The organism is Salinibius halmophilus (assembly GCF_003577475.1).
Classification (GTDB): domain Bacteria; phylum Pseudomonadota; class Gammaproteobacteria; order Pseudomonadales; family Natronospirillaceae; genus Salinibius; species Salinibius halmophilus.
Window position 1 is genome coordinate 1 of sequence record NZ_QPEP01000006.1, and the last position, 55892, is coordinate 55892.

At 48.7% G+C, this 55892-nt stretch carries 60 protein-coding genes and 1 rRNA gene (1 of these 61 running past the window's edge); 26 read left to right on the forward strand and 35 right to left on the reverse strand.

Going from position 1 to position 55892, the window contains the following annotated elements:
• From rrf to DUW71_RS07775, 3 genes are all read left to right on the forward strand, one after another.
• Nucleotides 1-95, forward strand: a 5S ribosomal RNA gene (gene rrf, locus DUW71_RS07765); the annotation flags it as partial.
• 782 nt (nucleotides 96-877) lie between these two features.
• A complete protein-coding gene (locus DUW71_RS07770; protein ID WP_119394685.1) occupies nucleotides 878-1954 on the forward strand; it encodes a PQQ-dependent sugar dehydrogenase in 1077 nt (358 codons plus the stop codon).
• Nucleotides 1955-2007: 53 nt separating this feature from the next.
• On the forward strand, nucleotides 2008-2346 hold the full coding sequence (locus tag DUW71_RS07775; RefSeq protein WP_119394686.1) for a hypothetical protein: 339 nt from the start codon (nucleotides 2008-2010) through the stop codon (nucleotides 2344-2346).
• 50 nt (nucleotides 2347-2396) lie between these two features.
• Here DUW71_RS07775 and DUW71_RS07780 read toward each other — a convergent pair whose 3' ends face one another.
• Both DUW71_RS07780 and lon read right to left on the reverse strand, forming a co-directional pair.
• Nucleotides 2397-3611, reverse strand: a complete 1215-nt coding sequence (locus DUW71_RS07780) for a TsoY family (seleno)protein (protein WP_233546072.1) — start codon at nucleotides 3609-3611, stop codon at nucleotides 2397-2399.
• A 180-nt stretch (nucleotides 3612-3791) separates the two neighbouring features.
• Nucleotides 3792-6179, reverse strand: a complete 2388-nt coding sequence (gene lon, locus DUW71_RS07785) for an endopeptidase La (RefSeq protein WP_119394687.1) — start codon at nucleotides 6177-6179, stop codon at nucleotides 3792-3794.
• A gap of 130 nt (nucleotides 6180-6309) precedes the next feature.
• Between lon and DUW71_RS07790 the strand changes: the two genes are divergently transcribed.
• Both DUW71_RS07790 and DUW71_RS07795 read left to right on the forward strand, forming a co-directional pair.
• The gene (locus DUW71_RS07790; protein WP_119394688.1) at nucleotides 6310-6732 is read left to right on the forward strand and encodes a transcriptional repressor; all 423 of its coding nucleotides are present in this window, start codon (nucleotides 6310-6312) and stop codon (nucleotides 6730-6732) included.
• Nucleotides 6733-6854: 122 nt separating this feature from the next.
• Nucleotides 6855-7529 carry a DUF4386 domain-containing protein gene (locus DUW71_RS07795; RefSeq protein WP_119394689.1) on the forward strand — a complete coding sequence of 225 codons (675 nt, stop codon included), beginning with the start codon at nucleotides 6855-6857 and terminating at the stop codon, nucleotides 7527-7529.
• Between the two features lie 41 nt (nucleotides 7530-7570).
• Here the strand turns inward: DUW71_RS07795 and DUW71_RS07800 are convergent, their stop codons facing one another.
• Together DUW71_RS07800 and znuC are read right to left on the reverse strand one after the other, a co-directional pair.
• A complete protein-coding gene (locus DUW71_RS07800) occupies nucleotides 7571-8353 on the reverse strand; it encodes a metal ABC transporter permease (protein WP_119394690.1) in 783 nt (260 codons plus the stop codon).
• Entirely contained in the window at nucleotides 8353-9078 is a 726-nt protein-coding gene (gene znuC, locus DUW71_RS07805; protein ID WP_119394691.1) for a zinc ABC transporter ATP-binding protein ZnuC, read from the reverse strand. Before znuC ends, DUW71_RS07800 begins: the two co-directional genes overlap by 1 nt.
• A gap of 62 nt (nucleotides 9079-9140) precedes the next feature.
• Here znuC and DUW71_RS07810 point away from each other — a divergent pair, with 62 nt between their 5' ends.
• The 7 genes from DUW71_RS07810 (at nucleotide 9141) to rpmG (ending at nucleotide 13829) form a co-directional block, all read left to right on the forward strand.
• The gene (locus DUW71_RS07810) at nucleotides 9141-10022 is read left to right on the forward strand and encodes a zinc ABC transporter substrate-binding protein (protein WP_158583924.1); all 882 of its coding nucleotides are present in this window, start codon (nucleotides 9141-9143) and stop codon (nucleotides 10020-10022) included.
• Nucleotides 10015-10644 (forward strand): ZrgA family zinc uptake protein, encoded by a 630-nt coding sequence (locus tag DUW71_RS07815; protein ID WP_119394693.1) that lies wholly within the window; start codon nucleotides 10015-10017, stop codon nucleotides 10642-10644. The genes DUW71_RS07810 and DUW71_RS07815 overlap by 8 nt, the downstream gene beginning before the upstream one ends.
• Nucleotides 10644-11306, forward strand: coding sequence for an ABC transporter ATP-binding protein (locus tag DUW71_RS07820; protein WP_119394694.1), 663 nt, complete (start codon nucleotides 10644-10646; stop codon nucleotides 11304-11306). The genes DUW71_RS07815 and DUW71_RS07820 overlap by 1 nt, the downstream gene beginning before the upstream one ends.
• Nucleotides 11293-12516: an ABC transporter permease gene (locus tag DUW71_RS07825; RefSeq protein WP_119394695.1), complete on the forward strand. Its 1224-nt coding sequence runs from the start codon at nucleotides 11293-11295 to the stop codon at nucleotides 12514-12516. Before DUW71_RS07820 ends, DUW71_RS07825 begins: the two co-directional genes overlap by 14 nt.
• A 46-nt stretch (nucleotides 12517-12562) precedes the next feature.
• Nucleotides 12563-13144, forward strand: coding sequence for a DUF3299 domain-containing protein (locus tag DUW71_RS07830; protein WP_158583925.1), 582 nt, complete (start codon nucleotides 12563-12565; stop codon nucleotides 13142-13144).
• Between the two features lie 278 nt (nucleotides 13145-13422).
• Complete coding sequence (rpmB, locus tag DUW71_RS07835) at nucleotides 13423-13659, forward strand: 50S ribosomal protein L28 (protein WP_119394697.1); 237 nt, start codon at nucleotides 13423-13425, stop codon at nucleotides 13657-13659.
• Nucleotides 13660-13670: 11 nt separating this feature from the next.
• Nucleotides 13671-13829 carry a 50S ribosomal protein L33 gene (gene rpmG, locus DUW71_RS07840; RefSeq protein WP_119394698.1) on the forward strand — a complete coding sequence of 53 codons (159 nt, stop codon included), beginning with the start codon at nucleotides 13671-13673 and terminating at the stop codon, nucleotides 13827-13829.
• Nucleotides 13830-13911: 82 nt separating this feature from the next.
• Here the strand turns inward: rpmG and DUW71_RS17560 are convergent, their stop codons facing one another.
• The gene (locus tag DUW71_RS17560; protein WP_158583926.1) at nucleotides 13912-14103 is read right to left on the reverse strand and encodes a hypothetical protein; all 192 of its coding nucleotides are present in this window, start codon (nucleotides 14101-14103) and stop codon (nucleotides 13912-13914) included.
• 21 nt (nucleotides 14104-14124) lie between these two features.
• Between DUW71_RS17560 and DUW71_RS07845 the strand changes: the two genes are divergently transcribed.
• The 3 genes from DUW71_RS07845 to DUW71_RS07855 are packed head-to-tail and all read left to right on the forward strand — an operon-like array spanning nucleotide 14125 to nucleotide 16516.
• A complete protein-coding gene (locus tag DUW71_RS07845) occupies nucleotides 14125-14829 on the forward strand; it encodes a hypothetical protein (RefSeq protein ID WP_119394699.1) in 705 nt (234 codons plus the stop codon).
• Nucleotides 14826-15599: a sulfate transporter CysZ gene (cysZ, locus tag DUW71_RS07850; RefSeq protein ID WP_119394700.1), complete on the forward strand. Its 774-nt coding sequence runs from the start codon at nucleotides 14826-14828 to the stop codon at nucleotides 15597-15599. Before DUW71_RS07845 ends, cysZ begins: the two co-directional genes overlap by 4 nt.
• Nucleotides 15600-15625: 26 nt before the next feature.
• Nucleotides 15626-16516: a response regulator gene (locus DUW71_RS07855; protein ID WP_119394701.1), complete on the forward strand. Its 891-nt coding sequence runs from the start codon at nucleotides 15626-15628 to the stop codon at nucleotides 16514-16516.
• Here the strand turns inward: DUW71_RS07855 and phoR are convergent.
• From phoR to DUW71_RS07875, 4 genes are all read right to left on the reverse strand, one after another.
• The gene (gene phoR, locus DUW71_RS07860; protein ID WP_119394702.1) at nucleotides 16513-17811 is read right to left on the reverse strand and encodes a phosphate regulon sensor histidine kinase PhoR; all 1299 of its coding nucleotides are present in this window, start codon (nucleotides 17809-17811) and stop codon (nucleotides 16513-16515) included. The genes DUW71_RS07855 and phoR overlap by 4 nt on opposite strands.
• Nucleotides 17812-17817: 6 nt before the next feature.
• Nucleotides 17818-18519 (reverse strand): phosphate regulon transcriptional regulator PhoB, encoded by a 702-nt coding sequence (gene phoB, locus DUW71_RS07865; protein WP_119394703.1) that lies wholly within the window; start codon nucleotides 18517-18519, stop codon nucleotides 17818-17820.
• Between the two features lie 118 nt (nucleotides 18520-18637).
• Nucleotides 18638-19489, reverse strand: a complete 852-nt coding sequence (ubiA, locus tag DUW71_RS07870) for a 4-hydroxybenzoate octaprenyltransferase (RefSeq protein ID WP_119394704.1) — start codon at nucleotides 19487-19489, stop codon at nucleotides 18638-18640.
• The gene (locus DUW71_RS07875; protein WP_158583927.1) at nucleotides 19486-19974 is read right to left on the reverse strand and encodes a chorismate--pyruvate lyase family protein; all 489 of its coding nucleotides are present in this window, start codon (nucleotides 19972-19974) and stop codon (nucleotides 19486-19488) included. Before DUW71_RS07875 ends, ubiA begins: the two co-directional genes overlap by 4 nt.
• Nucleotides 19975-20171: 197 nt before the next feature.
• Here DUW71_RS07875 and DUW71_RS07880 point away from each other — a divergent pair, with 197 nt between their 5' ends.
• Nucleotides 20172-20444: an HU family DNA-binding protein gene (locus DUW71_RS07880; protein ID WP_119394706.1), complete on the forward strand. Its 273-nt coding sequence runs from the start codon at nucleotides 20172-20174 to the stop codon at nucleotides 20442-20444.
• 144 nt (nucleotides 20445-20588) lie between these two features.
• Here DUW71_RS07880 and DUW71_RS07885 read toward each other — a convergent pair whose 3' ends face one another.
• The 14 genes from DUW71_RS07885 to ftsY form a co-directional block, all read right to left on the reverse strand.
• Nucleotides 20589-20873: a PA4642 family protein gene (locus DUW71_RS07885; protein ID WP_119394707.1), complete on the reverse strand. Its 285-nt coding sequence runs from the start codon at nucleotides 20871-20873 to the stop codon at nucleotides 20589-20591.
• 4 nt (nucleotides 20874-20877) lie between these two features.
• Nucleotides 20878-21591, reverse strand: coding sequence for a tRNA (guanosine(46)-N7)-methyltransferase TrmB (trmB, locus tag DUW71_RS07890; RefSeq protein WP_119394708.1), 714 nt, complete (start codon nucleotides 21589-21591; stop codon nucleotides 20878-20880).
• A gap of 86 nt (nucleotides 21592-21677) precedes the next feature.
• On the reverse strand, nucleotides 21678-22127 hold the full coding sequence (hepT, locus tag DUW71_RS07895; RefSeq protein WP_119394709.1) for a type VII toxin-antitoxin system HepT family RNase toxin: 450 nt from the start codon (nucleotides 22125-22127) through the stop codon (nucleotides 21678-21680).
• Nucleotides 22128-22517, reverse strand: a complete 390-nt coding sequence (gene mntA, locus DUW71_RS07900; RefSeq protein ID WP_119394916.1) for a type VII toxin-antitoxin system MntA family adenylyltransferase antitoxin — start codon at nucleotides 22515-22517, stop codon at nucleotides 22128-22130.
• 203 nt (nucleotides 22518-22720) lie between these two features.
• On the reverse strand, nucleotides 22721-23086 hold the full coding sequence (locus DUW71_RS07905; RefSeq protein ID WP_233546075.1) for a type II toxin-antitoxin system VapC family toxin: 366 nt from the start codon (nucleotides 23084-23086) through the stop codon (nucleotides 22721-22723).
• Nucleotides 23087-23123: 37 nt separating this feature from the next.
• Nucleotides 23124-23357, reverse strand: coding sequence for a FitA-like ribbon-helix-helix domain-containing protein (locus tag DUW71_RS07910; protein ID WP_119394711.1), 234 nt, complete (start codon nucleotides 23355-23357; stop codon nucleotides 23124-23126).
• Nucleotides 23358-23455: 98 nt separating this feature from the next.
• Complete coding sequence (locus DUW71_RS07915; protein WP_119394712.1) at nucleotides 23456-23803, reverse strand: hypothetical protein; 348 nt, start codon at nucleotides 23801-23803, stop codon at nucleotides 23456-23458.
• Nucleotides 23804-23921: 118 nt separating this feature from the next.
• Nucleotides 23922-24221 carry a nucleotidyltransferase family protein gene (locus DUW71_RS07920; RefSeq protein ID WP_119394713.1) on the reverse strand — a complete coding sequence of 100 codons (300 nt, stop codon included), beginning with the start codon at nucleotides 24219-24221 and terminating at the stop codon, nucleotides 23922-23924.
• Nucleotides 24218-24637 (reverse strand): nucleotidyltransferase substrate binding protein, encoded by a 420-nt coding sequence (locus DUW71_RS07925; protein WP_119394714.1) that lies wholly within the window; start codon nucleotides 24635-24637, stop codon nucleotides 24218-24220. Before DUW71_RS07925 ends, DUW71_RS07920 begins: the two co-directional genes overlap by 4 nt.
• Nucleotides 24638-24718: 81 nt before the next feature.
• Complete coding sequence (locus DUW71_RS07930) at nucleotides 24719-25039, reverse strand: hypothetical protein (RefSeq protein ID WP_119394715.1); 321 nt, start codon at nucleotides 25037-25039, stop codon at nucleotides 24719-24721.
• A 602-nt stretch (nucleotides 25040-25641) separates the two neighbouring features.
• Nucleotides 25642-26508: an RNA polymerase sigma factor RpoH gene (gene rpoH / locus DUW71_RS07940; RefSeq protein WP_119394717.1), complete on the reverse strand. Its 867-nt coding sequence runs from the start codon at nucleotides 26506-26508 to the stop codon at nucleotides 25642-25644.
• 128 nt (nucleotides 26509-26636) lie between these two features.
• A complete protein-coding gene (ftsX, locus tag DUW71_RS07945) occupies nucleotides 26637-27587 on the reverse strand; it encodes a permease-like cell division protein FtsX (RefSeq protein WP_119394718.1) in 951 nt (316 codons plus the stop codon).
• Nucleotides 27584-28246, reverse strand: coding sequence for a cell division ATP-binding protein FtsE (gene ftsE / locus DUW71_RS07950; RefSeq protein ID WP_119394719.1), 663 nt, complete (start codon nucleotides 28244-28246; stop codon nucleotides 27584-27586). The genes ftsX and ftsE overlap by 4 nt, the downstream gene beginning before the upstream one ends.
• A gap of 47 nt (nucleotides 28247-28293) precedes the next feature.
• Nucleotides 28294-29361, reverse strand: coding sequence for a signal recognition particle-docking protein FtsY (gene ftsY / locus DUW71_RS07955; RefSeq protein WP_119394720.1), 1068 nt, complete (start codon nucleotides 29359-29361; stop codon nucleotides 28294-28296).
• A gap of 143 nt (nucleotides 29362-29504) precedes the next feature.
• Here ftsY and DUW71_RS07960 point away from each other — a divergent pair, with 143 nt between their 5' ends.
• From DUW71_RS07960 to DUW71_RS07980, 5 genes are read left to right on the forward strand one after another with little or no spacing between them, the layout of a single operon-like run.
• Nucleotides 29505-30395: a hypothetical protein gene (locus tag DUW71_RS07960; RefSeq protein ID WP_158583928.1), complete on the forward strand. Its 891-nt coding sequence runs from the start codon at nucleotides 29505-29507 to the stop codon at nucleotides 30393-30395.
• Nucleotides 30392-30937 carry a 16S rRNA (guanine(966)-N(2))-methyltransferase RsmD gene (gene rsmD / locus DUW71_RS07965; protein WP_119394722.1) on the forward strand — a complete coding sequence of 182 codons (546 nt, stop codon included), beginning with the start codon at nucleotides 30392-30394 and terminating at the stop codon, nucleotides 30935-30937. Before DUW71_RS07960 ends, rsmD begins: the two co-directional genes overlap by 4 nt.
• A gap of 40 nt (nucleotides 30938-30977) precedes the next feature.
• The gene (gene coaD / locus DUW71_RS07970) at nucleotides 30978-31466 is read left to right on the forward strand and encodes a pantetheine-phosphate adenylyltransferase (RefSeq protein ID WP_119394917.1); all 489 of its coding nucleotides are present in this window, start codon (nucleotides 30978-30980) and stop codon (nucleotides 31464-31466) included.
• A 50-nt stretch (nucleotides 31467-31516) separates the two neighbouring features.
• Nucleotides 31517-31768 carry a YfhL family 4Fe-4S dicluster ferredoxin gene (locus DUW71_RS07975; RefSeq protein ID WP_119394723.1) on the forward strand — a complete coding sequence of 84 codons (252 nt, stop codon included), beginning with the start codon at nucleotides 31517-31519 and terminating at the stop codon, nucleotides 31766-31768.
• 33 nt (nucleotides 31769-31801) lie between these two features.
• Nucleotides 31802-32485, forward strand: a complete 684-nt coding sequence (locus DUW71_RS07980; RefSeq protein WP_119394724.1) for a hypothetical protein — start codon at nucleotides 31802-31804, stop codon at nucleotides 32483-32485.
• Here DUW71_RS07980 and DUW71_RS07985 read toward each other — a convergent pair.
• Nucleotides 32474-32902, reverse strand: coding sequence for a hypothetical protein (locus DUW71_RS07985; RefSeq protein WP_119394725.1), 429 nt, complete (start codon nucleotides 32900-32902; stop codon nucleotides 32474-32476). The two genes, DUW71_RS07980 and DUW71_RS07985, sit on opposite strands and share 12 nt — an antisense overlap.
• Nucleotides 32903-32961: 59 nt before the next feature.
• On the opposite strand from DUW71_RS07985, the gene ppnN reads away from it, so the two are divergent.
• Nucleotides 32962-34332, forward strand: a complete 1371-nt coding sequence (gene ppnN / locus DUW71_RS07990; RefSeq protein WP_119394726.1) for a nucleotide 5'-monophosphate nucleosidase PpnN — start codon at nucleotides 32962-32964, stop codon at nucleotides 34330-34332.
• A 145-nt stretch (nucleotides 34333-34477) separates the two neighbouring features.
• Here ppnN and DUW71_RS07995 read toward each other — a convergent pair whose 3' ends face one another.
• From DUW71_RS07995 to recG, 6 genes are all read right to left on the reverse strand, one after another.
• Nucleotides 34478-36394 (reverse strand): glycosyl hydrolase family 18 protein, encoded by a 1917-nt coding sequence (locus DUW71_RS07995; RefSeq protein ID WP_119394727.1) that lies wholly within the window; start codon nucleotides 36392-36394, stop codon nucleotides 34478-34480.
• A 124-nt stretch (nucleotides 36395-36518) separates the two neighbouring features.
• Nucleotides 36519-38864: a glycosyl hydrolase family 18 protein gene (locus DUW71_RS08000; protein WP_119394728.1), complete on the reverse strand. Its 2346-nt coding sequence runs from the start codon at nucleotides 38862-38864 to the stop codon at nucleotides 36519-36521.
• Nucleotides 38865-38998: 134 nt separating this feature from the next.
• Nucleotides 38999-39322 carry a thioredoxin gene (gene trxA, locus DUW71_RS08005; RefSeq protein WP_119394729.1) on the reverse strand — a complete coding sequence of 108 codons (324 nt, stop codon included), beginning with the start codon at nucleotides 39320-39322 and terminating at the stop codon, nucleotides 38999-39001.
• Nucleotides 39323-39452: 130 nt separating this feature from the next.
• Entirely contained in the window at nucleotides 39453-39656 is a 204-nt protein-coding gene (locus DUW71_RS08010) for a hypothetical protein (protein ID WP_119394730.1), read from the reverse strand.
• A 158-nt stretch (nucleotides 39657-39814) separates the two neighbouring features.
• Nucleotides 39815-41176: an HDOD domain-containing protein gene (locus DUW71_RS08015; protein WP_119394731.1), complete on the reverse strand. Its 1362-nt coding sequence runs from the start codon at nucleotides 41174-41176 to the stop codon at nucleotides 39815-39817.
• 10 nt (nucleotides 41177-41186) lie between these two features.
• The gene (gene recG, locus DUW71_RS08020) at nucleotides 41187-43280 is read right to left on the reverse strand and encodes an ATP-dependent DNA helicase RecG (protein WP_199671183.1); all 2094 of its coding nucleotides are present in this window, start codon (nucleotides 43278-43280) and stop codon (nucleotides 41187-41189) included.
• Nucleotides 43281-43429: 149 nt separating this feature from the next.
• Here recG and DUW71_RS08025 point away from each other — a divergent pair, with 149 nt between their 5' ends.
• Nucleotides 43430-45457, forward strand: coding sequence for a methyl-accepting chemotaxis protein (locus tag DUW71_RS08025; protein WP_158583929.1), 2028 nt, complete (start codon nucleotides 43430-43432; stop codon nucleotides 45455-45457).
• A 22-nt stretch (nucleotides 45458-45479) separates the two neighbouring features.
• On the opposite strand, the gene DUW71_RS08030 is transcribed toward DUW71_RS08025, so the two are convergent.
• Nucleotides 45480-45857 carry a RidA family protein gene (locus DUW71_RS08030; protein WP_119394733.1) on the reverse strand — a complete coding sequence of 126 codons (378 nt, stop codon included), beginning with the start codon at nucleotides 45855-45857 and terminating at the stop codon, nucleotides 45480-45482.
• Nucleotides 45858-45948: 91 nt separating this feature from the next.
• Here DUW71_RS08030 and speA point away from each other — a divergent pair, with 91 nt between their 5' ends.
• A complete protein-coding gene (gene speA, locus DUW71_RS08035; protein ID WP_119394734.1) occupies nucleotides 45949-47733 on the forward strand; it encodes a biosynthetic arginine decarboxylase in 1785 nt (594 codons plus the stop codon).
• Here the strand turns inward: speA and DUW71_RS08040 are convergent.
• Both DUW71_RS08040 and DUW71_RS08045 read right to left on the reverse strand, forming a co-directional pair.
• On the reverse strand, nucleotides 47701-49260 hold the full coding sequence (locus tag DUW71_RS08040) for an ATP-binding protein (protein WP_119394735.1): 1560 nt from the start codon (nucleotides 49258-49260) through the stop codon (nucleotides 47701-47703). The two genes, speA and DUW71_RS08040, sit on opposite strands and share 33 nt — an antisense overlap.
• A 63-nt stretch (nucleotides 49261-49323) precedes the next feature.
• A complete protein-coding gene (locus tag DUW71_RS08045) occupies nucleotides 49324-50877 on the reverse strand; it encodes an FAD-binding oxidoreductase (protein ID WP_119394736.1) in 1554 nt (517 codons plus the stop codon).
• 228 nt (nucleotides 50878-51105) lie between these two features.
• Between DUW71_RS08045 and DUW71_RS08050 the strand changes: the two genes are divergently transcribed.
• Both DUW71_RS08050 and DUW71_RS08055 read left to right on the forward strand, forming a co-directional pair.
• A complete protein-coding gene (locus DUW71_RS08050) occupies nucleotides 51106-51774 on the forward strand; it encodes an N-acyl amino acid synthase FeeM domain-containing protein (protein WP_119394737.1) in 669 nt (222 codons plus the stop codon).
• 231 nt (nucleotides 51775-52005) lie between these two features.
• Nucleotides 52006-53604: a BCCT family transporter gene (locus DUW71_RS08055; RefSeq protein WP_119394738.1), complete on the forward strand. Its 1599-nt coding sequence runs from the start codon at nucleotides 52006-52008 to the stop codon at nucleotides 53602-53604.
• Between the two features lie 65 nt (nucleotides 53605-53669).
• On the opposite strand, the gene DUW71_RS08060 is transcribed toward DUW71_RS08055, so the two are convergent.
• Complete coding sequence (locus DUW71_RS08060) at nucleotides 53670-54353, reverse strand: 3'-5' exonuclease (protein ID WP_119394739.1); 684 nt, start codon at nucleotides 54351-54353, stop codon at nucleotides 53670-53672.
• Nucleotides 54353-55892: the 3' portion of a DUF294 nucleotidyltransferase-like domain-containing protein gene (locus tag DUW71_RS08065; protein WP_119394740.1), read on the reverse strand. Its footprint extends 338 nt past the window's final position; the window shows 1540 of its 1878 coding nt (coding positions 339-1878); its start codon lies beyond the right edge, outside the window; the stop codon is at nucleotides 54353-54355. The genes DUW71_RS08060 and DUW71_RS08065 overlap by 1 nt, the downstream gene beginning before the upstream one ends.

Below are 55892 nucleotides of genomic sequence, written 5' to 3' on the forward strand. Positions count from 1 at the left end.
TGGAACCACCTGACCCCATTCCGAACTCAGTAGTGAAACGATGCATCGCCGATGGTAGTGTGGCTTGCCCATGCGAGAGTAGGTCATCGTCAAGCGCCTAATAAAACACCCCGTCCTGCTTCGCAGGGCGGGGTTTTTTATTGCGCCTGAAAATGTCTACGCTCGCATGGATGCATAAGCACAGTAACCCGTAGGTTGCACGGCGCGTCCTTTTGCGCCGGGCAACAGTCATTCCCGCGTAGGCGGGAATCTAGTCACCACATTCAAAACAGTAAACTAGACACCCGATAAAAGCACTCGGGTGTGACGCTAAGTTGAAACAACAAACTAGACACCCGATAAAAGCACTCGGGTGTGACGCAGAGACTTGTTTCCCAAACCTACGGTTTGTAAAACCTACACCCAACCAAAAAAATCACCCAAACAAAAAATCTCACACCATCTATGGCAAATCTCCTACAAACATCCGAGCTAATGTCTCTAACGCCGACACTAGCAAACCTACTATAGTTATTCACGTCGACAGGATGACGACACAGGGAAACGGTCGAACTGGATGGTTCGCAAAGGAACTTAGGAAAGCAAGGAAGAAGGTCTGCTGGAATGCAGAGTTTAAGGATCAAATAGGGAAAGGAACTGCCAGGACGGCAGGATAGGATGTCGGCTGGTTAAGCCGAGCTAGGATGCGACCAGCATAGGATGCTGAGAAAAAACTGCCGGGTAGGATGCCCGGCTTTTTTATGCCTGTCGATTTTCTATATACACGCTCTAGTCACGCTTCTACTAATAACCCATCGCATGTGCGTTTAGTAAAGATTATTAATTAAACAGCCCTATAACTGGATATGCTGCGTATAACGCCAAAAAAGGAGGTGTTATGCGCAGTTTAATTTTTCTTTCAGCATTCATAACGAGTATCGCCTCGGCCGAGATTGTGGCCTCTGGTACACACCAAGGAGAAGCCTACGAGGTAGAAAAAGTTGCATCTGGGCTTTCGCTACCATGGGCGATGACTATTGTTGACTCTGATACTCTGTTTGTTAATGGCCGCTTAGGTGAGAGCACTTTGATTGACCTTACAGACGATTCACAGCAATCGGTATCTGGGCTTCCAGAAGTGTGGGCGCAAGGTCAGGGTGGTTTGTTAGATGTTTTGCAAGGCCCCGAGGGGTGGTTGTATTTTACCTACAGTAAACCGGTAGATAATGGTGCTGCTACAACATTGGCTCGTGCTCAGCTCGATGGCAGTCAGCTAGTCAGCTGGCAAGACTTGTTAGTGACTGATTCCGCTTCTTCAAAAGGCCAACACTTTGGTTCGCGTATAGAAATAGTGGGCGAGCATGTTTATTTTACCATTGGTGATCGTGGCGACCGCGATAATGGGCAAAATTCTGGTAACCATGCTGCAACCATCATTCGCTTAAATCTCGATGGCTCAGTGCCTGAGGATAATCCATTTGTTGGTACGCCGGCTGGGCGCGATGAAATATATAGCTGGGGGCATCGTAATCCGCAAGGTATCGACTACGATCCCGTGACTAACACCCTGTGGTCAATTGAACATGGCCCTCGCGGGGGCGATGAAATCAATATCATAGAAGCTGGTGAAAATTACGGCTGGCCGCTCATTTCGTGGGGTAAAGAGTATTGGGGCCCATTTAACGTGGGTGAGCCTGAGTCTCGTCCAGGTTATAAAGACCCAGAAAAAATTTATGTGCCATCAATCGCTCCAAGTAGCCTCGTTGTTTATCGTGGTGAGGCGTTCCCAAACTGGCAGGGCACACTATTCGCTAGTGCATTGGTGCAGCAGCATCTTAACCATGTGGATGGTGAGGACGAATACCGTTTGTTCGAAGACTTTAATGAGCGCATGCGCGCCCTCACGGTAGACGACCAAGGGCGGTTACTGATTGCGACCGACAGTGGCAATATTTATCGGGTACAGCCGCGCTAATTTGTGGTTCACGATGGCTCTGGCACAATAACCTAGTTGAATAGAGGTTTCATATGTCAGAGCAATCGAATACAAAAAGTAGCCGTCGCAATGCCCTTGCCGATTCTATATTTGGCGGGGCTTTATCCATTGGTATCGGCATCGTTTGGTGGCAAGGGTACTGGTGGCCAGGGCTGGCAACAGCTATAGGGGTTGCTAGTGCCTTAGCAGCACTCATTCGTGGCAGTTATCTGCTGGCTAGTATTCTATTATTTGGTTTTGTTGTAGTGCCTAATGTTTATTACTACTGGCCAGACTTTGAAGTGCCTTGGTCATCTGTGGGCCCCATCGCCCTGATTGGCCTAGGCGCGCTCACGCTCGTAACTGGTTTGGCTCGCTTTATTCGTAAATAAAAAAAGGGAGCCACTGGCTCCCCAAGAAGACTAACTCTCTCCACGGAAACTTACGCGGTTTGTAGGCGTACTGGTTCTTTACCGAGTAGCTTGTTACCTAATTTAAAGTACAAGGTTAGCGTTCGAAGCTGTAGGTAGATAAATGGCACGTACAGCAGCATGTAAGCAACTCCGAACTTTGCTAGCTCTTCTGGCAGCATTGGCAGCAAGCCTTTGTTGATCCAAAACATACCTAGCACGACTAATGCAACGCCTGGGCAGATGAGTGCTAGAGATGCGGGTGATTTTTTCTCTCCGGCAACAAACGTTTTGAAGTAGTTCATCCGCTTTTTCATTGCCAAGCCCATTGCCCCAAACATTAGCTGCAGAGCAATCAGGCCAGTTAACCACACGCCGATCGGTGCACTGTGTCCGAAGGCTTCAAAGTTGTGTAAGCCATGTTGCCAGCGAATTACGCTAATGGCTAATAGTGTCACAATCGGAATGACTACCAAGAAAGTTGGTAATCCTTCGGCGGCTGCGCCATGCTCAAACATCGCTCGCAAGCCAAACACTACTTTGAAAATGGCCAGTACTAGCGCAACGATAAAGAACAGCACAGACAAGACTAAAGCGACTGTTTGAGTGATAGGGTTTGTGCTCATCGCAACAGATGCTGCGAGTCCAACAGCAACCATAGAAAAAGCAAAGGCAGGTAGTGCTTGGCCGAGATTGTTGTTTTTAGTGCAATCAAAGCCGCCTGTCGCCATCACTCGGGCGAAAAAGCCTAAGTACATACGTGCGGCAAAGTAGCCAATCACAGCAAACGCTGCAATAGCAACAGGAAACAAGTACTCAACCACGCTCCATAACCCTGGAATAAATACGGCACCCAGTGCCAACGACACATTTACGCCCATAGCAAGCGTTAGTGGGATGGCAAAGCGCTGCGTTTCGGCGTTGCTCTCTTTCAGTTGCTGGTAAGCTTGAGTTTGCTGAAACAGCTTATAGGCTTTTAGGTTCCAGACCAGCATGCGCACAAAAATAGCTGCTAGTATCAGCATTGCTGCCATGGCCAGAATGAATACAGCATGCTGCCACTGCCAGGGTTGGCTAAAGTATTGGCTTACATCGGTGAATGTAGGAATAGGCGTATTCGGGTGTGGTAGCCAGAACATTAAATAGAGAAAGAATGAAATACTTAATCCGCCAGCGCCAAGAGCGGATAAAAAGTATAACGGCGAGTAGCTGTTTTGCATTTCTTCAGGGGTTTTCAGTTTCAGCATGGTGTTACCTCCATATTCGATATGGCGATAAAGATAGATGTTCTAGCTATGAGAAGAAACGATGATAATAGGAATAAATGTTGCACATACGGGATAAAAAAACGCCAAATGACTGATTGTTGTCATTTGGCGTTATATGAAAGGACCAGTTAAGTGTCCCTGCAGAGGAGTGCTCAGGCCTTAAAACAGTTGCTTCAGCACGTCGGTATACTTTTCAGCAAAATGCACCGTCACGCCCTCTTTCACATAGTCTGGTAGCTCAAGAAAGTCAGATTCGTTCGCTTTTGGCAAAATCACTTCATTAATATTTTGGCGTTTTGCGGAAATGACTTTTTCGCGAATGCCACCAACGGGCAGTACTTGCCCGGTTAGGGTGATTTCGCCAGTCATCGCAAGGTTCTTCTTCGGTGCTTGCCCTCGCGCCAAGCTTACCAAGGCAGAAGTCATAGTGACCCCAGCACTTGGTCCGTCTTTTGGTGTTGCACCTTCAGGCACGTGCAGGTGCAGTGTGCAGTTATGGAAAAAGTCATCCGGCACACCTAGCTGCTTGGCGTTGGCTTGCACATAGCTGATGGCGATGTTGGCCGACTCCTTCATTACATCACCTAGTTGTCCGGTGATTTTTAGGCCTTTGTCATTGCGGTGCACAATTGTTGTTTCAATTGGTAAGGTGGCGCCGCCCATGGCAGTCCAAGCAAGGCCGGTGATAACCCCAACACCGCCGAGTTTTCGCTCTTTTCTAAATGGCGCTTCACCAAGCCAATCACGCACCTCTTGCTGGCGAATGCTAATTTTTTCCGCTTCTTCGCTAACGAGTTTCACGACTGCTTTGCGCGCTAATTTCGATAGCTGCTTTTCCAAGCCTCGCACGCCACTTTCTCGGGCATACCCATCAATGACTTGTTTTAGTGCACCTTGGGTAATGTTGATCTGGCTTGCTTTGAAGCCAAAACGTTGCGCGATGCGAGGCCACAGGTGTTTCTTAGCAATGGCGAGTTTTTCCTCGGCCAAATAGCCAGATAAACGAATCACTTCCATACGGTCTAGCAGTGGCCCTGGTATGCTGTCTAGCGTGTTAGCTGTACACACAAATAGCGCTTTAGATAGATCTAATCGCAAATCTAAATAATGATCCAAGAAATTTACATTTTGCTCTGGATCTAGTGTTTCTAGCAGTGCTGAGGCGGGGTCGCCTTGATAGCTTTGTCCCATTTTGTCGATTTCATCGAGCATGATGACAGGGTTCATCACCTTAGACTCTTTCACTGCTTGCACTAGCTTACCTGGCATGGCGCCAATATAGGTTCGGCGATGGCCTTTGATCTCCGACTCATCGCGCATGCCGCCAACACTAAAGCGATAAAAAGGACGGCCTAGCGACTCGGCGATTGATTTGCCAATCGATGTTTTGCCCACACCCGGAGGGCCCACAAGGCAAACAATCGAGCCTTGAATCTCACCCTTGAAGGCACCAACCGCTAGGAACTCTTTAATGCGATCTTTTACATCTTCTAAGCCGGCATGATGTTTATCTAGAACCTTGCTTGCTTGTTTTAGGTCTAAATGATCTTCATGTTCTATGCCCCAAGGCACCGATGTCGCTGAGTCGAGCCAGTTGCGCGTAACGGCATATTCGGGTGAGCCTGGCTCCAACACTGCAAGTTTATCGAGCTCTTCTTCAATTTTTTCTAGCGTTGCTTCAGGTACAGCCTTACCATCTAGGCGCTCACGGAACTGATCAACATCGGCGGTTTTGTCATCTTTACTAATGCCTAACTCGCGCTGTATAACCTTGAGCTGCTCGCGCAGAAAGAATTCGCGCTGATGTCTATCTATGCTCTCGTTTACTTCCTCTGAAATTTCGCTATGCAGCTTGGCCACTTCAATTTCTTTTTTGAGCAGCTTGAGTACCAGTGCCATACGCTCTTGCATATCGATTTGGTCTAGCACCTGTTGCAGTTGTGCTCCGGTCGCTGTGGTAATGGCAGCGGCAAAGTCAGTTAACGGCCCCGGATTATTTGGACTGAAACGCTTGAAGTACTGGCGTACTTCTTCGCCGTATAGCGGGTTAATTGGCAATAGCTCTTTGATTGAACTGATAACGGCCAGCGCCCAAGCTTTTTCAGTATTGTCATCGGCAATGTCGGTTTGTGGGTAGGTCGCATCAATCAAATATGGCTCGGCTTTTGACAGCCAGCCAGTATGCTGCACGCGCGCTAAGCCTTCTGCGACAAACTGAATATGGTCGCCATCGTGTTTAATTTGATGGAGCCGAGCCAGCGTACCAGTTTTAGGTAATTGATCCGCTGTCAAAGTGCCATTGTTGCCAACATCGTCTGCAACAAAATAAAGCGCGACCATTTTATGTTGGGTGTTTTCAATGCGCTCTATGGTTCTGCCCCAATGTTCAGCAGACACCTCAACCGGCATGACTTGTGCTGGCATAAATGGTCGATTGTGCACCGGCAGCACATAAAGGTTGGCTGGTCGGTCGGTGTTAGCTAGTACCAGCTGGTGCTGGTCTTCTTTTTCTTCAATAATGATGGTGGTCTCTTCGCTCTGCGACATCTTAGACCTCAGGCTTGTCTGTTCGAATTAGTTTCTAAATAAGACTGACCTTGTCGTTTTTCAATAGTCATTTAAGCGATACGTTGATGTTGGTACACTTAGCCTAAGCATTGCATGAGTATTTTGAGATATGAGTTTAATCGAGCAAGCTGGCCGAATTTGCCAGCAAAAAGGTGAACGTTTCACGCCTATTCGTCAAAAAGTGTTTGGTTTATTAGAAGCCAGCGACGGTGCTCGAACCGCTTATGAACTGTTAGACGAACTAGCCAAAGATATGCCAAATGCTCGCCCGCCTACTATTTACCGCGCGCTTGAGTTTCTTCAGCAAATGGGTTTTGTTCACCGTCTCGACTCGCGCAATGCATTTGTTTTGTGTACCCACTTTGAAGACCATCACGCGGCGCAGTTTTTAGTCTGTGATCAATGTGGCTCGGTCGCTGAAATACATATGCCAGCCGTTATGAAGAGCCTGCGCACTGAAGCTGTGAATCTTGGCTTTGACGTGCATAGCGAAACGGTTGAGTTGCATGGGCTATGCAAGGACTGCCATTAAGACTTCTGCAGAGTAGTAGCTGCCTTCCATGCGAAAATGCATGGGGGTAGTGCATTTTTGAGTAATGTCTATTCTAAAATGAATGCTTAGAATGGTTTCCAAGTCAACGCTTGGAGACAATCATGAATACTCACCCGTCAACAATGCCTCGCTTAGCTGCCATTACCAGCGCCACCATGCTGTTGGTTATGACAGTCTTGGCTATGCTCAGCCTGTTAACTTGGCTGCCAGTCATATTTGATGCCCAAGACCCTGTGCAAACGCTAGCAAACTTCTCTGTCAATCCGCCGCTACTTAGCCAGTTTGTTTATGCTGTCACGCTGATTATTGTGCTCGATATTGCGTTGGGTTTTTCGCTATACAAACTGTTTCCTCATTCGGTGTTGTCGGTTGTGATGGGGGGGACACGAGTAATTTATAGCGCTCTATTTTTTGCTGCCCTTTTGCCGCTATGGCAGTTGTTGCTAACGCACGAGGCAAACAATATGTTGCCTGCTGCTGCAGACTTGCAGGCAGGGTTTGTCAGCTTTAATTATGTCTGGTCTATTAGTTTGGCGGTTTTTGGCCTGCATCTAGTGTTATTGGGTCGGTTATTCTGTCGACGGGCTGGCTGGGCAGCAAAAACATTGGCGGGAGCCTGCACGCTGGCGGGCGTTGCCTATATGGTGGATGGCACAACACTATGGTTGTTGCCAAGCCTTGCAACGAGCTTGGCAGACTACGTAGGCTGGGGTGAGTTGGTCGTGATGATCTACTTGTTTGCTGTCGGTTTTTGGCCGGTGAAAAAGTCTGCCTAGGTCAATCTTTAACTAGACCCCCAACTTGGGGGTCGTATTGTTTAAGCTTTGCGCTTTATTGCAGCCGAGCCAATAAAACCTATTAACGCTGCTACCACAACACTTGGGCCCACTGGCAGCGCCCACCACCATGAACCTGCCATGCCAGCAAGGCCAGCCAATAAACCAAATGTTAACGCCAGCAATAACATTTGCTCTGGTGTGCGCGACCATATTCTCGCCGTGGCAGCAGGCGTGATCAGTAGTGCCGTCATCAGCAACACGCCAACAGCCTGTATGCCAACCGCCACCGTGATCGCTAGCAGGCTAACCAGTAGCACTTCAAGGCGTTTAACCGGCAAGCCTTCGGCGCAGGCAAGGTCGCGGTCAACGGTAATAGCAAGTAGGGGCTGCCAGAACCGCCAAAGTATTAGGCCGATGGCAATCGTTAGCGGTGCTAACAGCAATAAGTCCCCTAAGCTTACTGCTAATAAGTCGCCAAACAGCAGTGCATCCAAGTCTAGCTGTGTGGGCATTACCCAAGCGAGTAGCAAGCCTATTGCAAGTGAGCCATGCGATAAAATGCCCAGAATGCTGTCTTGGCCAACCCAGTTTCGCTTGCTAAGCAATAGCAGCAAAATGGCGATAAAAATACCTAATACGCTCGCGGCAAGTGCCACTGGTAGGTTAGCCATTAGTGCTAAGGACGCGCCAAGTAAACCAGCATGGGCGAGGGTGTCACCAAAGTAGGCCATACGCCGCCACACGACGAAACAGCCCAAAGGTGCCGACAGTAATATCACGACTATCAACGCCGCGAGTGCCGTGAGGAAAAGGCTTGTCATCAGTGCTGCCCTCCACAGTCGTGATCATGGTCGTGATCGTGCACATAAACGCCTAGCGCCTGCGCCTCGCGTTTGCCAAACAAACTGACATATTCTGGATGGTCGCTTACTTGATCTGGGTGGCCATGGCAGCAAATATGGCCATTCACACACAGCACGTTATCGCTGCTTGCCATCACGACGTGCAAGTCATGGGACACCATCAGCACAGCGCTCTTTAACTCGTCGCGCAATTGGCTGATCAGTTCATATAGTGCGGCTTCGCCGCGATAATCCACACCTTGCACCGGCTCATCTAGTACCAGCAGGTTGGGTTTTCGTACCGCTGCGCGAGCCAGTAACACTCGCTGTAGTTCGCCCCCAGACAGGTCTTGCACGGAATCTCGCCACAGATGCTCAACTTCGGTGCGAGCGAGCGCTATACGAGCATCTTTCTGGCTTACTTTGTGGTTTAACTGCATAAAGCGCCCAACGGTTAGCGGCAACGTTGGGTCGATTGCGAGTTTTTGTGGCATGTAACCAATATGCGTATCCGCTGCCAATTGAATGCGGCCAGCAGTGGGTTGGTAAATACCCAAAGCCAAGCGCAAAATGGTGGATTTACCCGCGCCATTAGGGCCAATAATCGTCAGAATTTCTTCATTATTGAGGGAAAAGCTGATGTCTTGCACAGCCAAGGCTGAACCAAAACGATGTTGAACGTGCTCAAATTGCAATCTGGTCATTCAAAAAATCATCTAAATGAAATAATATAACATTAAATTATCGAGCTTATTGGAGCATATTCGTGAAAACAAAGCTATTTCTGCTCGCGCTTTGCCTACCCTTGGTAGCGGCAGGATCTCCTCGTATTGTGACATCTATTGCGCCAATTCACAGCATAGTGAGTCAAATTGCCGAAGGTGTTAGCGAGCCACAACTGTTAGTTTCGCCAGAGCGCTCGCCACATGACTTTCAGCTTACGCCAACGCAGGCGCAGCAGATGATGCAAGCCGACTTAGTAATTTGGGTTGGTGATGGCGTAGAGGGCTTTATGCACCGTTTTGAGCGGCGCATTGATGCCAATGCCAAACTGCCTTTAGCGGGGAAAGTCGGTGAATTGCTAGCACTGCGTGATCATGGGCACGACCACGGTCATGATCATGGCGAATACGATCAGCATATTTGGTTAAGTGTTGAAAAAATGCAGCAAGTTGCCAAAGTCGTGGCTGAAAAACTAATTCGCATTGATGCTCAAAACCAGAGCCTGTACGAAGCAAATCTTGCGGCAACATTGGCCAAGCTCGCGCAATTAGATACCGATTTGTCGAGCAAGCTAGCCGACTACCAGGGGCAGCCTTATGTCGTTTTTCACGATGCCTACCAATATTTTGAACAAGCATACAACCTTGCTAGTGTTGCCGCTGTCATGTCGCCAAGTAGAGCGGGTAGCAGCTTGGCGCGCCAGTTCGAGTTACGCAAAATGCTTGCTGAGCAAAATGTTAGCTGCGTATTTAGTGAGCCTCAGTTTAGCGATCAGCAAGTTCAGCGCCTAGTAGGTAATAGCTACACCGTTGCCGTACTGGACCCACTAGGGGCTGAGGTTGAACCAGGGAACAACCACTATACCCAGATGATGCATGCCATTGCAGATTCACTTGTAGAATGTTTAGGAGCAAACAATGAATAAGGCACTTTTATTAAGCGCTTTGCTAGCGATGCCATTAACTGCGATGGCAGACCACCATGGGCACGATGATCACGCCCATGAAGCCCATGACGATCATGATCACAAAGAACACGATCATGACGAACACGATCACGACGACCATGATCACGACGACCATGATCACGACGAACACGATCACGACCATGATCACGACCATGATCACGACCATGGCGCGTTAGGAGAGCATGTCCACGGGCATATCACGCTTGGATTGGCGCAAATGGGTGAAGAGGTTCAGATAGAACTAACTGCACCGCTAAACTCGTTGGTGAGCTTTGAACATGAGCCAAAAACGGACGCTGAGCGTGACGCACTCGCATCAGCCGTTGCGGCGTTAGCTGCACCAAAGTTGCCAAATGGCTGTGAGTTGCAAGCCAATAGTGGCGAGTTAGTTGAGTTAGCAGGTGGTCATGGTGAGTGGCTTCACACTTGGCAATTCCACTGTCATGATCAGGTGGCAGAATTAAACGCTAAAGATCTAGTTGCCTCCTTATCGGCAGTCGAGCACGTAGACTTCTTCTGGCTCACCGATGCCGGACAAGGCGAAATTCATGTTGAAGATGCAGGACACATTCACTGGTAATGAACGTACTTGAGGTCGAACAGCTGCGCCACTACTGGGACGATGGCGTAGAGGTGCTTGATATTGAGTCATTAGTGCTGGCGCAAGGCGAAAAACTCTTGTTAACCGGCGCTAGTGGCTCTGGAAAAAGCACCCTGCTCAATATTATTGCGGGCTTGTTAGCGCCCAATTCTGGCAAGGTGTTTTTTCAAGGCGAGTTGACCTCAGGCCTAGCGCCTAGCAAACGTGACGCCTTGCGTGCTAGTCAAATGGGCATTATTTATCAGCAACTCAACCTGCTGCCTTACCTTAATGCGCTCGACAATGTTCGCACCACACTCGCAGTGAGTGGCCGGCGCGAAAGCCAAACGCCAGAAACGCTATTATCTAACTTAGGCATCGATGCTGCACTGCAGCGCAAGCCCGTTACCAAACTTAGCCTAGGGCAGAAGCAACGGGTTGCCATAGCGCGCGCTCTGATCGCTCAGCCAAGTTTAATTTTGGCTGATGAACCGACAGCAAGCCTAGACAAGCATAACCGCGACAATTTTATGCAATTATTAATGGCCCAGTTGGCTGACTCGGATAGTGCTTTGCTTATGGTGAGTCACGACCCTGCCATTGCTGAAATGGGGTTTGATCGAGTGGTTAGCTTGGCGGAGGTGAACCGTGTTTTGGCTTAAATTAAGCTGGGCAAGCCTTTGGCATCGCCGAGCGATGTCGATTGTTTCTTTGCTTGCACTCACAGTAACGATTGGTTTGTGGTTATCCGTTGAACAAGTCAGAGTGCAAAGCAAAGCGCACTTTAGCCAAGCCATTTCTGGCACGGATATGATTGTTGGCGCCAAAGGTGGTGAAATAAATTTGCTGCTCTACAGCGTGTTTCATATGGGCGAGCCAATTAGTGACATTCGCTGGCAAACAGTTGAGGCACTACGCGAGCGCGACGAAGTGGCTTGGGTGGTGCCTATTGCTTTGGGTGATAGTCATCGGGGCTTTCGTGTTGTCGGCACCGAACCAGAGTTCTTTCAGCGCTATCAATTCCGCCAAGGGCAGCCTTTAAACTTTAATGTTGGTGCTGCGTTTGCTGGGGTTAACGATGTAGTAGTGGGCGCGCAAGTAGCCAAGCGGTTGGGTTACTCAATAGGGGATCAACTCACCATTACTCACGGTTTACAAGCCATGGCAATGGCTGAGCACGACGAACATCCATTTACCATTACCGGTATTCTGGCGCCGACCGGCACACCAGTTGACCAAGCCTTGTATGTATCACTGGAAGCACTGCATCAAATTCATGCCAACTGGCAGCTGGGTTCCATGGTACCTGGCTCTAATGTATTAGGACGCTTTCAACCTAAAACAGTTACCGCAGCATTCGTTGGACTTGAGCGTCGAACACTCGTATTTCGTTTGCAGCGCTGGATCCAAAACTACCGCACAGAGCCAATACAGGGCATTTTGCCAGGCGTGGCGCTTACTCGCCTATGGCAGATGCATGCCATTAGTGAACAAGCGCTACGTTTAATCGCTGGTTTGGTTGTGCTGTGTGGTTTGCTTGTGCTGCTGGCGCAAAATATGGCCAACGTTTTGTTACGGCAAGAAGAATACCGCTTGCTGAGGCTAACTGGCATGCGCCATTGGCGAATTGTGCTCTTGGTATGTACCGAAAACGCCATGATTACCACCTTTGCTAGTTTGCTATCTGTGTTGGTGGTCATGCTTGTTGGTGAGTTGTTACATGAATGGGTATTAAGTGAGTTTGGCATTTGGTTCAGTATACTAGTGCCAACATTGTGGCAATGGTTGGCACTGCTAGGCTTAGTAGTGATGAGTGCCTTGCTGCCCGTCATTCCTATGTGGCAACACCGGAGCAAAGATCAACATGGTTAAAGCGCGTATTATACTGCTGAGTTTGCTGTGCCTCTCAGGCTGGTCATTGGCTGAACTCAGTGACTCTGAACTCGCCGTTGAGCCCAATGCACAGCAAACCGCACCGAATACAACCGGTGCGGTATCAGAGAGCTTTAATGAAGACCCAGATGCTTATCGGGAGTTAGACTGGTTAGAACTTGTACCCGATGACTACAGTTTCGATAAATTGTTCGACATGGTGCAAGAGAAGTTTCCAGACGTTGACTTCATGGTATTGTCGGATGATGACGATAGGGCTATTCAAGCGCTCGATTACTTGCGACAATTAACCGACCAAGCCCCAGCCCGCACCGATATGGATGGTCAGCGTGTGCGAGTGCCTGGGTTTATTGTGCCGCTCGATCCTGAGGGCGAGGCAATAAAAAACTTTTTGCTCGTTCCGTATTACGGGGCATGCATCCATACACCACCACCACCGGCAAATCAGGTGATTGTGGTACGTTCCCCAGAACCCTATGAACAGGCCGACTTGTTCGCGCCCGTGTGGGTAAATGGCAGCATTTCCGCCGTACGCTATGAAGGTGACCTAGCGGCCGCTGGTTATGAGTTAGAAGCCGATCTGGTGGAACCATACGAGTATTTTTAAGCGCAGTGCGATGGCTGATCATTAGCAAAACACTGTGTAAAAAGTGCTCAAACGCGGAAATTATTGGGTTTATATCAAATTTCGCTGAAAAATTAGCCAATTCGCTTGAGTTTTTTAGCCATTCTGGTATAAATCGCGTTCCTTGAAACCGGGCGGGTCCCAGATAATCTGGTATACGCCATGATCCAGCGCTAATTTTTATTGGCTCTGGGCGTGGACCTCCCTGAATTAATTATTCGTAGAACCTAGGTCACCGAATACTCGGAGGCGAGAAAAACATGTCTAGAGTCTGTCAAGTTACTGGCAAGCGTCCTGTAACCGGAAATAATGTTTCTCACTCAAAAGTTGCGACTCGTCGTCGCTTTCTGCCTAACCTGCAGTCACACCGCTTTTGGGTTGAGTCTGAAAAACGTTTTGTAAAACTGCGTGTTTCAACGAAAGGCATGCGCATCATCGATAAGAAAGGTATCGAAGCTGTGCTAGCTGATCTGCGTGCTCGCGGTGAGAAATTCTAAGGAGATAACCTATGCCACGCGATAAGATCAAACTTGTTTCTACTGCCGGTACTGGTTACTTCTACACGACCGACAAGAACAAGCGTACTACGCCAGACAAACTGGTAATGAAAAAGTACGACCCAAAAGTGCGCAAGCACGTTGAGTTCAAAGAAGCTAAAATCAAGTAATTGATTCACTTCTTACAAAAGCCCAGTTTAACTGGGCTTTTTTGTGCCTAAAATATAATGGTAAGTCGCCAATGCCATTTGCTTAAAAGTTTTGGCGTCCACGGAACTCGCCATTCGACACGGCGCAGGTACGTCCCTGTAGCCTCGACACCCGCTCCCTGCGGGTGACGGTCTCTTGGCAAGCACCGTGAACACCAAGCTTTTTTCTTAAGTTAATGGCATTGGGTAAGTCGTAGGTTTTACGAAGCATTGCTTCGGGAAACAAGTCAATCATTAAAGATTCAAGGACCCAAGCTTGTACGCTAGTGTCTCGGCTGAATTCATTATTCCAGCGCTAAAACGTGGCTTGCTGCCTCTGCAAACGGCCTCAGACTTCAACTGGCCTTGGTTGCAAGACGAAGCCTGGGTCGAATCTAAAAGTGAGCAAGAAGCGCTTTGGGCGGCCTATAGCGCCTTGCCAGACATTGCCAAGGCGGTCTTGAGTTTTGATGCATTTGTTGCCAAAGCAACACCCGAGCAAATTGCAGCAGGTATGCGTGTTGCAAATCAAAAAGGGCAACAGGCGGCGGGCATGATTATGCCTTCGCAAGTTGCGGCACTACGGCTCTTGCCAAGTGTTGATCATATTGCCTGGCCGGATCAACAAGTTGCGCTCACTATTTCGCCAAAATTTTTAAAAAGCATTGCAGCAAGCCAAATAGCACCCGTGCAATATGGTGCTCAAGCTAAGGGTAAGTATGTAGGCTGGCAGCAAATGCCAACGGCGTATGCTAGTCAGCATGAGGTGCGTTGGCTGGCGCCAAAAACTGCCTGCACGGCACACAATCATCGTTATTGGTTGAAGTTATCCAAACAAGCGCTGAGCAAAATAGCGGTACAGGCAGGCAGCAGTGTTAGCCGTGAGTTGGCTGAACTGATAAAGATGGATCAACGTTATCGGCAAGTTCAGCTACAACAAGTACAATTTGATACTAAATCCTTCAGTTATCAATTGTTATGACAAACCTTCAGCATGCGGCAAGCGGCCCTGTACTGTGGCTACGTGGTCTTAAGATTGCCCTAACACCAGCTTATTTGCCCTTTATTGCCATTCCTTTATTGATTAACGTACTAACGCTTGGCATGGGCTCTATTTGGTCATGGCGAGTGTTAAATCGGCTATGGGAAACCTTTGTTGTAAGTTGGCTTGCCGAGTACTTGCCATCCTGGGCGCTCACTATTATTGATGCGCTGGGCATCCTTGCCGCCATAGTGATTATCCTGCCTGTGTTGTATTTGGCGTTTGGCTGGTTAGCGAGCTTTTTATGTTCACCGTTTAATGGCTTTTTAGCCGAGAAGATCACGCAATCAAGGCGTGGTTTTATCAACCCAGTCACTTGGAACCTTGCTGAACTATGGGCACTAACAGTGCGCACACTTATGCGAGAGCTGCGGCGTTTATCTTATTGGTTACCGCGCGCTTTGCTTATCTGGCTAGTTGGTTGGGTGCCTGGTATGCAGATTTTTATGCCTTTAATTTGGTTTGTTTTTGCCTCGTGGATGGCTGCGTTGACCTTTATTGATTATGCCGCCGACAATGATGGCTTAACGTTTGACCAAACGCGCGCACAGCTCGCGACACAACGCTGGCAAGCATTAAGCTTTGGCGCTGTGGCGGTCGTTTGTGCCATGGTGCCCGTCATGAACTTTTTATTTATTCCCATCACCGTAGCAGGTGGCACATTATTTTGGATTGAACGACTAGCACCGCAAAAAACCAACTACGCTTAGTAGATAGGCAATAGGTTGGAGTAAGTATGTCGGGGCTAAAGGTATTAGTAGCCGATGATGCGGCATTTATTCGAGACTTGGTTAAGCGCACCATTCGCGACAAGCTAGGTTTTTTGGAAGTCGTTGATGTTGAAAACGGCAAAAAGGCGCAGCGTCAGCTAATGAAGGATAACTTTGCTTTAGTGTTGTGCGATTGGGAAATGCCTGAGCAAAGTGGTATCGAGGTGCTAAAATGGCTGCGCGAGTATGAAGCCAGCGAAGACGTAAAAAAAACGCCCTTTATCATGGTTACCAGCCGCGGCAGCAAAGAGAATGTGGTAGAAGCCGTTTCGTCTGGGGTCAATGACTACATTGGCAAACCGTTTACCCCTGAGCAGTTAGTTAACAAGGTTTTAAAGCAACTGCAAAAACACCATGGTGCTGCGCTTAAGGCACTTAAAGGCAATGTTGCACCCAAACCAGCAAACAACCCATTTGGCGAGAGTGCTTCCTTGTTAACAGGTGGTAAAGCACCACCACCGAAAGCGGCGAACAAACCATCAGCGACCGTTGATGCGTTGATGGGCGGCGCAACCAAAGCAGCACCCAAAAAACAAAAATCCAGTCAAATCATCAAAGGGCGCCTGCGCATCGCTGAGCATGTGCTAGAGGCTCGTGTATTGGATGTATCGATGACGGAGGTCGTTGCCGACGTAGACAACTTTGGTGAGGTGGCTTTGTTCTCGCAAGCAGTTATCGACATTCCATCTGCCAAAGGCGACAATCATATTTCACTCAATGCCGTGGTATCGGGGTTGCAGGCAAGTGAGCGCAGTCTAAATGCCGAAAGTATTCGTGTGCGTGTGTTTTTTGTCGACGACGACGCGAGCAAGCTAGAAGCGCTTACTCACGTTGTTGCTAATCGCCGGCGGGCTTAAGGATTACTAGGCGTTGCGGCTCTAGCCAGTGGGAATACACAGGCAAACGTGCTGCCTTGTCCTGGTTTCGAGTGTACATCTAGGTGCGCATCGTGATGCTGTAGTACATGCTTAACAATGGCCAAGCCTAAACCTGTACCACCCGTGGCACTAGAGCGTGAAATATCAACGCGGTAAAAGCGCTCGGTCAGGCGTGGGATGTGAGCTGGGTCGATACCGATTCCATTGTCGGAAACCGAAAAGATTAGCCTGCCACCTTCTTGCTGCCAGCGAATGGTAATTTCGCCATTAGCCGGTGTGTAGTGCACGGCGTTGAACACCAAGTTTGAGAAAGCACTGCGCAGCTCGTTCGGGTTGCCGAGAAGATTAATCTTCGCTTCATTGATGAAGGTAATCCTATGTTGCTTCTCACCCGATAGTGCCTGTGCGTCGCTAACTAACTGGTCCATTAAATTGTCGACAAAGACTTCGCTACTGAGCATATCTGTTTCATCTGCATCTAAGCGAGTAAGTAGCAATAAGTCTTCAACAAGGTTACCCATGCGTTTGCTTTGGCCGAACATTTGTTTAAGTGGTCGGTGCAGAAAGCTGGGTACTCGTTCTTGCTGGTCGAGAATGGTTTCTAAGTAACCACGCAAAACCGTTAATGGGGTGCGCAGCTCATGGCTTGCGTTGGCAACAAAGTCTTGTCGCATTTGCTCCAGTTGCAACAAGCGAGTGATATCTCGCACCATTAACAAGCGTTCGGTTTGATTATAGGTGACCAAGGTCATTTGTAAGCGAACATGCTCACGTCCGGGCGCACTTAGTTTGATTGAATCGCCGCCGCCACGTTTAAAGTAGCGAACAAATTTGGGATCCCGAATTAAATTAGTGAGGGCGCTGCCTCGGTCGTCGGGCTTGAGCCCAAGCATTTTTTCGGCGGAGGCATTCCACCATTCAATGCTGCCATCATTTTGCACCATGATGACACCGTCTGGGATGGCTTCGGCTGAAGCGCGAACACGCTGTAATAGTGCTCTTAAACGAAAGATCTCAGCGCTGTGGGCACGCTGGCGATTGTATAACTCATCAAATAGCTGACCCCATAGGCCATCAGCACTGGGGGGTGCCCCCGTGGGGTTGCGCAGCCATTTAAGTAGTGAGTGCTGCTGTTTAATCGACCAAGCGACGAAAAAAGTAAGTCCCAAACTTAGCACTAGCCACACATGGCCTAGTAAGGCTCCCACTACCGCCAAAACAATGATCGACCCGATCAATAGACGGTAGTAGTACCAGAGGGGATAATTTTGCATAAGCTCCTAGGCTTTTGACGGTATTTTTGCGCTAAAACGATAACCTGTGCCGCGCACAGTCTGAATCATTGGCATTAAATCGTCCCCTAGAGCTTTACGCAAGCGTCGAATGTGCACGTCTACCGTTCGTTCATCAACATAAACGTTGCCACCCCATACTTGGTCTAAAAGCTGGGCACGAGTATAAGCACGCTCTTGGTGACTCATGAAGAATTGTAACAAACGATATTCAGTTGGCCCCATTTCCAATTCTTCACCATTGGCCGATACACGGTGGCTCGCAGGATCTAGGCGCAAACCATTAACTTCAATGGCTTCATCGATGCCCAGTGGTGTGGTGCGGCGCAGAACTGCTTTTAAACGTGCCACCAGTTCGCGCGGTGAAAATGGCTTGGTGATGTAATCATCGGCACCGGCTTCTAGGCCTTGTACTTTATGATCTTCTTCACCTTTCGCCGTAAGCATGATGACAGGAATTTCTGCTGTCAGTGATTCACGCTTTAAACGACGCGCAAACTCAATGCCGCTTGTAGAGGGCAGCATCCAGTCTAACAGGATTAAGTCTGGTTTTTGGTCTACAACATGCGCATGGGCCGTTTGTGCATCTTCTGCTTCGATACAGTGATAGCCCGCCATTTCCAGCGCTGCTGCAATCATTTCGCGGATTGGCGCTTCATCATCGACAATCAGGATGGTTCTACCGGTCATTTGCATCCACCTTGCATTAGTTCCTAATGCTGCTATTGAACTGTGGAATTGTGACAATTAAATGAAATACTTCACTTAACTGTAATACGAAATCACTAGACAGGTAGTGTTTTTTTCATCACGCCAGTAATAACGCGGCACTCGTGCCAATAAAAATAATCGCACCAATCTGGTTATTTGACAGAAAAGCGGCAAAACAATTGGCTCGATCACGGCTTCGGCAGCGCCAGAACTGCCAAGCAAAGTGACAGGCTGCGACGATTATGGCCAAGAAGAACGGCCAGGTCGCTTGATTAAGCATACCGAACCAGACTAATAAACCGAGCATTACCGCTTGGCAAACTGCAATGGCAGCAAGGTCGAAGCGGCCAAAAAAAACGGCGGTCGATTTGATGCCAATCTTTAAGTCGTCATCACGGTCGACCATGGCGTATTGAGTATCGTAAGCGACTGTCCACAGCACGGTGGCAAAATAAATTAACCAAGCATCGGCCGGAACAAAGCCTGCCTGGGCCGAAAAGGCCATGGGTACCGACCAAGCGAATGCCGCACCCAATACCACTTGTGGAAAGTGGGTATAGCGCTTCATAAACGGGTAGATAATCGCCAAAGCCGCAGCGCCAAAGCCCCAAGCTACGGTTTTCCAGTCGGTCATTAACAACGCAATAAAACCACTTGCCAGCAATATGAAAAACCAAACCAATGCTTGTGGCAGGGTAGTTTCACCCGTTGCCAGAGGGCGAGATTTGGTACGCTCAACGTGACCGTCGAAATTGCGGTCGGCGATATCGTTAATCACGCAACCTGCCGAGCGCATGGTGAACGCGCCAACCATAAAAATTACCAATAAATCGATATTTGGCAGGCCTTGTGCCGCCCACACTAATGCCCATAAAGCCGGCCATGCGACCAAAAATGTGCCAATGGGGCGGTCCATTCGGGCGAGGCGTATATAAGGAGTGACATTCATTGCATGAGTTCCTGGGCAAAGGCTTCGGCAACTATGATTGGTTGCCCATTCACAGAAAAAACAGACCGCCTGCACCAATAGTTATTGGCCTGACAAATTTGAATGGCTGAGCGCTGCAAGTTTTTGTGTTGAAAAAGTATCTTGCCTAGTGGCTTATGGCGCTGCAAGCGAATTTGTTTATTCGCACCTTGCAAGCTTGTAACGGGTAGCGCGCTGTGTGCCCATATTAAGGGTTGATTGTTAGCTTGCAGTGCAATGTTGCGCACTATGAGTGCCGTTCTTAGCGGTACGGCTAATGCCTGTGCTTGGGCTCGCGAGGCGAAACACTGGTACTCTTCAACGGTTGCGAGTTGAACAGGGCCAAATTTTGCTTCTAATAAAGCGGTTAATGACCCCTTCGACAGCAACCAGTGGCGCATAGAGGCGGTTAACTGATGGCGAAACTGGTCGCTAGTGTGCCAATGATTGGCCTGGATGAGTGACATAATGGCTGGATGCTGCATAGGGGTATTGTAAGGGGCGAATAAATTTACCGTCTAGCGCAAACCAAGGGTTTTTTAACAACTATTTGCAAATCAAGTGAATACATGGGTTGACGGCGGACATTTTGCAGCCAAGAATAGGAAAGCGCCATCAAAGACAGCGCACTGAAACCAACAACAACAATATTGAGGGATGACTCATGCGCAAACCTGAATTGGCTGCAGCGATTGCACAAAATGCTGATCTAACAAAAGACAAAGCAAACGAAGTGCTTAACGTGATATTGGATCAAATCACCGCTGCGGTTTCGCGTGACGACACTGTTAATCTGGTAGGCTTCGGCTCTTTCCAAAAGAAAACTCGCGCAGCACGCACAGGCAAGAACCCACAAACTGGTGAAGCGATTCAAATCAAAGAATCTCGTACAGTTAGCTTCAAGCCAGGCAAGGGCTTAAAAGACGCCGTAAACTAAAAGTTGTGTTTATTGCAGAATTGCAAAGGCCCGCGATTGCGGGCCTTTTTGATGGTGGCGGTGAATAATGTTGCCCAAGCCTGCGATTTGTAAAACATAACCGTAGGTTGCACGGCGGGTTTTGGCGCCGGGCAACAACGCGTATTAGTAGTACTTTGCCAATGCTTCGGCGTATTCAGCGCTTGCTTTGTGCTGCTTCACTACATCGTAAATTGTTTCGCCCTTGGCGTTTTTGGCGTTAAAGTCTAAACCACGGTCGGCAGCTATCTTTAAAAAACGCGGGAAGAAGTTGATGTTTAACCCACGATACGCGCGTTCAAACACGGTGTAATCAGCATCGTCTTCGGTTAGGTTTGGCACATCAAAAAACACACTGAGCTGCTCGTCGCTCATTTCTACCATCTCGGCGCGTACTTTATCCTTTTTCATAATCTTATTCGCTCTTCTCGTATAACAAGTCCCAAACGCCATGGCCTTTGCGCATGCCGCGGCGTTCAAATTTCGTTTCCGGTCGCCACTGTGGTCGTGGGCTATAGGGTGGGCGGCTAGATTGGTTGCTGAACTGGTCGGCAAATTGGTCCATTACCTCAACCATGTGCTCGGCATAGGGCTCCCAGTCGGTTGCCATATGCAGCACGCCGCCAACCTTAAGTTTTTTGTAAACACGTTGCACCCATTCAGGCTGCACCATGCGACGCTTATTGTGCTTCTTTTTGTGCCAAGGGTCTGGAAAGTAAAGTTGCAGGCGATCCAGACTGTTTTCTGGAATGCACTTTTCTAGCACTTCAATGGCATCATCTTGCATAACGCGCAAATTTTTCACGCCTGCTTGGTGCATATTGTTCAAAATACGGCCCACACCCGGTGTGTGAACTTCAATGCCTAAGAAATCTAACTCTGGTGCTTGTTCAGCCATTTCCAATAGCGAGTCGCCCATGCCGAAGCCAATTTCCAACACAACTGGTGCTTGGCGGCCAAAAAACTCAGCAAAATCAATCGCACCGTCGGCAACACTATGGCCATAATCAGACCATAGGTTTTCATAGGCCCACTGCTGACCTTCTGTCATACGACCCGGGCGGCGGACAAACGTGCGAATGCGGCGCATAAACTTCTGTTCGCCATCATGCTGCTGATTGTCAGTCATGTTAGTACTCACTTCGGTTAATCAATGGGCGCTATTTTAACTGTTTTTTTTATCGATTGCTCGCAGTCGAGTTGTGTTGCGAGGTATTAAGGTGTGTCACTTGCCAAAAACTCAATTGCTTGGTCGCAAAACTGCGCCACGCGAAGATAATGGGCATTACTCAATATGTTGGCGATAATAAGCAAATCAATATTGAGGTAGTCGTGAACAAGACCGTTGCGAAAACCAATAATTTTTTTCCACTCTGCAAGCTCTGCAACGGTTAAAAATCCTCGTTCAGCTAGATGACTGAAGGTTTGGTACGCATCTACTGCGGACTGACCGGTTAGGCGCTTGCAGCAATGTTTGGCTAGTCCGATGCTTAACTCGGTTAACACCTGCAGTAATCGCTCTGTCGCAAGGTAGTCACGGCTGCGAAAATTATCCACCGCTAGGTCTGCTCTTAACTGCTCTAACTCATCAACGTATCGTTGTTTTTGCTTAGCAGCCTCTGAAAGGTAGTGCATAAGCCCTTGATGGTCTGGCGCGGTGCTCATTTAGCGGTTTTCCACTTGTTCAAATTCGTAGAGGCTGCGAACTCTGGCGGTTTCTCGATAAACTCGTGAAGAGTTGTCTGAGTAAATTACCATACCAGACTCAACAACGTTGAGTGCTAAATAGGTTGGTGATAGCGAAATATCAATAACACTCATTTGTTGCTCAGTAAGCCCCAGCGACTGTTGCCAATCTAGTGCTAGCTCGTTGGGCCGCAGATATTTAGCCAGGTGATCAAGTGAGAAATCATTGAAGGCGACGGCGATATCAAAATCGCTATTGGGCCTGCTAGTGCCTTTTGCGCGAGAGCCATAAAGCCACACCGCTGCAATATCATCGTTTTGCTCGGCCAATCTTTTAATGCCTAGGATTATAGTTTCTTGATCAATCATATCGCTCGTATCTGGGTGTACAGTATCAATGATCACACTAGTGCAGCTGCCTGTCTAGCATACGGGTATAGTATGAGTAACGCCCAATATCAGCTTGGGCAAGCTAAACCAAGAGCCCTAGTGGATGACGTAGCCATTGATCAACTCATCATCATCGCTTGCCGTTATTATTATTGATCAAAGCACTGATCTAATACTTGGTGTCATTCATCACTAAATGGATTGTGTAAAGTAACGCCAGTATTAATAAAATCTTTTATATTGAGGGTAACTAGTGTGAAACCATAGATAAGTGCTGTTGCGGCTATCAGTTTGTCGATGGCGTTTTCATGGTGTGGCACCCGTAGTTTGCCCCAGATTTGCGCTTCTTCATGATCAAATGACAGGATATTTCGTTCAAAGTCTGACAGTAAACCGGTAAGCCATTCCTCTAGTAGGCTAGCTTGCGGGGCGTCGCCTCGATGGCGTATCAGCTCAACGCCTCGGCGCAATTCTCCAACTGTAATGCTGCTGATATATAAGGAATCGCTATCGACAGACTCAAAAAATGACCGAACACCAATGTTCATTCGACTCTTTTTTCTCAGTTCGCTAATGACATTCGTATCAAGCAAATACATCGTCAGCCTTGTCGTCGTTAATACGAGCAAAATCGGAGTCATTGCCGACATCTGGAATAGCCATTAGCGTTTCCACTAGGCTCTTCTTCGTAGGACGCAACAACGTACTTTCTAAAATCTTTCTATGCTCTGCTTCGGCACTTATACCATGCTCACCAGCACGTGCTTTTAAGGCATTCACGATGTCTTCATCGATATTTCGCACAACTAAACTTGCCACTACCGTTACTCCAATCACTTAGTCGTGATATCAATGATAGCAAACGAATAGTTTGTGTAAAACTTGATCAGTTTTTTAGTGTACCCAAGGGTCGTAAACTAAACCTCGAAGTCAACAAAAATGCCCTTGGCTTCGGCTAGTTGGGCGTATTGTTTGGTTTTTACACCATAACCATCTTCTCCACCTTGTTTTTCGGCTCTATTTACCAAGCCCTGTAGGTAGTCTTCGATGTTCTCAACTTTGGTAACGCCATCCATAAAAGCAACATCGTCATTAATGCCGTTATGCTTGATGATTTCGTAGCGGCTACTAGTCAGTTGAGTGTCTTGTTTTTGCAGGCGGGCAATAGCTGCCAATGTCTCTTTATCGAACTTTGTTTGAGTACTTCCACTGAAATCAAGCGGCCCGCTCACCATGCGAAGAGGGCCTAATGCGCCAGTATTCATTTCATTCTTCCTAGTTGAATGACAATCTTATTCTAGCTGAGCTGAGCTCGCTGGCTAGCGCAATAATTTTTGACAAAAAGTATGCATTAGGCGATTCGAGTTTTTATGCTAGCAGTGGTTAAAGGTTGAGAGCGTAACCGACTCGGTTGATATGATCTTTTAGGTCTGGGTTATCGATCGAGGACCATTTTGTCAGATCGACTTTGACGGGTAGTAACAGATCTTCGAGATCAATATCGATGGCGTTTAGCGTAACGATGTCTATATCGTCCATAATACATAGATCAATATCTGAGCCTGGTCTTTCTGTGCCTAGCGTTCGAGAACCAAACAAACAGCATTGCTGGATACCGTGTTGTTTTAGGATCGTTGTAATAGCCGCCAGATACTGATGTGTAGCGTTAGATAACTTGCTCATTGGTATTTTTTGGCTAGGTCATCAAATCGTAAAGCTAGCGCCTGAAACTCGCTATGATAGGCATTAACTACCTGTTGCAGAATGGCTTCAGCTGTTTCTGCATTGTAGGTATGCGACGTTCGATTCCGGCTAGCAATCATTTGCATCCATACCGAACCATCGTTCACCAAGCCCACTTCAAAGGCTTTGCGCGTGGCATCGCGAGAACCAAATATTTCTTGTTCACCCTGATAGGTGAGAAAGTCTTTTAATACATTCCAGGCGAGCTCGTGGGTAAACTCAAATGCTTGGATCAAGCCTTGGGTTTCAAGATCAGACAAGTCACGCGTTTGCTTTAAGGCGACTGCATTAGAAAGTTGTGCCAACGCTTTTTTATAGTTTGAAAAACGCTGTAACCAACGAATATCTTCAGTCATAAACCTGCTCGCCAAGTATTTAAAGCAAGGTTTTATTCTAGCGGAAACGACAGGGCTTTCCGAGTATGAGTAGAAGATTTACTAAACCTCGAAGTCAACAAAAATACCCTTGGCTTCGGCTAATTGCGCATATTGCTGGGCCTCAACTCCGTGCACATCCTTACCGCCAAAGTTCTTGGCGCGATTTACTAAGCCCTGCAGGTAGTCTTCGATGTTCTCCACTTCGGTGATGCCGTCTAAAAAAGGAATGCCTTTTTCGCCAACATATTTGGTCATTTCGTAACGACCGATGGATAGCTGAACCTCCTGATCCTGCAAGTTAGCTATCTGGGTGATGGTCGAGCGCTCGAATTGATTCAGGCTTTTGCCGCTAAAATCGAGAGGCACATTGGAAATTTGCATTGGCCTGTCCTTGCTGCTGGGCTTATTAATATCCTAGCTGAGCTGAGCTCGCTAGCTAGCGCAACAAATTTTGACAAAAGTGGCTGTCGGCAGACATGCGGCTGGTGCCCCATGGGCTCCGATCTAAAAGATTCAATGCATTGAGTGATTAGAATCTGGTCGCGAAGAACTTGGGCAAAGCAGTGCAGGATAAAGCCGAATAGGGCGTCTGAGTTTGTAAGCAGACCGTCTTGCGACAGGACGTCGCATGTCGAGCGATACAGGGATGTACTTGAGCGTGTCTGCGTCGAGCTCAGATGCACTTTCGGCGAGAATCAGCACCCGGCAAGCCCAATTTTTCGCGCCAGTCTCGATTTTGTGCAGGCACTGCTGCCTAGCTCCTCCGATTTTACCCTTACAGACTTCCTTGTCTGCAAGCAAATCCTGCTCCTGCGATTTGCCCTTACAGACATCCATGTCTGCAAACATCCGCTATGCGGATGATTTACAGACCTACCAAACTCTAGGCACAAAAAAAGCAGCGTTGTGCTGCTTTTAGATGTTTAGCTGGATACCCGCCTTCGCGGGTATGACGGAGGCGCGGCGGGTATGACGGAAAAGCCTTAGGCTACCAGCTCCATGTGAGCGCGTAGCTTTTTCATCGCGTTCTTTTCTAGCTGGCGGATGCGCTCGGCAGAGACGCCGTATTCGTCTGCTAGTTCTTGCAACGTTGCTTTGTCTTCGGCTAACCAGCGACGTGCCACAATGTCTTTCGCTCGGTCATCAAGCTCGTCCATCGCTGCGGCCATGCGCGCTGAGGTGTCTTGCTCGTAGTCGTGCGTTTCTACCATGTTGGCCGGGTCTAGCGAGCTATCTTCAAGGTAAAGCACAGGCGCGTTGCTGCCTTTCTCATCATCATCGTCATCCGACAGATCAAATCCAAGGTCGTTTGCAGTTAAGCGGTTTTCCATTTCATAAACCTGCTTTTCTGTTACGCCAAGGTCGTCGGCAATGGCTTGCGCTTCTTCTTGGTTTAACCAGCCTAGGCTCTTTTTCGAGCTGCGCAGGTTAAAGAATAATTTGCGTTGCGCTTTAGTGGTGGCAACTTTAACAATGCGCCAGTTGCGCAAAATGTATTCATGGATCTCAGCTTTGATCCAGTGAATGGCGAAAGATACTAGGCGAACACCAACTTCTGGGTTGAAGCGACGAACGGCTTTCATCAATCCAACGTTGCCTTCTTGGATTAAGTCGGCTTGCGGTAAACCGTAGCCTGAGTAGCTGCGGGCAACGTGTACGACGAAACGTAGGTGCGATAACACCAGTTGACGTGCGGCTTCGAGATCTTGCTCGTACCACAGGCGCTCAGCCAGCTCTTTTTCTTCCTCAGCCGTTAAAACGCTAACGGAATTCACTGATTGGACGTACGTTTCCAGGTTTTGTCCTGGTGACATGCGATCCAATGCAAGAACTGGTAATTGACTTTTCATCGTTTAATGTGACCTCACACAATTTGTGAACCGGACTAATACTAGCACAATCGTGCCAATTGAAAATCGGTTGCACGCAGTTGATTTGGTTTCTGTACAGCTAGTCGTTAACCATTACGTGGCCAAGCCTAGCTTGGTTCTATGTCACGAATATGGCGGGCTACGGCTAGTCGGCTACCCACTAGGCTAACCACGATTGATGCAAAAATGATGAACAATGACTCACCAATGGAAAGGCTTAGAGCCGTTAAGGTTACGCCATAACTTTGCGCAATGCTTGCCAGCGATGGCGCCAATACAGCTAAGCAGATTTGCACCATTACACAAGCAAAAATGCCACCAATTAATCCGTACCAAGCCCCCATGTGTAAAAACGGTCGGCGCACGAAGGCGTCGGTGCCGCCAACAACTTTCACCACAAGTATTTCGTCACGGCGCTGCTCAATACTCATGCGAATGGTGTTACCTACCACCAAGAGTACCGCTAAGCTCAGTAGCGCACTAAGAAGCCATACTAGTTTTTGGGCGAAAACCAGCATTTCCCCTAAACGCTCTAGCCAAGCAAGGTCTAATTGCACTCGGGCGACTTCGGGTAAAGCAGAAAAAGTCATCTGTAGGCCTTCACCAAAATCCAGTTGATCTCGCTGTGGGGTTAACTCAATGACGCCCGGCAGTGGGTTGCTGTCTAAATTATCCAGCAGGGCTTCTAAGCCTGATTGTTGGCGAAATTCAGCTAACCCTTGGTCGGGCGCAATATAGCGCGCACTGGCAATCTCGGGGCGAGCTAGCAGTTCTTCGCTTAATGCGAGGGCGCGCTCATCGCTCACATCTGTCTGTAAAAATAAACTCATTTGGGCACCAGCGTGCCAGCCGTCGGTTAGACCAGTGAGTCCTTTAATGCCCACGTAAAATAGGGTTGGCAGCGTTAGAGCAATGGCGATTACTAACCATGTCAGCATGCTGGCAATGGGTTTGCGAATCAGGTCGCGTGGTGTTTGGGCGAACAAAAACTGATGATGGCGCCACCAACCGGCAAGACGCTCATTTGCGCCAACAGCAACAGATTGATTTCGGGTCATACGGGCACTCGCTTTAACTGACCTTGTTTAAGCGTTAACACTCGATACGGCATGCGGGCAACTAGTCCTAGGTCGTGGCTCACTACTAGCACGGTTGTGCCCACTCGGTTGAACTGGCGAAACAAGTCCATAATGTCGCGTGATAGAGCCGGGTCGAGGTTACCTGTTGGTTCGTCGGCTAAAATGATTTTTGGCTTGTTCACCACCGCCCGGGCAATGCCGATTCGCTGCTGCTCCCCGCCTGAAAGCATGACTGGGTAGTATTTGATTTTATCGAGCAAGCCCACTTTATCTAGCGCGGCGCGCACACGGTTATCAATATCGCGAGGCGACATACCGGCAATCTGCAAAGGCAGTGCGATGTTTTCGAATACTGTTTTTTCCGGCAATAGTTCGTGGTTCTGGTGCACAATGCCAAGTTCGCGGCGAAAGAAGGGCACTTGGCGGCGTGGCATGCGATTAATAATTCGATGATTCACGCGTACTTGTCCAGCCGTAGGTTGCTCAATGGCCATCATCAAGCGCAACATGGTACTTTTGCCCGCACCACTGTGGCCGGTTACAAACGCCATCTCTCCTTGATCAAGGCGGAAGGTGACATTTTTTAATGCCTCGTGCCCACCATGATACCGCTTGCTTACTTGGTCGAACTCAATCATTTAGCAGCCTTTGCCCATAACGTCATACACCGAAGAAGTTTACCGAGTTAGTCAGCCTCTTTTTCGGTATCAAATAGCGCACTAATGAATTGCTCGCCATCAAATGGGCGTAAATCATCGATCTGCTCACCTACACCAATAAAGCGAATTGGCACGTTAAACTTGTCGGCTAAAGCAAACAGAATACCGCCTTTTGCGGTGCCGTCTAGTTTAGTCAGCACCATGCCTGAAACATCTACTGCCTCTTTAAATACTTGCGTTTGGTTGATGGCGTTTTGACCAGTGCCAGCATCGAGCACGAGTAAAGTTTCATGCGGGGCGGTTGGCGCTAATTTGCGCATCACGCGCACCACTTTCTCTAGCTCATTCATTAGGTTGTCTTTGTTGTGCAAACGCCCGGCGGTATCGGCAAGTACCACATCAACACCACGCGATTGCGCTGCTTGCACGGCATCAAAAATAACCGAAGCACTGTCGGCGCCGGTATGCTGGGCTACTACGTCCACTTTGTTGCGCTCGCCCCATACCTTCAACTGCTCTACTGCCGCAGCACGATAGGTATCACCCGCTGCGAGCATGACTGACTTGCCTTGTGCTTGGAAATACTTGGCTAGCTTGCCAATGGTGGTGGTTTTGCCCACGCCGTTAATGCCAACCACTAAAATAACAAACGGCCCTTCATGGTCGTTGGGTACCTCAAGTGGCACAGAAACAGGTGTAAGCACCTCACCGAGTGATTTTTGTAGCGCTTTGTATAGCGCATCGCCATCGGCAAGCTCTTTGCGCGACACCTGTGCAGTCAGGTCGCTGATGATTTTATTTGTTGCTTCCATGCCAACGTCTGCCATGAGTAGCTGAGTTTCTAGCTCCTCTAATAGCTCGTCATCAATCTCTTTTTTACCCAAAAATAGCGTGGCAACGGATTCCGTTAGGCCACTGCGGGTGCGCGATAGGCCGTCTTTTATACGGCCAAAGAACGACCGCTTTGGCTGCTCAGTTACCGCTTCTTCTGGGGTTGGTGAACTGGTTTCTTCGTTCACTACTGACTCAACAGCCTTTGCTTCGTCGCTCGCCTGTTGATTTGCTAACTTTTTCTTTTTGCCAAATCCAAACATGATTGCAGTCTATCAGGTGAATAATCCGCCTATGCTAGCACAGATGGTGGCCGATATAGTAAACCGCTATAGTGAAGTTAAGGCAATTTCATAGCAAATTTGGCACACGCATGTGCATTGGCAAGTTAACTTGGGGAAAGGTGATGTCGGTAAAACCGCCAGTATTTTCAAAAAGTACATTGTGGATACTTATAATTATTCTGATTCCGCTAATTGCCCTGCTCAATAGCCTTGGTGAGGACAGAAGTCGCTTACAACTACCAGACACCATAGAAACCTCTTGGCAATTAGAGGCGTTGCCAATCAGTCAAACAGAAGACGAGTTTGTCGTCTCTAGGCTAGATGTCGCCACGGATCAGCTGCAAGTGTGGCTTGCCTTCTCTGCTTTGCCGGTTAGCCAGTTTGTTGAGCCTGATAATGTGCGAATTTCTACTCAATACCGAGCCGAGAAACTGCTCGTGCAGTTTGTGTTGCCGGTTAATGATGATGCGTTTGATCAGTTGCTGTGGATGCTAGCAGACTGGGTGCCAGCCGATTTTGTAGCTGGTGTTGGTGTGTTAGGGCCTATTTCAGATGCGGCGCTCAGTGAGCTAACCCAAACGATTGCCAGCGGCCAGGGTGTGGCTGTGGCACTAGAGGTACCTCAGGCCTCCGATGTGGCGATGATTGCCAGCCCGGCCACCGGCACGGCTGAGCAAATTGCCTTTTTAATCGCCAAGGATCATGTGTTAAATCAGTTGTCTGGGTATCGCATACAAGAGCGCTGGCAGCACGCCACAACCCCTTCCTACTTACTGGTCAATCGCAACATTCCTAGTGAAGCTCGCCAACCAATGGCTTTTGATGCGCTGCAGCCAAGGCTTGAGCAGTTGCTGCAAGCAGCGCAACAGCCTCGCGATGTGGACCAGTTGGCTCGCTATCTTGCAGTGATGGTGGCAGAATCGCTGCCGCCAAGTTTTTTGACCGAGCAGCCAGCTAGGATTCGCTCGGTGAACTTGGCCATGGTGAACCGGCAAATAGAGAGAATGCAATGAAACCTGGGCAGTTACGCATTGTTGGCGGCGAATGGCGCAGTCGCCGGTTAAGTTTTAAAGCCGCTACGGGTTTGCGGCCTACGTCAGATAGAATGCGTGAAACCTTGTTTAATTGGTTAATGCACGACACCTTTGGCAAACACACGCTAGACGCATTTGCTGGCTCTGGTGCGCTAGGCCTAGAAGCATTATCGCGGGGTGCAAGTCATTGCGACTTTATCGAGCGAGCTAAACCGGCAGCCAAACAAATTACTCAGCACCTAGCAACGCTAAATTGCTCTGCAGCCAAGGTGCACAACCTGGATGCCCTCACTTTTTTAAAAAGCTACAAGGGCAAACCCTACGAGTTAGCTTTTATCGACCCGCCATTTAATATGGATTTGATTGAGCCAACCCTAGGGGCCTTACAACCCCACTTAGCCGATGGTGCGTTCTTATACGTGGAAGCGGAGCAAGGGCATGCCACCCCAGAAGGGTTCGAGGTCATCAAACACAAAGCGCATGGTCAGGTAGAGAGCTGGTTACTGCGTTATCACGTGTAGCCATGCTAGAATGGCACAACCTAACAATCCAGGTTCTGGTATGGCGAACACGATTATTTATCCTGGCACATTCGACCCTTTTACTTTGGGTCATCTAGACCTCACTCAACGTGCTGCCAAAATGGCAGATCGAGTCGTCGTCGCTGTCGCTCAGGAAGTGGGTAGCAAGCGTACGCTATTTACAACCGATGAGCGTGTGGCCTTTGCCAAAGAGGCATGTCAGGGCTTAAACAATGTGGAAGTGTTGGGATTTAGTGGTTTGTTGACGGCGTTCGCCAAGCAGCAGCAAGGCAACATTATTCTGCGCGGCATTCGCTCTGGGGCAGATTTAGACTACGAGCGCCCTATGGCTGAGTTAAATCGCAAGCTGACTCCGGGCCTGGATTACATATTTTTACTTCCAGAGCCAGAGCTATCGGCGGTTAGTTCTACCTTGGTGCGAGAGATCGCTCGGCTAGGAGGGGAAACCCATACGCTGGTACCCAATAATGTAGAGCAGGCGCTGCGTCAGCGCTTTGGTGTATCCTAGTAGCCATTCAGGCTAACTTCACTCAACTGGCATAAAGTAGAGCGCTCGATATGGCTTTAATGATTACCAACAAGTGCATCAATTGTGACGTGTGCGAACCGGAATGCCCGAATGAAGCCATTTCTGAGGGTGTGCCGGTGTACGTCATCGACCCAGACCTCTGCACAGAGTGTGTCGGGCACTATGATACACCGCAGTGCAAAGAGGTGTGTCCAATCGATTGCATTCCGTTTGATCCGAATCGTCGAGAGACGCAAGCCGAGTTGCAAGCAAAATTTGAGCGCATTGTTGCCAATAAATAGTCATTGGTAACCAGCAAAATAGAGGTTTTCTGAATGCTAAAACGATTAGTGCTGTTGTTGTGCCTGCCGGTTGCGGCGCTGGCGCAAACCAATGAGCGTGACGCGGTAATTGCCGGCAACGGTTTTGTGTTAGGGGCTGCAGGCAGTGATCGTCATTGGCAGGCAACCGTTGGGTATGGCGGCAAAATTGATGACCCTATGTGGATAGGGCAAGCGTCGTGGGCGGTGCAAATTACTGATGCCGAAACCGTCGATGTTGCGAAAGCGGTGAATGAAGAAGCCGATTGGGTAACGGGCGAACGTTATCGCCATGACCGCACTGGGTTTTTCTGGCAGGTGTTTCATAAACAGCCAGCGCAAGGTAGCGATCGACGCTTCTCGGCTGATTTAGCACTGTATGGATACCGCACACACTCTGGTACCTACAGCAACTGGGGCTTGGGTATGAACCTAGGATTAGGCTCGCAAGTCGTTGGTGATTTGTTCGCTGGTGCAACAGTAGGGGTTCGCCCAGGTTTATTGTCGACCGCTACCATCGCTGGAGAGTTTGGCTTATTAACCGAATATGACCTTGACGCTAAACTAACTTACGCATGGTCGCCAGCATTCTTGCTACATGGTGGGTATTTTCAGCAGGGCATTGTGAGCACCGAAGCCGAAGCATCCTTAGTTAGCCTCGGTGCGCACTGGCAGGCGGGTGTAACGCTAATTTTCTAACGCTAGCTCGCTATTAATCTTCATTGCCAAGCGGTTAAATCCGCTTGCTAGACTGCCTTGCAGTACTTGCTGGCGGCGCTTGGCAAAACGATTGCGAAACCCTCTTAGTTGCCAGCTTGCGTCTAACGACCAGCCGGTGGCACTCCATGCATGATCGATTTGGCAAAAATAATCTTCCCCCCGCCAAACCTCACGAATGAGTGGGCCTTCATCGGTAAATGCAAGACTGACTGATTTTTCTTGTGTACCCTCAATGATCTTAATGACGTATCGACTATTGCTGGCATTAAGCGTGCCATTTATACAATGAATTTCTCGCGCCTGTGGCCAACGTTGTTGAAACATTGCTGAGTTCAACAACTGTTGGCGCAACGAAGCTGCACTAATCGCCATGTCAAAGTGCAGATGTTGGTGCATACTTAACAGTCCTAATAAATGTATTGTTAGGCAAAGCGTAGTTCAGTTAAGGAGTAGCAATGCCACAAACTCGCCCTACCGTCACAGCCTCGATTTCGCCTCGAGGTTCGTTAGAGGTTTTATCTCATCGCGAAGTCGAGCTGCTAAAGGAACGAGGCAGTGGTTCTATTTATCCACTATTTCGCCAATGTGCGCTAGCAATTTTGAACACCGGGTCCGACAGCGACAACGCCAAAACCATTATGGAAGCCTACCCGGATTTCGACGTAGAGTTCGAACAAGAAGATCGTGGCATTCGCATGATTATGCACAATGCCCCAGCCGATGCGTTTGTTGATGGCGAAATGATCGCCTCAACCCGCGAAATGCTGTTCTCGGCGTTGCGCGACCTGGTTTATGCACAGAACTATTTGCGCCACGAAAATGGCCTGCAAGAGTCGGCTGCCAATACCCACTATGTGTTTGATTTTTTACGCAATGCGCGTGCTTTGCGACCAGGTGAAGAGCCAAACTTAGTGGTGTGCTGGGGTGGTCACTCCATCAACAATGTAGAGTTTAAATACACCAAAGAAGTTGGCCATGAGCTTGGCTTTCGCATGATGAATATCTGCACTGGTTGTGGACCGGGCGCGATGAAGGGGCCAATGAAAGGCGCCACACTCTCGCATGCGAAGCAGCGTATTTATACTGGCCGTTATTTAGGGATCACTGAACCAGGCATCATCGCCGCCGAAGCGCCAAACCCGATTGTGAACGAGCTGGTCATCATGCCAGACATCGAAAAACGCTTGGAAGCGTTTGTGCGCATGGCACATGGCATCATCATCTTCCCGGGCGGTCCTGGTACTGCTGAAGAGCTACTGTACTTGCTGGGTATTTTATTACATCCAGAAAACCGCGATATTCCTTTCCCACTGGTATTAACTGGGCCGAAAGAAAGCGAAGAGTACTTCCGCCAGCTACACGCGTTTATTGATGCAACCCTAGGTTTTGAAGCGCAGCAAAAGTACAAAATCATCATTGATGACCCAGCACAAGTCGCCCGTGAAATGCGCCAAGGCATGGATGAAGTGAAGCACTACCGCATTCGCCACCGCGATGCCTACCACTTCAACTGGCGTCTAAAGATTGACCTAGAGTTCCAGCAGCCATTTGAGCCGACGCATGATGCGATGTCCAAACTGCGTTTGCATAAAGACCAGCCTGTTCACCACCTCGCAGCGGACCTGCGTCGTGCGTTCTCAGGCATTGTGGCAGGTAACGTTAAAGAGTCAGGGATTAAAGCCATTGAAGAGCATGGCCCATTTACTCTGAAAGGTGACAAAGAAATCATGGAGCCACTCGATCACTTGCTACGCGAAATGGTCGCCCAATTCCGCATGAAGCTACCAGGCAGCCACTACGAACCTTGCTACGTCATCGAGAACTAGGTAGCTGGCGCGAAAACATCGGGTTGGAGCCAAGGTGATTCGTTGGGAAGGGCGTGTCAGCGTTGCAGTGCGACTCACTCCGGCGGAACCTGCCCCGAACCCCAGACCGATATTTTCGCGCCTGCCTGGGGTTCTGCACTCAACGTTAGCGAGGGAATTCTAGTTCTGCTACGCGTTGTTCTACCTGTGCTGGGGTGTAGATGTCGGTGCCGTTGAAGTACATCCAGTCGACTGATTGGCGATAATGACGCTCGTTCATATCGCTGGTGTCGCCGCCGATGAACCAGTGGTTGAAGGCGATGTACATTGGTGTTTCTGGGTAGTAGATATCACCATGTTGCGTCACCAATTGGCCGTCCATGTAATAGGTTACTAGGCCATTATCAACAGTGAAAACTAGGGTATGCCAACCATCCAAACTGCCTGTGAGGGTGTCGGTTTTGCCTACTTTCTGCCATGGGTTCGGGTTGTATGTCTCCCATGTAGTCATAAACATGGTTGAATCAACAGTGCCCCAGCCACCTTTTGGCAGGTATTCAAAGTCGATTTCACCATAGTCTGGGTCCATCGGTGCCGCCAACGGGGTGATGGTGAAGAAGGTTTGCACTAGCTTGTCGGCGTTATTGTCGATGCCTTGCAACGCCATATCACTGAACTTCACACGTGCAGCATAGGTGCCTTGTAAGAACTTTTGCTCGGTAGAGGCGATTTCGGCTTTGTATAGCTGACCATTCACCACTGACGCATCCATATGCATCACTGTGTCACCAGCTTCCTCAGCAAAGGAAATTTGTGAGGTTTTGAATGTGCCAGGGCCAGGGCCTCCGCCGCGGTTGCTGATGTGCCAGCCATTTTGCTCGGTTGGTAATCCGCCATTGATGCCGTAGTTAAAGTCGTCAAACCATTCACCGGTAAAACCTGTTACTGGTGTCGGCGTTGGGGTGATCACGTTAGTAGGTGTAGGGTATGGCGTTGGCTGTACACCATAACGATTGGCATCGCTGATTGCTTTTAGCAAGCTGTACTCGCCCGCAGCATCTTGGCCCAGTGCCCAAATCATCGTGCCGTGCAGGCCTTTGTCGTTGGCTAATTGCGTTTTACGCTGTACTTCATTGATGCCATTGAAGTACCACTGTTCACCAGCAATGCTGATATTGCTTTCGAACGGGTTAATTAGTTTAGGTAGAAGCTCTTGGTATGTTTTGACCTTACCCCAGTTACCACAGCAACGAGCATAGAATGGAATACCAAGCGCTAGTTTTTCTGCTGGGAAGCCACGTTGGTTGACCCAGTAGTCGATCGAACTTTCAGCAAATGAGTACGGTGCATGATCGCCTGCCGCCATGTCGTATGACATAACGTTTAATACATCTACTGTGGCGAGTGCGGCATCACTAATATGCTGGCCTGTCCAGGCTGAGCCGCCTAGCGCAGTAGAAAGCTCAAGGTTATTGGCGTGCAGTGCTACTTTTAACTCTTGCATAAACAGCTCGTAGCGCGCTGTTTCTTCTGGGTTATCTGGCCATTCCCAGTCAATGTCGATGCCATCAACCTGGTAGGTTGCTGCCCAGTCAAGAATGGTTTGAATAAACCAAGCACGTTTTTCGTCGGTTGTTACACGCATCCAAACGCTGTCGTCAGCATTACCGTTGGCATCGGCGATCCAGCCACCAACGGCCAAGTGCACTTCAACGTTATTGGCTTTGGCCAAATCAACCAATTTGCGCAGTTCACGGTCATCTTCACCATTGGCAAAGATCAAACCAGCAGTGTCGTGCGGCAGAGCAAACGAGTAGTTAATGTCGGTTAGGTATTGGTACTGCACCTGCTCAGGTTCGATATTCCATGGGTCGTAATAACCAATCACCTGCGGCACTGGCGTATTAGAAATGTGTGGCGTAACGGTTGGCGTAATTGTAGTTGTTAGCGTCGTTGTCGGTGTGATCGTTGGTGTCACGGTCGGCGTTACTTGACCATTTTGATCAACAGGGTTGATCTGGATATTACAGCCAGCTAGCACCATGCCAGCAGCAATGCCCGAGAGTAGTATTTTTTTATTCATGTTGCTCTCCTCAAATTATGAGCAGCAACAGTTTGCCTTTCTGGTTGGCCAAAAAAAGAGGCCGAGAGTGGCGCTTTCACCAGTGGTACTGAAAAAGCTAAAACGTACCGACAAGGCCGCTATTTTAAAGGGCTCTAGCCAACTGGCTATCATCAATAAATTGCTGAACTGTACCCAATTGATTGCGCCCAATAGGTAGTTGAATCTGGTTCGACAGAGTCAACAGGTGTTTGTTTTTGCTTGGTGTTTCGATTGCCCTGCAATGATTTGGGTTGACCAAATAGCTGCGGTGAATCGCCAGCCATTGGTCGTCGTTAAACCATTGTTTGATGGCATTTAATCGTAGCGTACTGACTAGTGGAGCACGCTGATCAATAAAGTGAACCTGGCAGTAGCCTCGATCCGATTGAATGTGGCTGATGTGTTGATAATTGGCGGCAAGGTTGTGCAAGTCTTCTAACAATTGCGGTGATTGGGTAATGCGACTGAGCTGGGCGCCCAGAACTTCTAGCTGTGCCACCATCGACTGAAACTGGCGATGTTCGCCAGCTGGCAACTGTTGGTCAGCTAACTGAATGTCATGGCCGCCTAACACCTTGCATTGCAAAGCAATCGATTGCCCAACGGCAGGTTCACTAATGGTCTGTAGAAAGGCACTAATCGCATCGCTCCAAGGTTTACCTGGCGCACTCGACTCTAATTGTTGGTACAACGGCTGCCAGTCGGTTTTGATTTTGCCTGCAGGCAACTCGAGTAGCAGCCTATGGTCGCGCCAGTGCAGTTGCCAATTTTGTGCTTTGGCAATTTGGCGAATGCGGTCGAACTGGGCGAATTGGTCTAAATGCAGGGTATTTTGGCCCTCAAGTATGAGCTGATGGTCTTTCACTTGCAGGCTAGGCTGCTGCATGCTCGACCACCAAATATCAATCAGCTGAGCTAATGCTTGTTGATCAACCGTGATGGTTAGCTCACCGTTTAGATCGGCTTGCCAGTGTTTTAGCCAATCAATTAATTCAAACTCCGTAGTCTGGCTAGTTAGCGGCAAGCCTTTTGTGTGCTGTAAAATCTGGGTCGAAAAGGTCGCCGCTTGTTTATAGCTACTCGAGTCCGCTAGGCAGCGGGCGTTATTTAATGCTTGCCAGTACCTGAGCCCTAAAAGTGAAGCAATTTGTAGCCGGCTGAGATGCTGAGTTAACTCTGCCAGTTGCCGCTGTTGTCGCTCGTCTTGCTGGCGCTGTTTTTGTTGCTGCTGCCAAAGGCGCCACACCCAAACCACTGCGCCGGCTAGTGCCAGCAATCCAATCATTTTGATCATAGTTGCCAGATGTTTCTGCCACCAACCATAGAGCTTCTGCCAAGGTGAGGCAATTTGTTCAAACAACTGCAAGCTAACCGACCAATCGCCATCAATCACATCGTGTTGCACTTCACTAATGCCGATGCCGGCCAAGTTATTGGCGAGTACCCAACGAACTTTTTGATTAATTGATGCGTTAGACTCAAAAGTTAGCAGATCGCTGCCATTGCTAGCAAAGGCGCCTACATTGGCGTCGTCGAACATGATTTGCCAGGCTTGGTTCTGTTCGCCATCTAGTACTGCTTGCAGCGCAGCTCGAGGGAATAAGCCAGACGCTTGTTCACTGTCATACGGGCCAAACAACATGCCTTGATGATCACTGTAGGGGTTAGTTGTACCTTGCCAGCCTTGCGCAGCGGGTGACAGCATGAGCACTAGTTTATTGAGCTGCAAACCAGCGTGTTGATAGACAGCAACGGACTTCTGCACACTGATCTGCTCGGCAACTGGACTCTTAAGCGGCCATTGCATGGCTGTTTTGGTGTCCCAAGCACCGTAAGCGAGGTAGGGGTTAAGGGTAAAATAGTCGGCCCATTGATTAAACTGGCTTAAGTCCCACAGGTCTTTGGTAATTGCTCGCACGGGCAAGCTGACGACCACCGTAAAACCTTGTTCTTTAAGAGAGCGAATCAGCCACAAATAGTTTTGTTGGTTAACACTGCCTTCCGGGTAATGCCACTCCAACTCCACCCCTTGCCAGTTGTTATTGCGCAAAATCGATATGATGTTGGTCAGTAGCTTGTCTCGGTGATTTGCCAGTGCACCGGCCCAGTTGTCATCTGAACCATAGCCTCCAATTTGCAGCAGGAGTTGCAGTTGTGGTTGCGATTGCTGCAGGTGTGATAGTGCAGCGAGGTTACCAGCTCTTTGAACATTGCCATCGAGTTGCGGGTCGATAAATTGAAAGTCTGCATGGGTATCAGGATGCAGCAAGCTGCCATCGGCGTTAGGCATGGTTTCGCCATAACTTAGATGGGTAAATCGATCTAACGGAAGCTGGTTTGGAGGGAGGCTAGGGCCATAGATTGACCATGAGCGATAATCGGCATGAATCACTTTGCCTAGTGACGCGGCAGGCAGGATTAATAACAAGGCAACAATGAAACCGCGCATACACTACTCACCAACTGCAATCACTTATTAGGTGGCAGTAAATCATTGCTGAATGTTAATTTCTGTCAACATGCTCTAAAAAGCATAAAAAAGCCCCTACCAAAGTAGAGGCTATTTTTTGCCAAGAAGCAGAATTAGATCGCTTCTTTAACGAATTCTTCAATTGCAGATTTTGGTTGGGCACCCACTTTTGTTGCGTGTGGTGCTCCGTCTTTGAAGATCATCAGCGTAGGTAGACCGCGAACACCGTACTTCGCTAGTACTTCTGGGTGGGCATCAGCATCTAGCTTAACTATGTTGATCTGGTCGCTGTAAGTTTCGCTTAGTTGCTCAAGTACAGGCGCAATCATTTTACAAGGTCCACACCAGTCAGCGTAAAAGTCTACTAGCGTTAGCTCTTTGTCGTTTTCTACTTTTTGCGCAAACTCGTCAGCATTGATAACAGCAACGTTACCCATTTGGATTCTCCAATAAATTAATAAGTATGACCAGCAGTGTAGCGAGCTGAAAGTAAATGTGAAGTGGCTAGCAATGAAACACCGTTGCAAAAGTGCAACAGTGTTTCGAGCTGTGCTGCGTAGATCGTTCTCAGATTGGGCGACTACCGTAGTTTGATTCAGGGCGCTTAGGAGGATCCGCCATCACGCGTGGCTCAATTTTTTTGATTTCGCCACCTTGCTCAAGAAAGGCCTGAACATCACTGTTCAATTTATCACGAAGTTTATCTCGAGAGGCCGCGTTGGCCGATGCTGAATTTTCTTTGTCAAAGCTAATGGTTCTATTGTAACCCATTGTGCTTACTCCCCAGTTTCCATGGATAATTCGCTATTTTGTGCTTCTTTTTGTATGCGAAACGACAATTAAATGTAGGGTTCATTACGGTTAGTAATTCAACGTAACCCTATATTTATATAGACCATGTATCGGCAACTGTCAGGAATTCCTTGAAATTATTTTTGACTCAATACGGCCGCCATCGACTGTAAATTTTCAGCATGCTCACCAAACCCTTGGATCAACTTGGTGAGCTGGTCGCGATTAATATGCAGCGGACTCAACTGATCGTCGCTGACTTCGCTAATAGGCCCTAAGCTGTAGCCAAGTTGGCGCGCTAGTGTGACGGCAATACGGTTAATCTGCGCGTAGTCGGCATAGGCGCCGGCATAGTCACCTTGGTGTAGGTACTTGATGCCGTGAATGACTTCTTCTGGTAAACGCCATACTTTTAACAGCGCAACGGCTACTTGCTCTCGGGTAATGCCCAGTACGTGCAGCTCTACTTGGCTTGGTTCTAGGTGGCGGTTAAATTGCACAAGCTTTGCAATGGCATCGAACTGTGGTTTAAAAGAATGATGCAAAATTAGGTGGCCAAACCCATGCAATAAACCAGTTAAGTAGGTGAGGCCATACGTTGGCCGGTAAGCAGCGGGTATCAGGTCGCACAGGCTGGCATTGAGCCCTGCGGTTATTAATGATTGTTGCCAAAATGGTAGTTCGCCACCTTGCACTTCTGGGCTTTCCAATAATTTGCCAAGTGCCAAGCCCATGGCAAGATTCATTACTAGATCGTAGCCAAGCACGCGCACAATCGCGTCTTGCACTGAGCGTACTTGTCCAGGCGCCGAGAAGTACGAGTTCGACGCCCAGCCAACAATTTGTGCCGCTAAGCTTGGGTCTGCCTCAATAATTTTGGCTAGCTTTTCAGCATCGGCGTCTGGGTCGTTGCGAAGCTCAATAATCGCCGACGCCGATTGCGGCAATGGTGGCATTTCTAGGGTTTCATCTAAGCGTTGTTTAATGCGTCGTACGGTGAACTGTTTTACTGCTTCGTTCACGGCCAACTCGTCCGATTCGAACGGTGCGTCCCAGCGCACTTCAATTTGCGGTGCTGGCTCACAGGCTTGGGTAACAGTGACCTGAGGTTGCTCTACAAGCGGGCGCAGGTCAGACACCTTGCCCCAGCCAGATGCAGCAAACTGCAACCAAGTAGGTTGGTCATTTTCTAGTACTGTGCGGTCGATAAAGGTTTCAAACTTATGGCAGCTCGCCAACACTGGGGCAAAATCTACTTTTAGCTCGTCTAACCAGCGTTGCAAGCTAGCAGGCTTGAATGCACGGCCAGTGTTCGCCAGCAATAGTTTTGGATTAATCAGGCTTTGATTACTGTGAATAAGAACTGCTCGGCCTAGGTCATCCTGCAGCAAGGTTACTTGCAAATGCTGTTTAGGTTTTCTGGCACGGGTGTCCAAAAACTGTAAAGCCGAGATAATGTCGGCGGTAAACGGATGACTCGTCTGATTGGCTAAATTCATTTAAGCATTCCTAAACACTGGCAAAACTTTCTGCATTGGGTAGCCACCGCTCAGTAAGGCGTTGGCAATGCAATGGACTATTTTGGTATAGCAGCTCAGACAGTGTCTTCGCCTGTTCAATTAATGAAAAATCTCGATCTAGTTGTGCAATGCGCAAATTTAAATCGCCTGTTTGCCGCTTGCCAAGTACTTCCCCAGGGCCTCTCAGCTTGAGATCTTGCTCCGACAAATAAAAACCGTCTTGGCTTTCTCGCATAGCCGTAAGACGTGCTTTACCTACTTGTGATAACGGAGGGTGGTAGAGCAGTACACAATAACTCTCTTGCGCACCGCGTCCCACTCGCCCGCGTAGCTGGTGTAACTGTGATAAGCCTAGTCGCTCACAGTTTTCAATGACCATCACGCTAGCATTGGGTACATCCACACCTACTTCAATGACTGTGGTTGCAACAAGAACATCGTACTCATGGGTAGCAAACTTTTCCATTTCAGTTTGTTTATCGCTTGCTTTCATTCGCCCATGTATTAGGCCAATTCGAACCTGAGGCAAGCGAGCGCGCATATCAGCAGCGGTGCGCTCGGCAGATTCGGCTACCAACTCGTCATCTTCAGACTCTTCTATCAGAGTGTTGACCCAATAAATCTGTTTGCCATCTGCAGCAGCGGCAGCCACGCGCCCCATTACGGCTTCCCGGCGATCGTCTGCTAGAACTGTGGTGGTAATCGGCTTGCGTCCCGGTGGTAACTCATCAATTACCGAGCAGTCCATATCTCCCCAAATGGTCATGGCGAGTGTGCGTGGGATGGGCGTTGCAGTCATAGCCAGTTGGTGTGGTTGGCGGCCACTGGCATCTTCGCCTTTTTGCATGAGGGCGATTCGCTGCTCAACGCCAAACCTGTGTTGTTCATCTATGACGACGAGGGCAAGGCGCTGGAAGGTAATGTCGGGCTGAAACACAGCATGCGTGCCAATAAGGATATCAATGTCACCGTTGGCCAATTGCTCGTTGACGATTTGCTTCTGCTTTTTGGTATGTTTGCCAAGTAAGCTCGCCACTCGAACCCGAGTGGACTCTGCCATTTTATTGATGTTTTGGAAATGCTGCTCAGCGAGCAACTCGGTGGGCGCCATCAACACTGCTTGATAGCCCGCGTCAACCGCACTCAACATGGCCATAAACGCCACTAGGGTTTTACCCGAGCCTACATCCCCTTGAACCAAACGTCGCATTGGGGTTGCTTGGCAGGTGTCGTCAGTAATTTCATCTACCACTCGCAACTGGGCTTTGGTCAGTTTAAATGGCAGGCTATTTAACAATGCTTGCTGGCGCTGACTATGCTGTTGAAAACGGTAACTGGCGAACTGTTTTTGTTGCTGGCGCAAACGCAGCAAGCTAATTTGGTGCGCCAATAACTCGGCTAACGCTAAGCGTTTAACAGCCGGGTGGTTACCATCGGTTAGCGCCTGAACTTGCCATATATCGGTTGGTCGGTGAATGGCTAGTATGGCTTCTTTGAGTGTGGGCAGTTGCTCGTTGGCAATAACATCATCTGGTAGGTCTTCATCGATACCCTGATCTACCAGCAGATCTAGTGCTTGCTGAATAACAAGCTGCAACCTTTTCTGTTGTAGGCCCTCGGTAGCGGGATAGATGGCGACGATGCCACTGTCGCTAAGCGGCTGTTCGAAGTGATCAATTAGCTCGCTCTCGGGGTGTACGATCTCTAACCCTAGTCTACCCGGGCGGACCTGACCAAAAACCCTTAATTTGCTACCTAATGCCAAGCGTTTAATTTGTGCGTTGGAGAAGTAAAACCAAACTAGATGCAAGCGTGCCCCTTCATGTTCGATGGTGAGGCGCCAACTGCGCTTGCGGCCATTAATAATTTGGCTATTCACTACAGTGCCTTGCGTTAACACCGCAACATTAGGGCGAAGCAGATTCATTGGCACCAAGTTGCCCCTGTCTTCATAACGCAAGGGCAGGTGAAACAGTGCCTGTTCAACGTTGTGTATACCTAGCTTTTGCAACTGCTCGGCAAGCTTGGGTCCTACCCCTTTCAGGCTTGTAAGTGGTGCGAGCAATGGGCGTTTCGCCGACACAATGGTTCCTTACTTAAATTAATCAAATATTCATGGTATCAGGCTTTGGTGTGAATGCGCAGATTGAACTAACTTTAAATATGGATGTTAAGAAAAGTATTTTACTGCCGATAGAATGGGCAGTAGCGTTTTCCTCACTGGGAGCCATCATGTTCAGAAACGCGCGAGTCACTACTGCTATTACAGCTACCTTTGTGCTTATGCTTGCGCTAATTGGGCTGCTAACTGTGTCGTCGCTTCGTGCTATCGGCTCGGTACAAAGCCAGATTAGTTACATAACGCAAGAAACATCACCTGCCGTTGTAAAAGCAGGTGAGCTATCTGTGTCACTTTTACAATTGCGTCAAGCGCTCTCTAATTACCTTAACGAAGAATCTGGTGAGGCACTGCAAACCCATAGAGACGCTTACATTCTGGCATCGGAGCGCGTTTTTCAGCTGTTAGATGAAACCCCAACGCCAGTCGATTCCTTGGCACGCCAAAAACAAGCATTAGAACAGTTATTTGAGAAACTTGATGCTGATGCTTTGCAGCTAATGACTCAGCATAGTGACTTACTCTCGGCACAAATCTCGGTAAACGAGCAAGCGGATGCCCTACTTGAACGCAACCGGCGCGCTCAGTCATTTCTAGACGACCTGCGCAAAGACATCGACTTTGCTATCGATTCTGGTTTGGCCTCGGGTGCAATTGATGGCGCCGAATCCTACCTCACTGGTAAGCTTCAGGAATATCGCGATCAAATTAACCTGGCCACTTCAGCCGACGCGGAGCAGTTAGAAAAAATAGCCAGGCAATTCAATATATTAGCGCGCCAGATGGGGCGTAACATTTCCCTAGTGGAACGTTTCAAAGATGACTTTGTGCGAATCCAGAATAACGTTGGCGAAGCTCAGTTCACCGAAATTGCGGCATTTGTCGAGGCGGTTGGAAATTCTCCGCTACTTGAAGCGCGGGCTGAGATGGTTAGCGCTGCGGCGGCCAAAGATGCTTTGCTAGGGCAGGTTAACGATGAGGTCGAGCAGTTTAACGAGTTAAGCCGCCAATTTACCGAGCTTGCCAATAACGTCGCACTAGAAGCAGAGTCACAGTCAAATGAAGTGGCTAACAATGCTCGGGTCACCATGTTAGTCATTGCGGGTGTGAGTGTGTTGCTGGCAGTAGGTATAGGGTTTGCTCTAGGGCGAGTGATCGCAGGCCCTATTGCCATTATGCAGCAAGCCATGCAGCAGGTTGCTTCTGGCAATCTCGCAACCAAACCACGCATTGATCGTGGGCGTGAGTTTATTGAACTAGGCAAGTCGCTGAATACCTTGATTGATCAGCAACGTGCAGTGATTCAAGAAGTATCTCAAACGGCGGACAAACTAGCTGATTCTACCGTGCAAGGCAGTGAAATAAGTGAGCGCACGCTTCGCTCAATGGATACACAAACTCAGCAAACCGAGCTAGTTGCAACGGCCGTCACCGAGTTAGATGCGTCGGCTAAAGAGGTTGCCCGCATTACCGAAATCAGTTTGTCATCGGTCGCCGAGGCTGATCGAAACGTTGGCGACACGCAAGACCAGTTGGATCGAGCGCAAAGTCAGATTAGAGAGCTGGCCTCGTCTATCGAAGCGGTGAGTCTTCGTTTTGAGCGTATTAATGACGACTCTGATGAAATTGTGTCTGTGCTGGATTTGATTCGCGGCATTTCTGAGAAAACCAATTTGTTGGCACTTAATGCGGCGATTGAAGCGGCGCGGGCAGGTGAGCAGGGCAGGGGCTTTGCAGTGGTTGCCGATGAAGTGCGCTCATTGGCAGGGCAAGCAGGTGACGCGACAGGCAAAATTCAAGATATTGTTGAGCGGCTACGTAATAGTGTTCAGCAAGCTGTGCCCGTGATGCAAAGCTCACAAAGCCAGGCTGAAGAATCGGTTGAAGCTGCCGAGAAAGTGTCGTCAAGCTTAATGACGTTGATTACCGAGTTCGAAAATATCCGTGAACAGAGCACCAATATTGCCACCGCGGCTGAAGAGCAAAGCGCGGTAGTGCAAGAGATTAATAGCAACGTGCATGCGGTAACAGATTCTTCTGAAGCCACGCGCCTGGATGCACAAAAATCAAATGAAGAGTCGCAGGCGCTAGCGCAGCTAGCGCAAGACCTACGACAGCTACTCGCCAAGTTTAGCTGGTAACCAACCTGGCGAGGTCTTCGAGTTATCGAATCATTACGCCGTCCATTTCTACGCGCGCGCCTTTTGGAAGCTGAGCAACACCAATTGCCGCACGCGCTGGGTAGGGTTGCTCGAAGTACTGAGCCATAACTTCGTTGAGTAGGGCAAAGTCAGCAAGGTCGGTTAAAAAGATATTGAGTTTTACAATGTCCTGCAGTGAACCACCAGCGGCCTGGCAAACAGCATTTAGGTTATTAAAAACTTGGTGAATTTCATCTTCAACGCTGTTGTTGTTCATTTCCATGGTTGCTGGATCGAGGGCGATTTGGCCTGATAAATAGGTCGTGTCGCCTACTTTAATCGCTTGTGAATAGGTACCGATCGCTTGCGGTGCTTGGGTGGTGGCAATCACTTCTTTCATGTTAGTTTCCTTCACGAAATATTGGTTATCTATTACTTTGATATTTACACATAGCGCACTACACTTGCGCCTCAACTAAGGTGAGGGACAAATGATGTCATCTAGCGAATTATTGCAAGGCATTGGCGCTTGGGCCAATGATTGTTTTTCTGTTGATGCCAACGGCGCTGTGCAAGTTGACCATCCACAGCAGCCTATCACCTTTGACGAAATTTTAACGAAAGCAAAAAGTATGGGGCTAGCTTCGCCTATCTTATTGCGTTTCCCTCACATTGTTCAGCAAGATGTTGCGGGTATTTTATCGGCTTTTCAATCGAGCCGAGCGCGCTTGAACTATTCTGGCGGTTACACACTCATTTACCCAATTAAGGTAAACCAGCAGCGCCGGGTAGTAGAACATGTACTGCATGCGCAGCAGCAAGCGGGGCAGACAGTACAAGGCCTTGAGGCGGGTAGTAAGCCAGAGTTGATCGCCGTATTGGCGCTAGCGGCTGACCGCCCAACAACCATTGTTTGCAATGGCTATAAAGATGCTGAGTTTATTCGTTTAGCGCTACTTGGCGAAAAAATGGGCCATAAAGTTTATCTGGTTGTGGAAAAGTCGAGTGAGCTGCAACTGATTCTTCGAATTGCCGACGAGCTAGAGGTTGCACCACGTATTGGTGCACGTGCTCGCCTTGCTTCTATTGGTAAAGGTAACTGGCAAAACACGGGTGGTGAAAAGTCTAAGTTTGGCCTTAATGCCCAGCAGTTGTTGGATATGGTCAGCGTATTAGCTGCGCATCATCGGTTAGATTGCTTCCAGCTATTGCACTTCCACCTGGGTTCGCAGCTGGCAGATTTGGCCGATATCAAACAAGGTCTAACGGAATGCGGCCAGTTTTACCAGCAGCTGATGGCGCTCGGGGCTGGTATTCAAGTGGTAGACGTGGGCGGTGGTTTAGCAGTTGATTATGATGGCTCCGCCAGTACCGCTGCTTGTTCAATGAACTACCAAGTGCAAGATTATGCTGATGCCGTTGTAGGGTGCTTCCAACAAGTTGCCAAACAATACAATATTGCCGAACCAAATCTGATGACTGAATCTGGGCGTGCGGTGGTAGCGCGCCATGCTGTGATGCTGGCCGATGTGGTGGCCTGTGAATCGACGGCAAACTATCACCCAACCGCTTGGCAGGCGCCAGTGATGGACAACGCCGAAATGGTTGCCAAGTTTAATGCTGGGCAATTGAGTCTGGCTGAGCGGGCCGAAATTGAATCTCTGCGTCAACAAACCGCATTTCAGCGCCTGCATAGCGAGGACTTAACACCGCAGGTACAAGAGCAGTTAAATGAAAAGCTGGCTGATAAGGTTTTCGTTAATTTCTCGCTGTTCCAGTCTTTACCTGATGCATGGGGAATTGAGCAAGTATTTCCAATTAGCGCAATTAGTAAGTTGAACTATCCGGGTGCAAGGCGTGCCATTTTGCAAGATATGACCTGCGATAGTGATGGTGCTATTAATCACTATGCAACAGGTTCTGGGGTCACAACGACAATGCCGATTCCGGATGTGCCACTTGAGCAAATGCCACATATCGCCTTTTTTATGCTGGGTGCTTACCAGGAAATTTTAGGTGATATGCACAACTTGTTTGGCGATACCGACGCCGTAGATGTGCTTTACGATGAAGAAAAGGGTTGGATTCTTAAACACGCTCAGCGTGGCAACTCAATTGCCGATGCACTAGGCTATGTAGCGTTTTCATCGAATGCAGTGCTTAGTAAAATTGAGCAACAGCTACCTAAGACTGGCTTACCTGCGCGTGAACTAAGTAACTGGCAAGCCCGACTTCGCCGTATTTTACAAGGCTCGACTTACCTGCTGAGTAACTGATTGGGCTTGGTAATCTTGCAGCAGTTCACACAGGTTAATTAAGTCCGGTAGGCGCATGGGTTTGCTGTAAAAATGGTTGACCCCACAGCGAAGCGCCTGCTCTTTTTCCTGTTCAGCACTACAGGCGGTTAACGCGATAATTGGCGTCTGTTGGTAATTGCCAAGCTGCCTGATATGGCGAGTGGCTTCAAAGCCACTCATAACCGGCATCTGTAAATCCATCAAAATTAAATCAAACTGCTCTTTTTCTGCAGCTTCAATAGCGCGCAGGCCATTGGCAGCGCAGGTTGTGCTAAGCCCGGCTTTCTGCAGGAGTTTGACAATATAAGTTTGGTTGATGGGGTTGTCTTCTACCACCAACACAGACCCCGACACCTCGGGTATAGTTGGGCCGTTATTTGCTGATGTGCTGTCTTTTTCAGAGGCTTCTTTAAAACGCAGAACAAATGAAAATTCGCTCCCCTCGCCTGGGTGACTCACAAGCGAGATTTGGCCACCCAATAATTGCACGATTTCTTTGCATATGGCTAAGCCAAGCCCAGTGCCCTCTGATGCGCGTTGATACTGATCTTGGATCTGCTCAAATGGCTCGAATAATCGCCGCTGAGCATGCTCAGGTATGCCAATGCCGGTGTCTTTAACGACGAACTCTACATCTTGGTAGTTAGCATATTGCCGTACTAAGCGAACATTCAACAGAACTTCACCGGTCGGGGTGAACTTAATGGCGTTGGTGACTAGGTTGTTGAGTACCTGCTTGATGAGGGTTTGGTCTATCGCAAGCGGTCGGTTGAGCGATCTATCTACCTGATAGCTAAAGTGCAGAGACTTCTTACTCGCGACGGCAATTAATGGTTGTGATAGTTGTTCAATAAACTTCTCAAGCTCTGTAGGAACTGGTTCCACTTTTGTTTTGCCTGCGTCTAGCTTGGCAAACTCTAGGGTTGTGTTAAGCAAGTGGCTAAGGCTGTCTGATGCACTTTGCAACTGCTTGAGCGTAGCACGCTTATCGGGGCGGTCTTCTTCGCTTAGCAGCATATCTGTTAGCCCAACAATACCACTTAGAGGGGTGCGGATCTCATGGGTAATAACCGCCAGAAACTTACTTTTAGCAATGGTTGCATCATCCGATTTAGCCAAGGCTATGCGTAGTTCGTCATTAAGGCGGTGCAGGCGATTCATAAATCGATATAGTACTTCGGCAATGCCTATCAGCGCGCAGCAGGTAAGGCTAACCGATGCGATGCCGTTCCAGCTAATACCGCCGTGGGCAGAACCAAAATAGAAAATAAAACCAAGGTTGAAGGTAGAGATGAGCAGAACGCCAGTATAAATGTCGCGCCTTGGTCGCAGAGGAATCAGCATGATTAGGAACCAAGTAATCAACCCCTGCATGGATTCTGGCAAGCCGGTAAAAACAATGAACTGGCGAAAGCCCATATATACGACCAGAGCCGTTAATATGAATAACCAGCTAGGTAAGTCTCTAAGTGCTGTGTAGAGAGTAGAAATCCTTTTTGAGTTCATCGTTTTGCACCTGTCATGCTTAACGATTGTGGCTGAGGGACGCTCCCTCAGCCTATACGCTCGCTAAGCGCTTTGGGCAGACTGTTGATCTTCGGTTACTGCTGGGTGATCAATCCAGTACTTCCCTGGCGATAAAATGTTGTTTGGATCTATACCTTGCTTGATCGTTTGCAAAACAGCAAGATTTTCTTCATTAACGTAAGGGCGCACGGCGTCAAACATGCCTGAACCACTTCGATACGGCGGGAAGCCAGCTTCAATCAAGGCCTTATCGAGCGCATGATAAAAGCGCGACGCTTTTTCAATCTCTTCCTGTGTGCGCTCGTAACGAATGTTGGCGATTAATACCACAGCACGAGGCGATACATTTGTTAGTGTGTAACGCTCGCCATAGCCGAACTGATTAAACACTTCGCGACAGGTTTGCATCAAAAGCTCAAGATGGCTTTGCTCAGCCGTTGATACCGCACAAATCCAACGGAAACATGCCGGGAACTCATGTGTTTTTAACTGCGAATGTGCACTTTCAAAATCGAGCAGCGTTTTGAGAGGGATATCGGTTGGTCTGCCAAGTTTTAAATCCAGAACTTGTTCGAGCTGAGCAATCGGTGGGATCTTGCCACTACGGTTTAGGAAGCTAAGGATTTTCCAGCGAAAATCGTTGAGCAGTAAAATTCTCAGCCCTGGCACAGCCTTATTTAGCTCTCTTTTAAAGTGCTTGTAGCGCGCAAGGGCAATTTTCTTCGGCCCTGAGAATGATGCCGTGGTAATCCACTGCCCTGGTGCATTTTTGGTTTTCTCACCCAGAGCGCGTGCCAAACTAGCGGTGTGGACACCACTGGATACCACGCCATCTTTTTTAAGCTTAGCAATGGTTGCGACAAGCTTCGGCGCAACGTCAGCATCGCGTACTAATACAATCGCATTGGCGTTGTATTCTGGTTTGGGCTGCAGGGCGATCGTCATCTCTAGCACAACGCCCAGGTTGGATTGTGAAAACAAACCGTTTATCACTGGTCCAACACCATACGGGTACACATGTTTGGCTTTGGCATCCGCCACCATATTCATGCCGGTTTCAATGATCTGACCGGTTGGTAGCAGTACCTTCATGGCAAGCACGTTAGCGAAGCGGTCGCTGTAGTCAGTATGACCAAAACCACGCTCAAGCACGTTACCTACTACACTGGCGTGCTTGCCAGCGGCTGTGATATCTAGCTGCAAGCCACTGTCGGCAGCGACTAAGGCATCGTATGCATCTTGTTGGCTCACACCAGCTTGCACGCGCATATAGGCCAAGGATTCGTTCACCTCTAGTACTTTATTGAAGTGCTTTAGATGCAGAATGATTTGCCCAGCACTCGTACCTTGGGCGGTGCCGTAACCCCAGTTGCGCCCCTGTGCGACAGGGTGCACGGCAATTTTATGTTGATTGCAAATGGCAAATACTTGCGAGATTTCTTCTTCAGTTGTAGGCCAAACCACAGCTGCTGGTAGGCATTCGCTGCCATTTAATGCCAGCGCAAACTCACGGCGAGTTTCATCGTCGGTGGCCCATTTTGTGTTAGGAAGCTCGGCAGAAAATAGTTCGTTGACCTGAGCAGCAATAGCGTCCATCAGACTAGTCCTTTATCGCTAAATTGAAACAAAACGGTAATGTTTAATTGAGGGGGTGTGATCCCGTGACGTAGACCAAAATTGTAAGCCTTTCCACTACAAATAAGGATGACATTAAAAGATAAGGCTTGTCGAGCTGTAATTAATACAATACATTGACGCGCAGCATTTCTAAAGGAATTCACCCAAGCTGCAAAAGCAATTGCGAAGAAGAATAAGGAATCGAGTATGTTAGACTTCTCAAAGTTGAGCACTCATCTCTGCGTCACCCCCGAGGAAAAAATAACGGCTGGTAATATTCGCTACCAAGCTTATTGTACAGTGGAGTATAACCCGCCGGATAAAGTGGGCTTGTTTAATGACGAGCTAGATGCCAAAGACAATCACTTCTCATTTTTAGCCAAATTAGACGGCATTCCGTTCGCTACCATGCGCGCTGGTGTGATCACCGACCGACCAGGTTGGGATGCAATCACCTGTCAGCCTGGTTTTGTTGATGAAATTGCCGACCTAAAAACACGCTTCGATGGCATTGTAGAAATGGGTCGCTTAGCCGTGTTACCAGGCTACAGTGACCATAGTGCTATGGCGCCGATCGCTCTGTTCCTAGGACTGCACTGGTTCCAAAGAGCCTTCGATAACCTAGGGTTGGTTTGCACCACAGGCCGCTCTCACAAGCGTTTTTATGAACGCCATGGTTTTAAACAAGTCACAGACTTTGCGCCGCGTCCAAACGCTGCCATCGATTTAGCACTTATGGTTAAGGATGCATCGCATGATCGCCCTGATACCCACCCAATGCTAAGCGAAGAGGAAGTGTTGCGCTTAATGCCAACTATCCCTGATCATATTTCTGATCAACTGTTGCCGCTACCATCTATCGCTAAGCGTGCATAGATTCAACGGCGAAAAACACAAAGGGCTGCCATCTGGTAGCCCTTTTTGTTTGCCTATGCTGATAGATTTTTACGGCTAGCTACGAAAAAACTTGCCTGCAAGGCTAGGAATTTACATCGAGTACAATACAATGCCCGCTGAACGAATATTGCACTTTGTTAAGTTTGGAACGTCTTTTGACCTACACTTAGTAAAGAAACTAACCAAAACCTAGCAAACTAGGGGGCGGACATGGCAACAGATCCTAGCCAAATACCGGGTGAGGACTCGGTAGATAAATTTAGTATAGAAAGTACCGACTACACGGTTGGGCAAGACAACGTGCAAAAGTGGGGCTTTGATGTGCATAACCCCGTTTTTGGTATTAGTGCGGGCCTCATTGCCCTTTTCTTGGTTGCAGCGGCGATAATCGATCCTGAAGTATCATTAGCGGCGCTAGATGGCATGAAGTGGTGGATCATCGGCTTCTTTGACAGCTTCTTCATGTGGTCGGGTAATATTTTCGTATTATTCTGCATTGTTTTAGCGCTTAGCCCTTGGGGTAAGATCCGCATTGGTGGTAGTGACGCCAAAGCCGAACATGGCTACCTAGCTTGGTTGGGGATGTTGTTTGCGGCAGGCATGGGTATCGGCTTGATGTTTTGGGGCGTTGCTGAGCCGGCTGCCTACTTCACCGGCTGGTATGAAACACCATTTAATGTAACGCCAAATACACCTGAAGCGGCTGATCTAGCCTTAGGCGCAACCATGTTCCACTGGGGGCTACATCCATGGGCCATTTATGGTGTGGTTGCCTTGTCATTGGCATTCTTTGCTTACAACAAGGGAATGCCACTGTCGATTCGCTCGGTGTTCTACCCAATTCTTCGCGACCACACTTGGGGCTGGCCGGGCCATATCATTGATATCTTGGCTGTGCTGGCAACTCTGTTTGGCTTGGCGACCTCGCTTGGCTTGGGCGCACAGCAAGCAGCGGCAGGCATTAACCATGTATTTGGCATCGACAACGGCATTGGCCTGTCGATTTTGGTGATTGTGTTTGTGACCGCGATTGCTATTGCTTCCGTTGTACGCGGCCTAGAAGGTGGCGTGAAGCTTTTAAGTAACATCAACATGGTGATTGCTTTCTTGCTGCTTGCCTTTGTGGCGATCGCTGGTATCGCAGTGGCCTTGGGCAGCATTCCACAAACACTCGTGGCGTATGTGAAGAACATCATTCCACTTAGTAACCCGCATGGCCGTGAAGACGAAGCTTGGATGCATGGCTGGACAGTCTTCTACTGGGCGTGGTGGATTTCATGGTCGCCATTTGTTGGTATGTTTATCGCTCGTATTTCGAAAGGGCGCAGCATCCGTGAGTTCGTTACAGCAGTATTGGTGGTGCCAACTCTGGTAACCGTGGTGTGGATGTCGGTTTATGGCGGCTTAGCAATTGATCAAATTCAAAACGACATTGGCGCTTTAGGTGCCGACGGTGTTACAGCGGTTGAGCTAGCGATGTTCCAGTTGTTCGACGAGCTAGCATTTGGCAAGTTCTTGTCGTTTATCGCGATCTTGCTGATTATGGTGTTTTTCATCACGTCATCCGACTCGGGCTCGCTGGTGATTGATAGTATCACTGCTGGCGGTAAGATCGACGCACCGGTACCACAACGAATTTTCTGGGCAACTGTTGAAGGCGCTATTGCTGCGGCACTGCTCTGGATTGGTGGTAAAGAGGCGCTGGATGCGATTCAGGCAGGGGCTATCTCGGCTGGTTTGCCGTTTATGTTCATCTTGCTGCTAATGTGTGTGACCTTAATTATGGGTCTACGCACCGAGAAAAAATAATCGCGGGTAGATTTAGATTAATACTTAGCGTTTTCAAATGGCCTGCCTAGCAGGCCATTTTTGTTTTAGCACCAGTGCTGACCCACCGAATCATTGCTATCTAGGTGGTAGGCAACCTGTGCTTGCAACAGTTCTGCGGTTGCAAGGGCATCGAGCATGGCGTTGTGATTGCGATAGGCTGGTAACTGATAACGCTGGCGCGCATCGGCTAAGCGAATTGAAGCTTGGCGGCGAAACCACTGGCTAGGTTTCCAGCGTGGTTGACGATGCAAGTTTGCTTCTATTTGCATGGTGTCGAGCATGGGGAATAGCCAGTCCTCATCAAAACGATTGCGCACAGTATGGCGCAAAAATTGCCGCTCAATCTTGTGAAAATGAGCCACCACCAACTTCCCTTGTAGCGCTTGCAACAGCTCATCGAAGACCTCACTAAAATCTGGTGCATCCGCTAGGTCACTATGAGTAATTTGGTGAATGGTAATCGAGTCTTCTGCGAGAGGTTTCCTTGGCTTAACTAACCAATGTTTTGCTTCATTCAGCTGAATGCGTTGCAGGCTGAAAGGTACTAATCCAATACTTGTAATGCCATGTTCCTGAGAGTTTAGGCCAGTGGTTTCAATGTCGAGCGCGACCATTTCTACGGCGCTGAGCGGTGCATTAGCAAAGGTGCAGCCAGAGCGATAGTACTGCTTAAGCGTTTGTCGCGATGCTTGGTGCGATTGAGTTTGAAAGTAGGTCATCCAGTCCATTAGCGAACCTTGTACGGATAGCGAAATTCAAGGTACTTTTGCGCACTGCTTAATACGCCAAATGCGTCTTTGAGCGTGTGACGGTCGCTGCTATTGACTAGCTCGGGTTCAACATTGTTGTCAGGTTGGCGCTCGTTGTCGATGTCGATCACCTGATGGCGAATCCTCATCATCGACAAAAACTCAAAAGCGTAACGCAGTCGCTCTATCGCATCTTTTGGAATCAACGAAGTTTTGGCAATGTCATCTAATCGATCAAAGCTGTTTTGCGCTGTGGAGCCCGCTGCTAAGGCATGCACCCGAATCACATCTACTAGGGGGGCCGTGCCTCTGCGTTTAACATTGATTGAGTTGTTTTCTTTGCCATCTTTTTCTAGCACAAACGTGCGAAACAATCCCAGTGGCGGGGTGCGATTGAGGGCGTTACGCGCTAGGGCTGCTAAAAAACGTTGTTGGCCTTGGGCGCGCTCGGCAACGAACTCGCGCAGTTCTTCAGCCATATTGATATCTCCGTACACACCGTCAATATCAAAGAAAATAGAGCAATGCAGTAGTGCTTCCGGATTTGGGTTGGCTATCCAGTCGGCAAAGGTTGCTTGCCATTGTGATAGCGTCTTTCGCCATTGTGGATTGCTGGCCATAATGTCGCCCGAGCATAAGGTATAACCGCAGCGGTCGAGGGCAGTGCTGACTTTATCACTGAGCTCAACAAAGTAAGCTTCATGCTCGGGTTGGTAGTCATCGTGCAAAATCAGGGCATTATCTTGGTCGGTCAGTAAGGTTTGCTCATCGCGTGCCATGGAGCCTAGCACCATGTAGCAGTAGGGCACTGGCGGCTTGCCAAGGTCGGCTTCAGTGAGTTCGATAATGCGTTGCATAAACGCACGCCCAATCCCAGATAGCGCCTGGCCAACCATTTTCGAGTTGGCACCATCTTGCACCATGCGTACACACGACTGTGCAACATCGTGGCTTAATTTTGCTAGCTCGGCGATAGATTGTTGATTAGCAATGCTTGCCGCCAAATATAAACTGCTTTGGGTTTCATAGCGCACAATATCGGCTAAACGAATGATCCCTAGCGGCCGGCGTTTGCGAAACACTGGCAGGTGGTGAATGTTATGTTTTAGCATGATGAGCATGGCTTCCTGAACCGATTCATCGGAAGCAATGCCGATCATTTCGCGGCTCATAATATTAGCAACCGGTGCCAGCGCCGATTCGCCTTGTGCAATCACCCTGGATACAAAGTCATGTTCGGTAATGAGGCCACATATCTGCCAAGTTTGATTGTCTTCCTCGTAGCCCTTACTTGCCTGGCGGCGTACCAACATAGAAGAAGCGCCATGCTCTATGAGCTGCTGTGAGGCTTGTTGGATGGTGGTGTCTTCATCAACAATTAGCGGTCGGCGGCGCACTAACTTGCGCACGCGAGTTATAAGTAGGTCGTTGTCTTTGCGTTGCTGCTCTACCGTGGTTTTTAATCTTGGCCCTTCGGCTTCAACAAAATCAGCAAAGGCTTCTTCTTCTAGTAGTTGC

Coding starts and splice junctions, on each gene's coding strand:
- DUW71_RS07855 (WP_119394701.1), top strand. CDS start 15,626: ATGTCGGGGCTAAAGGTATTAGTAGCCGATGATGCGGCATTTATTCGA.
- DUW71_RS07815 (WP_119394693.1), top strand. CDS start 10,015: ATGAATAAGGCACTTTTATTAAGCGCTTTGCTAGCGATGCCATTAACT.
- rpmG (WP_119394698.1), top strand. CDS start 13,671: ATGCCACGCGATAAGATCAAACTTGTTTCTACTGCCGGTACTGGTTAC.
- DUW71_RS17560 (WP_158583926.1), bottom strand. CDS start 14,103: ATGATTGACTTGTTTCCCGAAGCAATGCTTCGTAAAACCTACGACTTA.
- DUW71_RS08040 (WP_119394735.1), bottom strand. CDS start 49,260: ATGAACTCAAAAAGGATTTCTACTCTCTACACAGCACTTAGAGACTTA.
- phoR (WP_119394702.1), bottom strand. CDS start 17,811: ATGCAAAATTATCCCCTCTGGTACTACTACCGTCTATTGATCGGGTCG.
- DUW71_RS07775 (WP_119394686.1), top strand. CDS start 2,008: ATGTCAGAGCAATCGAATACAAAAAGTAGCCGTCGCAATGCCCTTGCC.
- ftsY (WP_119394720.1), bottom strand. CDS start 29,361: ATGTTTGGATTTGGCAAAAAGAAAAAGTTAGCAAATCAACAGGCGAGC.
- trxA (WP_119394729.1), bottom strand. CDS start 39,322: ATGGGTAACGTTGCTGTTATCAATGCTGACGAGTTTGCGCAAAAAGTA.
- cysZ (WP_119394700.1), top strand. CDS start 14,826: ATGACAAACCTTCAGCATGCGGCAAGCGGCCCTGTACTGTGGCTACGT.
- DUW71_RS07770 (WP_119394685.1), top strand. CDS start 878: ATGCGCAGTTTAATTTTTCTTTCAGCATTCATAACGAGTATCGCCTCG.
- ppnN (WP_119394726.1), top strand. CDS start 32,962: ATGCCACAAACTCGCCCTACCGTCACAGCCTCGATTTCGCCTCGAGGT.
- DUW71_RS07790 (WP_119394688.1), top strand. CDS start 6,310: ATGAGTTTAATCGAGCAAGCTGGCCGAATTTGCCAGCAAAAAGGTGAA.
- DUW71_RS07800 (WP_119394690.1), bottom strand. CDS start 8,353: ATGACAAGCCTTTTCCTCACGGCACTCGCGGCGTTGATAGTCGTGATA.
- ubiA (WP_119394704.1), bottom strand. CDS start 19,489: ATGAATGTCACTCCTTATATACGCCTCGCCCGAATGGACCGCCCCATT.
- mntA (WP_119394916.1), bottom strand. CDS start 22,517: ATGATTGATCAAGAAACTATAATCCTAGGCATTAAAAGATTGGCCGAG.
- DUW71_RS07980 (WP_119394724.1), top strand. CDS start 31,802: ATGCTAAAACGATTAGTGCTGTTGTTGTGCCTGCCGGTTGCGGCGCTG.
- DUW71_RS07905 (WP_233546075.1), bottom strand. CDS start 23,086: ATGAACATTGGTGTTCGGTCATTTTTTGAGTCTGTCGATAGCGATTCC.
- DUW71_RS08015 (WP_119394731.1), bottom strand. CDS start 41,176: ATGAATTTAGCCAATCAGACGAGTCATCCGTTTACCGCCGACATTATC.
- ftsX (WP_119394718.1), bottom strand. CDS start 27,587: ATGACCCGAAATCAATCTGTTGCTGTTGGCGCAAATGAGCGTCTTGCC.
- DUW71_RS07880 (WP_119394706.1), top strand. CDS start 20,172: ATGCGCAAACCTGAATTGGCTGCAGCGATTGCACAAAATGCTGATCTA.
- DUW71_RS07885 (WP_119394707.1), bottom strand. CDS start 20,873: ATGAAAAAGGATAAAGTACGCGCCGAGATGGTAGAAATGAGCGACGAG.
- DUW71_RS08055 (WP_119394738.1), top strand. CDS start 52,006: ATGGCAACAGATCCTAGCCAAATACCGGGTGAGGACTCGGTAGATAAA.
- hepT (WP_119394709.1), bottom strand. CDS start 22,127: ATGAGCACCGCGCCAGACCATCAAGGGCTTATGCACTACCTTTCAGAG.
- DUW71_RS07780 (WP_233546072.1), bottom strand. CDS start 3,611: ATGCTGAAACTGAAAACCCCTGAAGAAATGCAAAACAGCTACTCGCCG.
- DUW71_RS07875 (WP_158583927.1), bottom strand. CDS start 19,974: ATGTCACTCATCCAGGCCAATCATTGGCACACTAGCGACCAGTTTCGC.
- speA (WP_119394734.1), top strand. CDS start 45,949: ATGATGTCATCTAGCGAATTATTGCAAGGCATTGGCGCTTGGGCCAAT.
- DUW71_RS08010 (WP_119394730.1), bottom strand. CDS start 39,656: ATGGGTTACAATAGAACCATTAGCTTTGACAAAGAAAATTCAGCATCG.
- DUW71_RS08050 (WP_119394737.1), top strand. CDS start 51,106: ATGTTAGACTTCTCAAAGTTGAGCACTCATCTCTGCGTCACCCCCGAG.
- DUW71_RS08060 (WP_119394739.1), bottom strand. CDS start 54,353: ATGGACTGGATGACCTACTTTCAAACTCAATCGCACCAAGCATCGCGA.
- DUW71_RS07820 (WP_119394694.1), top strand. CDS start 10,644: ATGAACGTACTTGAGGTCGAACAGCTGCGCCACTACTGGGACGATGGC.
- DUW71_RS07920 (WP_119394713.1), bottom strand. CDS start 24,221: ATGAGCAAGTTATCTAACGCTACACATCAGTATCTGGCGGCTATTACA.
- DUW71_RS07960 (WP_158583928.1), top strand. CDS start 29,505: ATGTCGGTAAAACCGCCAGTATTTTCAAAAAGTACATTGTGGATACTT.
- lon (WP_119394687.1), bottom strand. CDS start 6,179: ATGTCGCAGAGCGAAGAGACCACCATCATTATTGAAGAAAAAGAAGAC.
- DUW71_RS07975 (WP_119394723.1), top strand. CDS start 31,517: ATGGCTTTAATGATTACCAACAAGTGCATCAATTGTGACGTGTGCGAA.
- coaD (WP_119394917.1), top strand. CDS start 30,978: ATGGCGAACACGATTATTTATCCTGGCACATTCGACCCTTTTACTTTG.
- DUW71_RS08045 (WP_119394736.1), bottom strand. CDS start 50,877: ATGGACGCTATTGCTGCTCAGGTCAACGAACTATTTTCTGCCGAGCTT.
- DUW71_RS08000 (WP_119394728.1), bottom strand. CDS start 38,864: ATGCGCGGTTTCATTGTTGCCTTGTTATTAATCCTGCCTGCCGCGTCA.
- DUW71_RS07995 (WP_119394727.1), bottom strand. CDS start 36,394: ATGAATAAAAAAATACTACTCTCGGGCATTGCTGCTGGCATGGTGCTA.
- DUW71_RS07930 (WP_119394715.1), bottom strand. CDS start 25,039: ATGCAAATTTCCAATGTGCCTCTCGATTTTAGCGGCAAAAGCCTGAAT.
- rpmB (WP_119394697.1), top strand. CDS start 13,423: ATGTCTAGAGTCTGTCAAGTTACTGGCAAGCGTCCTGTAACCGGAAAT.
- DUW71_RS08025 (WP_158583929.1), top strand. CDS start 43,430: ATGTTCAGAAACGCGCGAGTCACTACTGCTATTACAGCTACCTTTGTG.
- rsmD (WP_119394722.1), top strand. CDS start 30,392: ATGAAACCTGGGCAGTTACGCATTGTTGGCGGCGAATGGCGCAGTCGC.
- DUW71_RS07925 (WP_119394714.1), bottom strand. CDS start 24,637: ATGACTGAAGATATTCGTTGGTTACAGCGTTTTTCAAACTATAAAAAA.
- rpoH (WP_119394717.1), bottom strand. CDS start 26,508: ATGAAAAGTCAATTACCAGTTCTTGCATTGGATCGCATGTCACCAGGA.
- DUW71_RS08030 (WP_119394733.1), bottom strand. CDS start 45,857: ATGAAAGAAGTGATTGCCACCACCCAAGCACCGCAAGCGATCGGTACC.
- znuC (WP_119394691.1), bottom strand. CDS start 9,078: ATGACCAGATTGCAATTTGAGCACGTTCAACATCGTTTTGGTTCAGCC.
- phoB (WP_119394703.1), bottom strand. CDS start 18,519: ATGACCGGTAGAACCATCCTGATTGTCGATGATGAAGCGCCAATCCGC.
- DUW71_RS07915 (WP_119394712.1), bottom strand. CDS start 23,803: ATGAATACTGGCGCATTAGGCCCTCTTCGCATGGTGAGCGGGCCGCTT.
- DUW71_RS07795 (WP_119394689.1), top strand. CDS start 6,855: ATGAATACTCACCCGTCAACAATGCCTCGCTTAGCTGCCATTACCAGC.
- ftsE (WP_119394719.1), bottom strand. CDS start 28,246: ATGATTGAGTTCGACCAAGTAAGCAAGCGGTATCATGGTGGGCACGAG.
- DUW71_RS07985 (WP_119394725.1), bottom strand. CDS start 32,902: ATGCACCAACATCTGCACTTTGACATGGCGATTAGTGCAGCTTCGTTG.
- trmB (WP_119394708.1), bottom strand. CDS start 21,591: ATGACTGACAATCAGCAGCATGATGGCGAACAGAAGTTTATGCGCCGC.